Origin of the sequence: Acidocella sp. KAb 2-4, from assembly GCF_020567705.1 — a bacterium.
Lineage (GTDB): Bacteria > Pseudomonadota > Alphaproteobacteria > Acetobacterales > Acetobacteraceae > Acidocella.
The window spans coordinates 1-54523 of the sequence record NZ_JAJDJU010000003.1 but is presented as its reverse complement, the minus strand read 5'-3'; the positions used below and the strand labels follow the sequence as shown (position 1 = coordinate 54523).

Sequence of the window (54523 nt, the reverse complement as noted above, 5' to 3'; positions counted from 1 at the left end):
GGTACGCCCGAATCGGGCACCGGCACGACCACATCGGCCGTGGCCGGCGCCTCCTTGGCTAGCTGCGCGCCAATCGCCTTGCGCGCCGTATAGACGGACTGCCCCTCCATCACCGAATCCGGGCGGGCGAAATAGATATACTCAAACACACAGAAGCGCGGCGGCTGGGCGCTGAACGGCTTGATGCTCTGCACGCCGCTATCGTCGATGATGACGATCTCGCCCGGCTCCACATCGCGGACGAACTCCGCGCCGACGATCTCCAGCGCGCAGGTCTCGGAGGCCAGAACCCAGCCCGTCTTGCCATCGGCGCCATGGGTGCGGCCCAGGATGAGCGGGCGCACGCCGCGCGGGTCGCGCACGCCGATGAGCTGCTCCTGCGTCAGCGCCACCAGCGAATAGGCGCCGACCACCTGCTTCACCGCATCGATCAGCCGGTCCACCACATTGGTGTAGAGCGAGATGGCGATGAGGTGGACGAACACCTCGGAGTCCATGGTGGATTGGAACAGGCAGCCGCGGCGCACCAGGGCGCGGCGGAGCGTGTGCGCGTTGGTGAGGTTGCCGTTATGGCCCACCGCGAGGCCGCCAAACTCGAATTCCGCGAAGAGCGGCTGCACGTTGCGCAGCACGGTCTCGCCGGTGGTGGCGTAGCGGTTATGGCCGATGGCGCGTGTGCCGGGCAGGCCCGCCATCACCTTGGCATCGCCGTAATTGTCGCCCACCAGGCCAAGGCCCTTATGCGAGTTGAACCGCACGCCGTCATGCGTCACGATGCCGGTCGCCTCCTGACCGCGATGCTGCAGAGCATGCAGGCCCAGCGCGGTGATCGCGGCGGCATCCGTCACATTCCAGGCGCCGAAAACGCCGCACTCCTCGTGCAGCTTGTCATCATCAATCATCGGCCAACCTCCAGCTACGCGCGCGTCAACTACCCGTGTGACAATGCAATGTCGAGGCGGGGATGCGCATAAGTGCTATCGCCCCGTCAATAGGTCTGCAAGGCGCTGCCCGAAACCGGCTGCTGCATGAGCGCGCTGGCGGGCGGCGCCGGGCTGCCGGGCAGCGGGTCCACCTTGGGCTGGTAATTATCGGGCAGCAGCGAGGCCAGGGCTTTCGCGCCCTGATACGCCATCGGCAGGAAGCGCGCTTTCACCACCGGGGCCGGCCATTGCGGCTGCGCCACGCCGACCGAGAGCGCGATATACGCCAGGCACACCACCACGGCCCCGCGCAGCGCGCCAAACACCAAGCCAAGGCTATGGTCCAGCCCGGAAAGCGCGGAATCCCGCACCAGCCCGCCGATCAGGGCCGAGACCAGGCTGAGCACGATCAGCACGATCAGGAACACCACCGCCATCGCGCCGTAGATCACGAAGCCCTTCATGCTGGCCGGCAAAATCGACGCGATCTCGGGCTGCGCCAGCGGGTAGAATTTCACCGCCGCGAAGGCCGCGCCGATCCACGCCCCCACGCCCAACACCTCGCGCACGAAGCCACGCACCATCGAAATGGCCGCCGACAGCAGCACGACGACGATCGCGGCGGCATCAATCCAGGTCATTCATCCTCCTTGCTTCGCCCCGGTTTTACCCCGGCGGCGATGATCCCAACAAGGTCGGTGAGATGCCCGATCTCAACAAGGCCCAATGATTTCGGCACGGAGAGGCGCGCGGTGCCGCCCGCCACGCGCTTGGGCGCGGCGGCGCGGGCGAAGCCGAGCTTCGCCGCCTCCTTCAGCCGCAGCTCGGTCTGCGCCACCTGGCGCAGCTCGCCCGAGAGGCCGATCTCGCCGAAGAACACCATCTCCGGGTCGGTCGGCACATCCGAGGCGGCGGAGATCAGCGCCGCCGCCACCGCGAGGTCCGCCCCCGGTTCGTTCACCCGCAACCCCCCGGCGACGTTGAGATACACGTCGTTCATCGCCAGCTTCAGCCCGCAGCGCGTCTCCAGCACCGCCAGCAGCATCGAGAGCCGCCCGGAATCCCAGCCAATCACCGAGCGCCGCGGCGAGCCGCCGGGGTTGGGGGCGAGCAGCACCTGGATCTCGACCAGCACCGGGCGCGAGCCCTCCAGCCCCGCGAACACCGCCGAGCCGGAGACATTGCCCCGCCGCTCGGCCAAAAACAGCGCCGAGGGATTGGCGACTTCCGACACCCCCTGCCCCGTCATCTCGAACACGCCAATTTCATCCGTGGCGCCGAAACGGTTTTTGATGCCGCGCAGGATGCGGAATTGATGGCCGCGATCGCCCTCGAAATGCAGCACCACATCCACCATGTGCTCCAGCACGCGCGGCCCGGCGATATTGCCCTCCTTGGTCACATGCCCAACCAGCATCAGCGCGAAGCCTTGCGTTTTCGCCGCGCGGATCAGCTCGAAGGCGGCGGCGCGCACCTGCGTCACCGAGCCGGGCGCGGACTCCACCCCGTCGGTCCACATGGTCTGGATGGAGTCGATGACCACCAGCGCCGCGTTGGGGAATTGCGCGAGGCTCGCCAGAATGTCGCCCAGCTGGGTGGCGGCGGCGAGATGCATGGGCGATTGCGTCAGCCCCAGCCGCCGCGCGCGCAGGCGGATCTGGTCGATCGACTCCTCGCCCGAGATATACACAACCTCCCGCCCGGCCCGGCCGAGCGCCGCCCCGGCCTGCAGGAGCAGGGTCGATTTACCAATGCCCGGATCGCCACCCACGAGCACTACCGAGGCCGGCACCAGCCCGCCGCCCAGCACGCGGTCGAACTCGCCGATGGTCGTGGGCACGCGCGGCGGCGGCGGCGTAACCCCCTCCAGCCCGACGAATTCCAGCTTGCCCGGTTTCCGGGCGGTCTCTTTCATCCCCCCCGGCAGCGCCTTGGGCAGAACCTGCTCCTCCAGCGTGTTCCAGGCGCCGCAGGCCTCGCAGCGCCCCGCCCATTTCGGGAAGACGCTGCCGCAGTCGGTGCAGACATAGGTTTTAACCGGCTTCGCCAAGTTCAGCTTGGCTGCCAGCCATACGTCTTGGCCAGGAAGGTCTGCAGACTGGCCTGGTCATTGGGCTGCAGGTTGAGCGCGGCGAGCGCGCTGGCCAGCACCGTCGCTGGCTGCAGGGCGATGGCGCTGGCATCCGCCGCGGCGGAGAGGCCGGGCGCGGCGCTGGCCGTGGTAGCTGCGCTGCGCCACAGGGCGACCGAGGTGGCGTCGGTCAGCTTCGGCAGCACCAGCAAAAAATCCAGCCGCGCGGCGGCGGCGGCGGCTTGATAGGCGGTGTCGAGAAACGGCGCGGTGCCGGGGCCGAACGCCAGCGCATCCGGCAGGTCCGGAAACAGCGGGTCCGCCGTCACCTGACCATTGGCGCCAAGCGCGCCGAGCGAAAACGCCGGGGCCGCGCCCGAGGCAGAGAGTGCGGCAAGGTCTTCCGGCACCCCCTCGCCACTAATGAACACGGCATCCACCTCGCCGGCGATGAAGGCGCGGGTCTTGGCCGCTGTATCGCGCAGGCCAAACACCGGCGCGGCGGCGACGCCGAGCCGCGCCAGCCCCAGCAGCGCCGCGAGATCGGCGCTCTGCGGCGAATCCGCGCCAATCCGCACCGGCGCCATCGTGCGCAGCAGCGCGAGATCAGGCGTCTTGCCCGCCGGCGCGCGCAGCATCAGCACGCCGGAATTGCTGCCCGCAAGCAGCGGCGTCCAGCGCGTCGGGTCGAAATGCACCCGGCTGTCGCCGGCGAGAAACGCGATGAGCGCGGCGCCCGGCAAAATGGCGGCGGTCTTGCCATCGGGCACCACCAGCGCATCCAGCCGGTTGGCGCCGGTCACGCCATCCAGCCCGCCGACGGGCATGGTGTTGATCGCCGGGTTGCCGGGAAAACTACCTTCCATGGCGAGGGCGCAGGCATCGCCCCAGCGGCTGGTCTGCTGGCCATCCGGCCCGGCCACCAGCAAGGTGAGCGGCGGCGGCGCCACGGATACCGCGACGCTATCGGCCCGGCCCAGGCGGGGAGCCCCCACGGCCAGAACCAGCCCGCTCAACATATGGCGCCGTTTCAATATGCCACCTTTCATGATCTCAGGCTGGCGGAGATTACGGCCCAGCCGGATTTCGTCAATGATCGTACTGGATCAGCGCTTCAACCGGCACATCCAGCTTGCCGCGCCCGCCCAGGAAGGTCAGCTCGATCAACGCCGCCGCGGCCACCACCTCGGCGCCCACGTTTTGCAGCAGCTTGATGCCCGCGCCCATGGTGCCGCCAGTGGCCAGCAGATCATCCACCACCACCACGCGCGCGCCCGGCTCCACCGCGTCGGCCTGGATCTCGATCCGGTCGGACCCGTATTCCAGCGCGTAATCGAGCCCCACCGTCGCGCCCGGCAGCTTGCCCGGCTTGCGCAGCATGACAAAGCCGCAGCCCAGCTTCAGCGCCAGCGGCGCGGCGAGCAGAAAGCCGCGGCTCTCCAACCCAGCCAGCACGGTGGGGTGATAGGCGCGCACGACATTTGCCATCCGGCCCATCGCCACCTGCCAGGCATCGGCGTGCCGCAGCAGGGTCGAGATGTCGTAGAACAGGATCCCCGGCTTGGGGAAATCCGGGATGGCGCGAATATGATCTTTAAGGTCCATGGTGGCGCTCCTATAGCGGCTCCGGCGGCGGGGGCAAATCCTGCCGCCACGCGGCGGCGGCGGCCTCATCGGCGTCCCGCGCCGCCACCCAGCGATGCGAGCCATCGGCAAATTCCTCGGATTTCCAGAATGGCGCGCCGGTCTTCAACTGGTCGATAAGAAAGGCAGTGGCGGCCAGCGCGTCGGCCCGGTGGGCGCTGGCCGTGGCCACGAGCACGATCGGCGCGCCCAGCTCCAGCCGCCCGACCCGGTGGATGATGGTGCAGCCCCGCAGCGCCCAGCGCGCGCAGGCGGCATCCGCCAGACGCGCCAACTCCCGCTCGGTCATGCCGGGGTAATGCTCCAGCCGCAGCGCGCTCAGCCCGTTGCCGCCACGCACCACGCCGATGAAGCTGGCGAGCCCGCCCACCCCCGTGGCGCTCAGCGCGGCCAGCTCGGCGTTCACGTCGAACGTGGCCTCCTGCACGGCGATCCGGCCCCTCATCCCCCCGTCACCGGCGGAAAGAAAGCGATCTCCACCGCCTGCCCCAGCGCCGTATCGAGCGGCACGAATTCCTGGTCCAGCGCGCAGCGGATCACCGCCTCATTGGCAAAGGCCGCGCCGTAGCCGCCGCCGCGCGCGGCGAGATGGCGCAGCAGCTCGCGCGCCGTGACGACGCCGGGCGGCGGGGTGAGGTCCTCTCCGGCCAGCCCGATCTTCTCGCGCAGCCAGGCGAAATAGAGCACGTGCATCTAGCTGGCCGGTTTCACCGGCGCGGCCGGCGTCGCCGGGCCATTGCCGGGCGCGGCGCCGGGCGGCTGCTGCCCGGGCGGATAGGGCGAGGGCATGGACGGCGTGTAGCCCTGCCCCAGCGGCATGTTGGCATATTTCTGCACCTGGCTCAGCGTCGGCATCGGCTGCACCGGGCCGGGCCAGACATTGCCCGGCTGGGGCTGGAGCGGTGTCATCGCCACGTCATGGCCGAGCGCGCGCTGCGCCGTCTCGCTGGTCGCGGGCGGGGCGTTGGGGTCGCCGAACGGCCACAGCGAATCCCTCGCGAAATGCCGCTCGCTGACACAGCCGGACAACACCAGCAGCAGGCCCAGAGCCAGGGATTTACGCAAACTCATGTCTCCTCGAATAATCCGGCGCGGGCTCAGGCGTCGGCGCTGATGCCGGCATGGCGGAGCCCGGCGGTGAGATAATCCCAGCCCGTGATGAGCGTGAGCGCCGCCGCCAGCCACAGCAGCGTGCCGCCCAGCCAGCCCATGGGCAAAACGCCCAGCCCCAGCACGCGCGCGCCATCGCCGCCCAGCAGCAACATCCCAAGCGCCACCATCTGCACCCCTGTCTTCCACTTGGCCAGCTTGGTCACCGGCAGGCCGACTCGGATCTCGGCCAGATATTCGCGCAGACCCGAGACCAGAATCTCGCGAAGCATGATGACAATGGCCGGATACAACCCCAGCGCCGGCAGCCGCGCGAACCCCACCAGCGCCATCAGCGTGGCGCCGACCAGCAACTTGTCGGCGATCGGGTCCAGCATGCGGCCGAAATCGGAGAGCTGCTGGCGCTCGCGGGCCAGATAGCCGTCGAGATAATCGGTGATCCCCGCCAGGGTGAACACCAGCGCGGCCAGCATGTCGGCCACGGGCGCGCGCAGCGCCGCCAGCAACACCAGCAGCGGGATCGCGGCGATCCGCGACAAGGTCAGCACATTGGGCAGGTCAGTCAGCATCGCCGTTACACTAGACGGGATTTTCCGCGCGCGAAACCGCCAAACGGCGAGGCCGCGCGGGTCAATCTCATGCCGCGCGGGTCAGGCGTTTGACCAGGGCGGAGAGGTGATGCCGGCGCATCTCCGCCTTCGCCTTCGCGCTGGTGGTCATGTAGTTCATCTGCACCACGTAGCGCTGGCCGACATATTGCTTATGCCCGTGCCAAGTGGTGGGACCGTTGGGGAAGATCAGCAGCGTGCCATCCACCGGCGGCACCTCGGCGGCGTAGTCTTCCAGGTTCTGCGGGCCGCGCAGCAGGCGCAGGCAGCCCTCCTGGCGCGCCCAGGCGGCGCCGTCGCTGGGGTTGAGATAAAGCAGGATCGTCACCCGCTTGGCCGAGGAATCGGTGTGGATCTGCCCGTCCTGCGCGCCGGAATTGCCGCGCAGCGTGACCATGTGCGGCGCGCCCTTGAGGTCGAGCCCGAATTTTTCCGCCACGATGGCGCGGAACTCATCGCTCTCCAACCCGGCAATAGCGGCACGGGCGGCGGGGCCGAGTTTCAGCGCCTCGATGGGAAAGCTGCCGCGCCCCTTCATTGGCGGAAGGTCCTTGAACACCGCCCGCAGCGCCGCGGGCTTCACGAAGCGCTCCAGCACGATATGCGTGAACGGCTCGGCGGAGACCGCCGCCGCGCGCAGCGCCTCGAAATCCAGTACATCCATCGGTTGCATCCGTGTTCAATCCCGTCCTGGCGCGCCACCGCGCCGTTGAAACCGCCGCATCACCCTTGCGCGAGCGCGGGGGCCCGCGTGTTGCTCGACACCAAGCGTTGCAGTATCCGCCCGGCATGTCCAGCGCCTCTCCCACCACGACCGGGGTGATTCCGGCCTATCGCGCCCGCATCGCCGCGGGCAATCTGGTCTACGACCCCGCGCAGGCGGCCGCCGCCGAGCATTTGCAGGATCTGTGGGCCAAGCTGCGCGGCTACGACCCCGCCCCCAGAATCAGCGCGGGCACGAGCGGCTTCCTGGGCCGCCTGCTGCGCCGCAAGCCGGTGGAAGACGTGCAGGACCATCCGAACGGCCTGTATATCGTCGGTGAGGTCGGGCGCGGCAAGTCCATGCTGATGGACCTGTTCTTCGAGGCCGCCGACGTGCCGCGCAAGAAGCGCATCCATTTCCACGATTTCATGCAGCAGACGCACCGGCGCTTCCACGCCATCAAGCGCGCGAATCCGGATATTTCCGACCCCATCCCGCCCCTGGCCGACGAGATCGCCGCCGAGGCCGCGCTGCTCTGCTTCGACGAATTCCAGGTCCACGACATCGTCGACGCGATGATCCTGGGGCGGCTGTTCGAGGCGCTGTTCGCCCGGCAGGTGGTGGTGGTCGCCACCTCCAACACGCTGCCGGACGACCTTTATAAGGGCAAACCAGGGCGCGACGCCTTCCTGCCCTTCATTGCCCTGATCAAACAGAAGCTCGACGTGCTGGTGCTGGAATCGGCCCAGGATTACCGGCGCGGACGCCTGCACGGGATGCGCGCCTGGTACGTGCCCGCTGATAGCCGGGCCGATGCCGCGCTCGACCAGATCTTCGCCACCCTCACCGAGGGTGAAACCGTGCGCAGCGCCTCGCTGCTGATCCAGGGCCGCAGCCTGACCGTGCCGCTGGCCGCGGCCGGGACGGCGCGGTTTGACTTTCATGCCCTGTGCGGCGTACCGCTCGGCCCGGGCGATTATCTGACCCTCGCGACGCATTACCACACGCTGGTGATCGACGGCATCCCCCGCCTCTCGCCCGATAATTTCGACGAAGCGCGCCGTTTCGTGACGCTGGTCGACGCGCTGTACGAGCACCGGGTCAAGCTCTACGCCTCCGCCACCGCCTATCCGGACGAGCTTTACCGCTCCGGCGAAGGCGCGCGAATCTTCGAGCGCACGGCCTCGCGCCTGGAGGAAATGCAGAGCGAAACCTACCTCGCTTTGCCCCACCTGACCTAAAATGCATACGTCTCCGGGCCTGCGCCTTCGCAATGCAGCAGAGTGCTTGCCCGCCCTGGCGAATGGGAGTAGCACCCCCGCGACGCCCCTTTTTAACCTCCAGAAACAGGTAGGCTGAACGTAAATGAACATACATGAATATCAGGGCAAGGAACTGCTGAAAGCCTATGGCGTCGCGGTTCTCGACGGGCATGTCGCCTGGACGCCCGAGGAAGCCGTGGAAGCGGCCAAGAAACTGCCCGGCCCCGTTTATGTCGTGAAGTCGCAGATCCATGCGGGCGGCCGCGGCGCTGGCAAGTTCAAGGACGACCCGAACGGCAAGGGCGGCGTGCGCCTGGCCAAGAGCCTGGACGAAGTGCGGGACGCCGCGAGCGCGATGATCGGCCACACGCTGATCACCAAGCAGACCGGCGCCGCCGGCCGCCTGGTGCGCCGCGTCTATGTCGAGGCGGGCTGCGACATCAAGCGTGAGCTGTACCTCTCCCTGCTGATCGACCGCGCGGTCTCCGAGATCGTGATCATGGCCTCCACCGAGGGCGGCATGGAGATCGAGGAGGTCGCCGAGCACCACCCCGAGAAGATCCTGCGCGCGCCGGTTGACCCGGCCTCCGGCATCTCCAGCTTCCACGCCCGCAAGCTGGCCTTCGGCCTGGGCCTGGAAGGCAAGCAGATCGCCACCTTCACCAAATTCGTCACCGCCATGTACAACGCCTATGTGGCGCTGGATGCGGCGATCATCGAGATCAACCCGCTGGTCGTGACCGGCGCCGGCGAAATCTACGCGCTCGACGCCAAGGTATCCTTCGACGACAACGCTCTTTACCGCCACCCCGAGATCGAGGCGCTGCGCGACGAGGGCGAGGAAGACCCGAAGGAGCTGGAGGCCGGCAAGCACTCGCTCTCCTATGTCGCGCTCGACGGTAATATCGGCTGCATGGTCAACGGCGCGGGCCTGGCCATGGCGACCATGGACATCATCAAGCTCTACGGCGCCGAGCCGGCGAACTTCCTCGATGTCGGCGGCGGCGCCACCAAGGAGCGCGTGACCGCGGCGTTCAAGATCATCCTCTCCGACCCCAACGTCGAAGGCATCCTGGTTAACATCTTCGGCGGCATCATGCGCTGCGACGTGATCGCCGAGGGCGTGATCGCGGCGGCGCGCGAGGTTTCGCTCTCCGTGCCGCTGGTGGTGCGCCTCGAGGGCACCAACGTGCAGCTCGGCAAGGATATCATGGCCAAGTCCGGCCTGCCGATCATCCCGGCCGACAACCTGGCCGATGCCGCTGAGAAAATCGTCAAAGCCGTGAAGGAAGCCGCGTAATGGCCATTCTCGTTAACAAGGACACCAAGGTCATCACCCAGGGCTTCACCGGCGCTCAGGGCACCTTCCACTCCGAGCAGGCGCTGGCCTACGGCACCAAGGTCGTCGGCGGCGTGACCCCCGGCAAGGGCGGCACCAAGCATCTCGACCTGCCGGTGTTCAACACCGTGGGCGAGGCCGTGGCCGTGACCGGGGCGAATGCCTCGGCCATCTACGTGCCGCCGCCTTTCGCCGCCGACTCCATCCTGGAGGCGATCGACGCCGGGGTCGAGCTGATCGTGTGCATCACCGAGGGCATCCCGGTGCTGGACATGGTGAAGGTCAAGCGCGCCCTCTCCGGCTCCAAGTCCCGCCTGATCGGGCCGAACTGCCCGGGCGTGATCACCCCGGATGAGTGCAAGATCGGCATCATGCCGGGCCACATCCACAAGCGCGGCTCCATCGGCATCGTTTCGCGCTCCGGCACGCTCACCTATGAGGCCGTGGCGCAGACCACCGCCGCGGGCCTCGGCCAGTCCACCTGCGTGGGCATTGGCGGCGACCCAGTGAAGGGCACCGACTTCATCGAGGTGCTGGACATGTTCCTGCACGACGACGAGACCCAAGCGATCATCATGATCGGCGAGATCGGTGGCCCCTCCGAGATCGACGCGGCTGAGTTCCTGGCCCGCCACAAGATCAAGAAGCCGACCGTCGGCTTCATCGCCGGCGCCACGGCGCCTCCGGGCCGCCGCATGGGCCATGCCGGCGCGGTGATCTCGGGCGGCAAGGATACCGCCGCCGCCAAGATCGCGGCGATGAAGGAGGCCGGCATCCTGGTGGCTGACTCGCCGTCGTCGCTGGGCAGCACGATGGTCAAGGCCCTCAAGGGCTAAACACTTGAAGGGGCAGGGAAAACGCCAGCGCCATCATGCGCGGCGGACAACCCTGCCCCTTTAACTTGGGTAACGGTATCACAAGCCGAGTGGCTTATATGCGGCGCCGGAGGGAGAGCCACCGCCGTGCCGCCAGGGGTTCTCCGGTCCGCCGCCTCGCCGGGCGGGCACATTGGAAACAAGAGGAACAGGTATGGCCGGTGTAGATGTGATTGCCACTGCGATGAATGGCGCGAACGCCCAGTTCATCGCCCAGCTTTATGCCAAATGGGTCGAGGCGCCCAATTCCGTTGATCCGGATTTCGCCGCTCTGTTCGCCGCGCTGGATGACGAGACGCGCTCCATTCTGATGGATGCCACCGGCGCGTCCTGGGCTCCCCGCCCCACCGCTTTTGTCACCAACGAGGTTGAGGGTGCGGTCCAGCCGGCCAAGCCCAGCGCCTCCGCCGCGGAGACCCGGGCCGCCACGCTCGACTCTATCCGCGCCCTGATGCTGATCCGCGCCTATCGCGTGCGCGGGCATCTCGAGGCGCAGCTCGACCCGCTGGGCCTGAAGCCGCAGCGCCACCACGTGGAGCTGGACCCGGCCACCTATGGCTTCACCCAACCGAGCGATCTTGACCGCCCCATCTTCCTCGACGGCGTCCTCGGCTTCGAGACCGCGACGCTGCGCGAGGTCATCGCCGCGCTGCGCAAATGCTATTGCGGGCAGATCGGCGTCGAGTTCATGCACATCCAGGACCCGGCACAGAAAAGCTGGATCCAGCGCCGGATCGAGGGCGCGCCCTGGCTCAACGCCTTCAACGCCAAGGCCAAGGCCAAGATCCTGAACCAGCTCACCGAGGCTGATTCGTTCGAGAATTTCTGCCAGCGCCGCTTCGTCGGCACCAAGCGCTTCGGGCTTGAGGGCGGCGAGAGCACCATCCCCGCGCTGCACGCGATCATCGAGACCGCCGCCCAGGGTGGCGTGCGCGAGATCGCCATCGGCATGCCCCATCGCGGCCGCCTCAACACGCTGGTCAACATCGTCAAGAAACCGCTGGTGCAGCTCTTCTCCGAGTTCAGCGGCGGCGCCGCCAAGCCCGAGGACGTGCAGGGCTCGGGCGACGTGAAATACCATCTCGGCACCTCGACCGACCTGGTGATCGACGGCCACAAGGTGCATCTGTCGCTGCAACCCAACCCCTCGCATCTCGAAGCGGTGGACCCGGTGGTGGTCGGCAAGATCCGCGCCCGCCTCGACATGATGGGCGACCGCACCCGCAAATCCGCCATGGCCATCATCATGCATGGCGACGCCGCCTTCGCCGGCCAGGGCCTGGTGTATGAAACGCTGGCGATGAGCCAGCTCATCGGCTACCGCACCGGCGGCTCCATCCATCTCGTCGTCAACAACCAGATCGGCTTCACCACCGTCCCGGCGCACGCCTTCTCGGGCCTGTACTGCACCGACGTGGCGAAGGCGATCCAAGCCCCGATCCTGCACGTGAACGGCGACAATCCGGAGGCGGTGGTGTTCGCCGCCCGCCTGGCCGCCGAGTTCCGCCAGGAATTCGCGGTGGACGTGGTCATCGATCTCGTCTGCTACCGCCGCCACGGCCATAACGAGAATGAAGAGCCGGCGTTCACCCAGCCGATCATGTACAAGGCCATCAAGGCGCTGAAGACCACGCGCGCCCTCTATGCCGAGGCCCTGGCGCGCGAGGGCAGCGTGAGCGCCGAAGAGGCGAAGGCGATGGTGGATGAATACACCAAGACGCTCGAAGACGCCTTCGAAGCCGCCAAGAACTACAAGGTGAACAAGGCCGACTGGCTGGAAGGCCATTGGGCCGGTTTGAAGCAGGCTGACGAAGAGGCCGAGCGCCAGGAGGCCGCCACCGCGGCGCCGCTGGCGCAGCTCAAGGAGGTTGGCGCCGCCATCTCCCGGGCGCCGGAGAATTTCGACGTCAACTCGAAGATCGCCCGCCAGCTCGACGCCAAGAAGCAGATGATCGAGACCGGCGAGGGGATCGACTGGGCGACCGGCGAGGCGCTGGCCTTCGGCACGCTGATGCTGGACGGCCACCGCGTGCGCCTCTCGGGCGAGGATTGCCAGCGCGGCACCTTCTCGCAGCGCCATGCGGTGCTGATCGACCAGACCAACCAGAACGAATACACCCCCCTCAACAACATCCGCCCCGGCCAGGCGCATATCGAGATCTTCAACTCGCTGCTCTCGGAATACGGTGTGCTGGGCTTCGAATACGGCTATGCCGTGGCCGACCCGAACGTGCTGGTGCTGTGGGAAGCCCAGTTTGGCGACTTCGCCAATGGCGCGCAGGTGCTGATCGACCAGTTCATCGCCTCGGGCGAGACCAAGTGGCTGCGCATGTGCGGGCTGGTGATGCTGCTGCCGCACGGCCATGAAGGCCAGGGGCCGGAGCACTCCTCCGCCAGGCTGGAGCGCTATCTGCAACTCTGCGCCGAGCACAACATGACGGTGTGCAACGTCTCCACCCCGGCCAACTACTTCCACGCGCTGCGCCGCCAGCTCAAGCGGAACTTCCGCAAGCCGCTGGTGCTGATGACGCCGAAATCCCTGCTGCGCCACAAGCTCTGCGTCTCCAGCCTGAGCGAGATGGCCGAAGGCTCCAGCTTCCGCTTCGTCATCCCCGAAACCGACGAGTTGCTGCCGGCCGAGCAGGTCAAGCGCGTCGTGCTGTGCTCCGGCAAGGTTTATTACGACCTGCTGGCCGAGCGCCGCGAGCGCGGGATCAAGGATGTCGCCATCTTGCGCCTGGAGCAATTCTATCCGCTCCCAGTGAAGAACCTGAAGGCCGCGCTGGGCGTTTACAAAAACGCCGAACTGGTGTGGTGCCAGGAGGAGCCGGAGAACATGGGCGGCTGGCACTTCCTCGACCGCAAGCTCGAAAGCGTGCTCGCCAAGCTCGACCTCGCCGCCAAGCGCCCCCGCTATGTCGGCCGCGTCGCGGCGGCCTCGCCCGCCACGGGTCTGGCCAAAATCCACGCCGCCGAACAGGCCGCGCTGGTCAACGAGGCGTTGAGCGTCTGATCAATCTGACATAATCGCGATTTCAAAAAGTTAGTTAAGCAGGAGTAGCCATGGCCGCCGATATCAAAGTCCCCACCCTGGGCGAGAGCGTGACCACCGCGACCATTGCCCGCTGGATGAAGCAGGCTGGTGAGGCTGTTGCCGCCGATGAGCCGGTGGTGGAGCTGGAAACCGACAAGGTGACCGTGGAGGTCAACGCGCCGGAAGCCGGCGTGCTAACCGAGATCGTGGCGCCGGAAGGCGCCGAGGTCGAGGTGGGCGCGCTGCTCGGGCGCATCGATGTGGGCGCCACCGCCACCGGCCAGCAGGCCACCCCGGCGCCGGTCGCCGCCGCGGGCGTGCATGCGCCGCAGGCCGCTCCGGGCCCGGTCGCCCGCCCCGGTGCCGCCCCGCTGCCCGCCGCCGCCAAGCTGATCGAGGAGAACAAGATCCCTGCCGGCGCCATCCAGGGCACCGCCAAGGATGGCCGCGTCTCCAAGGGCGATGTGCTGGAATTCCTGAACAAGCCCGCCGCCGCCCCGGCCGCCCCGGCGCCGAAGGCCGCGCGCGTGCCGGATGTGCGCGAGGAGCGCGTGCGCATGACGCGCCTGCGCAAGACCATCGCCGCCCGCCTGAAGGACGCGCAGAACACCGCCGCCATGCTCACCACCTTCAACGAGGTGGATATGAGCGCGATCATCGGCCTGCGCACCGAGTACAAGGACGCCTTTGAAAAGAAGCACAAGGGCATCCGCCTGGGCTTCAACGGCTTCTTCGTGAAGGCGGTGTGCGCGGCGCTGCAGGAATTCCCGGCGGTGAACGCCGAGATCGACGGTGAAGACATCGTCTACAAGCACTTCGTGCACATGGGCATCGCCGTCGGCGGCGCCTCGGGCCTGGTAGTGCCGGTGATCCGCGATGCCGACCAGAAGAGCATCGCCCAGATCGAGGCCGAGATCGCCGGTTTCGCCAAGCGCGCCAAGGAAGGCACGCTGAAGCTGGAAGAACTTTCCGGCGGCACCTTCTCCATCACCAATGGCGGCGTGTACGGCTCGCTGATGTCCACCCCGATCATCAACCCGCCGCAATCGGCCATTCTGGGCATGCACAAGATCCAGGAGCGCCCGGTGGCGATCAACGGGCAGGTGGTGATCCGCCCGATGATGTATCTGGCCGTGTCCTACGACCACCGCATCATCGACGGGCGCGAGGCCGTCTCCTTCCTGGTGCGCGTCAAGGAGACGCTGGAAGACCCCCGCCGCCTGCTGCTGGAAATCTGATCCCGCTCCGGCGCTGGATAAACGCAAAGGCCACCCTAACGGGTGGCCTTTTTTGTTGTGGCTCAGATGGCGATGCGCACGCCGAGCTCGACCACGCGGTCGGGCGGGATCTGGAAGAATTCGGTGGCCGGAATGGCGTTGCGCGTCAGGAACAGGAAGAGCCGGCGGCGCAGGAGGCGCAGCGTTGTCAGCCCCGCCGGAACATAACTTTCGCGCCCCAGGAAATAGCTGGTATCCATCGGCTGAAGCGCGAGGCCCGGCAATTCGCTCAGCGCGCGCGGAATGTTCGGGCTCTCCATGAAGCCGAAATTCAGCGTGATCCGGTAGATCATCGGCGCAGCCTCCTCGACGCTGGCACGCTGCCCGGGGCTGGCGTGCGGGGTGTCCAGCGTGCGCACGGTCACGAACAAGACCCGCTCATGCAGCACCTGGTTATGCTTCAGATTATGCAGCAGCGCGCCGGGCACATAGTCGAGATTGCCGGTCATGAACACAGCCGTGCCAGGCACGCGCAGGATGCGCGATTGCGGCAGCCGCTTGAGGAAGGAGGCCAGCGGTAGCGCATCCTGGGTCCAGCGCGCATAGATCAGCGCGCGGCCGCGCTGCCAGGTGGTCATCAACACCGCCACCAGCAGGCCGATGCCCAGCGGCACCCAGCCGCCATCGAGGAATTTGAGCGCGTTGGCGCCGAAAAAGGCGAGATCGACGACACTGAACGCGCCAAAAACCAGGGCTGTCGCGAGGCGCGACCAATGGAAGCCGCGGCGGAATACGAACATCGCCAGCACATTGGTGCAGACAAAGGTGCCGGTGACGGCAATGCCGTAGGCCCAGGCAAGATTGTTGCTCGTCTGGAAGCCCAGCACCAGCAGGATCACGCCCGCCGCCAGCAGCCAGTTGACCTGCGGCACATAAATCTGCCCCTCCATGGCGGCGGAGGTGTGGCGGATCTCCATGCGCGGGAACAGCCCAAGCTGAATGCATTGCCGCGCCATCGAAAACGCGCCCGAGATCACCGCCTGGCTGGCGATCACGGTGGCCAGGGTCGAGAGGATGGTGAGCGGAATCTGCAACGCCGCAGGCGCGGCCATGTAAAACGGGTTGGCCGCCGCGGCCGGGTTGCCCAGCACCAGCGCCCCCTGGCCGAAATAATTCAACACCAGCGCGGGCAGCACGAAATACGTCCAGGCGAGGCGGATCGGCTTGCGGCCGAAATGGCTCATATCGGCATAGAGCGCCTCGGCCCCGGTCACCGCCAGCACCACGGCGCCTAGGATGACGAAGGCGGAAAATTTATGCCGCAATATGAAACCCGCGCCGAATAGCGGATCGATCGCCACCAGCACGCGCGGATCGCGCAGCGTCTGCGCCAGCCCGAGCAGGGCGATGGACAGGAACCATACCACCATCACCGGGCCAAATGCCGCCCCCACCGCCCCGGTGCCGCGCCGCTGCACCATGAACAGCAAGACGATCACACCGAGCGACACCCCCTCCACCAGATGGTTGGAGAGGCTGGGCCAGACCACTTGCAGCCCCGACACCGCCGAAAGCACGGAGATGGCCGGGGTGATCATGCCATCGCCAAAAAACAGCCCGGCGCCGATGATACCGACCAGCCCGAGCAGCGCGCGCGTGCGCGGCGTGGCCGCCACGCGCTGCGCCAGCGCGGTGAGGGCCAGGATGCCGCCCTCGCCCTTATTATCGGCGCGCATCACGAAGGTGACGTATTTCAGCGTCACGGTGATGATCAGCGCCCAGAAGATCAGCGACAACAGCCCCAGCACATCGGCGCGCGCCAGGCTGGCGGCGGAGAAATAGCCGAGGCAAGTCTGCAGCGCGTAAAGCGGGCTGGTGCCGATATCGCCGTAAACAACGCCCAGCGCACCGACGAGGACGGCAAGGCGCAACGGCGCGGCCGGGGCGGATTGCTCTGAAACTGACATGGAAGATGGCTTTCTACGTTTAATCGATTCGCAGGATTTTAGGGCCCGGGCGGCCGTCTTCAAACCTTACCCCGCCGCGCGGAGGAGCCGATTCGCCTGATTTTACGCGGTTTTTATGGGCTCTGACGGCGCAGTGACGATGCGGCGCACAAGGCCAAGCCGGCACCCGGCCTGTGAGGCCGAACGCCGCTCACGCAAACGTGATAATTTTATGCGGGCTTTATACCGCCCGCCATAAGGCTAATCGCCCGCGTAAACATGCGGCAGCCCGGCATAGACATGCGGCAATCCCGGCCGCCACCCCGCATCATCCGGGCCGCTGGAGGTGTAGACATGCACGCGCTTGGCGGCGGCGGATTGGATGATCGCCACGGGGTCGGGCAGCGGCATATAGCTGGCCTGCTGCACGTCGGCGCCGAGACTGAAGGGCAGATCGCCCATGCGCTTCCACGCCGCCAAAACCTGGCGCTGATAGGGCAGGCCGAGATCCGGCAGGGCGGAATGGTAATCGGCGATGGCGGTGGTCCAGGAGCCTGTCTGGCTCTTGAGCTGGGTGAGAAAACGCGCCGCGTAATTGGCGTTGCTCGCCGGGTCGAAGGCGTCATCGAGCGAGGCGAAGGCATCCGGGTGGCTTTGCAGGCTGATCTGGAAGCAGCCGACATCGACATCGCGCGCGCCGGACGCCTCGGCGAAGCGCACAAACGCCTCCGCCGCCTCCTTGGTGGGGAAATACTGACCATTGCCGTCGGCGTTCACGGTCCATGGCCAGGGTGCGAAGCGGCCGGTCATCGGGTCCGGGTGGCCGCTTTCCACCATGCCGATGGAGATCAGCAGGTTCACCGGCAGGGCGTCCTGCTGCTCGGCCGCGTGCCCAGCCGCGGTGCAGGCCGCGCCCGGCGGCAGATCCGCCCGCGCCGCCCCAAACCCGGCCGTAACCGCCAGACATAACAGCAGCTTGCGCACCACAACTCCCGGTAAAGCCCGGCCGCACCTTATCCCGGTCCGGGGGCAGATGACGAGGGTTTAATCCGCCACGGCGGCAAAATCCCGGCCCGCCATCCGCCACAGGGCGCGTATGTGCATTTAATCCTCGCTTTTGCGGCGCAATATCGCTATGCCGGGCGCAAATTCCGTCTTTCGCGCCGGCCACGGAGCATCCGCCCCGTGGTTTGGTGCGTTCTTAACCATGGGTATTTCCTGCATGTCGTCCGCGCCGAAAATCCGCAATATCGCCATCATCGCTCACGTTGACCATGGCAAAACCACGCTCACCGACCAGCTGCTGAAGCAGTCCGGCGCCTTCGCCGCGCACCAGGCGGTGGCCGAGCGCGCGCTCGACCGCAACGACCTGGAAAAGGAGCGCGGCATCACCATTCTGGCCAAGGTCGCCTCGGTGGTGTGGAAGGATGTCCGCATCAACATCGTCGACACCCCCGGCCACGCCGATTTCGGCGGCGAGGTGGAGCGTATCCTGAGCATGGTCGATGGCGCCGTGATCCTGGTGGACGCCGCCGAGGGCGTGCTGCCGCAGACCAAGTTCGTGCTCGGCAAGGCGCTGGCGCGCGGGCTGAAGCCGATCGTGGTCGTGAACAAGATCGACCGTGGCGACGCCCGCCCGGACGATGTGCATAACGAGATGTTCGACCTGTTCGCCGCGCTCGACGCCAACGAGGAGCAGCTGGACTTCCCCATGCTGTTCGCCTCGGGCCGCCAGGGCTGGGCCGTCGCCAATCTCGACGATCCGCGCGAAAACCTGACCCCGCTCTTCGACCTGATCCTGAGCCATGTCCCCGCCCCGAATTTGGACGTGGACGCGCCCTTCGCCATGGTCGCCACCATCCTGGAGTCCGACACCTTCCTCGGCCGCGTGCTGACCGGGCGCGTCGAGCAGGGCCGCGCCACCGTAAACATGCCGGTGAAGGTGCTGAACCTTGACGGCAAGCTGGTGGAAACCGGCCGCCTGACCAAGCTGCTCTCCTTCCGCGGGCTGGAGCGCGTGCCAGTGGACGAGGTCTCCGCCGGTGACATCGTGGCCGTGGCCGGGCTGGCCGACACCACCGTGCCGTACACGATCTGCGCCCCCGAAGTGGCCGCCCCGCTGCCCGCCACGCCGATCGACCCGCCGACCCTGTCCATGACCTTCCGCATCAATGACGGCCCGCTCGGCGGCCGCGAGGGCAAGAAGGTCACCTCCCGTCAGATCCGCGACCGCCTGTTCGCCGAGACGGAAGGCAATGTCGCCATTCAGGTGGTCGCCTCCGCCGAAAGCGATGCCTTCGAGGTGTCCGGCCGCGGCGAACTCCAGCTCGGCGTGCTTATCGAGACCATGCGCCGCGAAGGCTTCGAGCTGACCATCGGCCGCCCGCGCGTGCTCACCCGCCTCAATGAGGAGACCGGCGAGCGCGAGGAGCCGTATGAAGAAGTGCTGATCGACGTGGACGAGCCCTATGCCGGCGCGGTGGTGGAGAAGATGTCCCGCCGCAAGGGTGAGCTCGCGGATATCCGCCCCTCCGGCGGCGGCAAGCAGCGCCTGACCTTCAAGATCCCGTCGCGCGGCCTGATCGGCTACCACGGCGAGTTCCTGACCGACACGCGCGGCACCGGCGTGATGAACCGTCTGTTCGCGGGTTACGGCCCGTGGAAGGGCAAGATCGAGGGCCGCCGCAACGGCGCGCTGATCTCCTCCGAGGATGGCGAGGCCGTGCAGTACTCCCTGTTCTCGCTGCAGGATCGCGGCGTGCTGTTCGTCAACCCCGGCGATAAGGTGTATGTCGGCATGATCCTGGGCGAGCATTCGCGCGAGAATGATCTCGACGTGAACCCGATCAGGGAGAAGAAGCTCACCAATATCCGCGCCGCCGGCAAGGACGAGGCGCTGCTGCTCACCCCGCCGCGCAAGATGTCGCTGGAGCAGGCGATCGCCTATATCGAGGATGACGAGTTGGTGGAGGTGACGCCGGGCGCGGTGCGCATCCGCAAGCGCTATCTCGACCCGCATGAGCGTAAGAAGGCCGAGCGCCGCTCGGACGACGCCGCGTAAACAAAAAGGGGCCCTTGCGGGCCCCTTTTTCATTCAGGCACGAACCGCGCCAGCGGCAGGCGCGACGGCTGGCCTCACGGCACCAGCACGCCGTCGTTCTTCGCCTTCTCCGGCGGCTCGACATGGATTGTGATGATCGCGCCGTGCATCTCCTGCTTCAGCGCGGCCTCGATCCGGTCGCAGATGGCATGCGACTCGTTCACCGTCATCTCACCCGGCACGACGAGATGGAATTCCAGAAAGCTCGCATGCCCGGCCTGGCGGATGCGCAGATCATGCGCCTCGATGGCACCGCTGGCGTATTCGCGCACCAGGGCATGGATGCGCTCGGTCACCGCGGGCGGCGGCGCTTCGTCGAGCAGCCCGCTGATCGAGCGCTTCACCGTATGCCAGCCCATCACGGCGATCTGCCCCGCGATCAACAGGGCGATCACCGGGTCAAGCCGTGGCATGCGCAGCCAGTCCACCACCAGCAACGCGGCGACGATGCCGATCGAGGTCAGCACGTCGCTGAACAGATGCTGCGAATCGGCCAGCAGCGCCGGAGATCGCGCCTGTTTGCCGTAGCGGCGCAGCACGGCGGCCCAGACGGCATTCATCACCCCAGCCGCGGCATTCAGCGCCAGACCCAGCCCTAACCCGCCCTCCAGAGTCGCCAATTGCTCCGGGTGCCACAGCGCCAGCACGGCGCGATGAAAAATCAGCACGGCCGCGAGCAGGATCAGCGCCCCGGTGGTGATGGCGCTCAGCAGCTCCGCCTTGGCATGGCCGTAATGGTGTTCATCGTCAGCGGGCTTGGCGCCGATGATGAGCGCATACAGCGCCAGCCCCGAGGCGGCGACATTGACCAGCGCTTCCAGCGCATCGGAAAATAACGCGGTGCTGCCGCTGACCTTTGCAGCCAGCATCTTGCCGGCAAAGACCAGAACACCGACCGCGATACTCCCCGCCGCGATTTTTCGTATCGGTTTCACGCGCCTAGCTACCAGGGCTTGGCGGCAAAAGGCAACGACCCCACCGCGCGACGCTGTTATCTCTCTGTCAATTCTATTGACAATTTGCCAATGAATCCGTGTCATACAGAGGGCAAGCAGGGCTTAACCTGCGGTTCGCGGCATCGCAGGAGAATGCATTGTGTTAAAAACGCTGGGAGGCTTGGCCACATCCGCCGTGCTGGCGGTGGCCTGCGCGGCCGCGTCACCGGCTTTTGCCTCATCTCCCTTGCCTGGCGACGCGGTGCCGCCGCCGGTGGGGATCAACATCTTCCTTTACTACAACGAGTTCACCAATGCCGGGGCGATCGGCGCGCTGCATGGCCCGACCTATGACCACAACACCCGCATCGCCGCCGATATCCAGGCCCTGCGCTACATCCACACCTTCGAGCTCGGCGGCATGGAGGCTGGGGTGCAGATGACCCAGGCCTATTCCAGCTTCCTCGGCGGGCAGGAAATGGGCTTGCCCGCCGTGGGCCCGTTCGGCCCCGGGCGGGCGCGGCTCGCGCATGGCGGCGGCTTCGCCCAGCCCCAGCTTAGCGCCTTCATCTTCGCCTACGCCAACCCCGCCACCGGCACCTATCTGGTGCTCAGCCCCTGGATCGCCCCGCCCATCGGCAGCTACGACAAAAACGCGACGTTGAATTACACGCAAAATTTGTGGACGGTGGAGGGCGAGGCCGGGTTCCACACCACATTACTCGGCCGGCCGGAGGGGCAAAATCTCGGCCTGGAACTCTGGGGCGAGGTTTATGTGTATGGCGACAACAACGATGCCGCCGCCGTCTCCCCGGCCATTTACGCCAATCAATATCTCACCGCCGGGCCGGTGCAGCCCGCCTTCGCCCTGCCTGCCCGGTTGCATGAGCAACCCAGCGAGGAATTCCGCGTCTTCCTGCCCTGGCAGTTCTATCCGGCCACCCGGGCAACGATCATTCCCGGCTATTACCAGGCCTTCGGCGGCAAGCAGGTCGACCGGCTGGCCAACGGCGTCACGGTGGATACCGGGCGGCGCACCAATGAGAGCCAGCTCTTCCTAGGTGTCTCGACCTATCTCTCGCCGCATTGGCAGGTGATGCTGAACGGCCAGTATGACCTGGCCGCACACGGCGCGGCGCTCAACCGCGCCGTGGAATTGCGGGTGGCGACGGCCTTCTGACCGCCTACTCGAACCCCGCCCGCACCCCGATCAGCACCGACGCGCCGGGGATCTGCAAGCCGTTTACCGGCTCGAAGCGCGAGCCGAGAATATTCCGCCCATTGGCGAACAGGGTGAAGTGCTCGTCGAGTTTGTAGCTGGCGGAGAGATTCACGACCGTGCCCGCCCGCGCCAACCCAACACCAATGGGATAACCGCTATTGGCGTAGAGGTAATCGTTGAACCGCCCCTCATACTGCACCTGCGGCATAATGTTCAGCCCCGGCCAGGGGATGAAGGTCAACGTCGCCCCCCCGGTATTCTGCGGCCGCCGTAGCAGCGCCGTGCCGGTGCGGGCGTCCACGGCGCGGGTATAGGTGTAGGTGAGATCCGCCGTGACCCAATTTGCCGGGGTGAGGCGCAGCTCGGTCTCCACCCCGTCAATATCCGCGCGGTCCACGTTCGCCTCGGTATAGGCGCCGGAGGGCAGCGGCACCGCCTGGATCAGATTGCGGATCGTGCTGGCGAAATAGCTGGCCGAGAGATCGGCGAATTCAGGCCGCCCGAATCCGGGCAGCGTCACCTCCGCCCCGGCCTCCCAGCCGATGCTGCGCTCGGGCCGCAGATTGGGGTTGCCGCTATCGCCGTAATTATCGATGTAATGCAGGTCGTAGAGCGAGGGCGCGAGAAACCCGGTGCCGCCAGCGGCCTTGAAGCGCGTGTTGATTTCCGGCACCGCCAGCACCCCGCCCGCGCGCCAGGTGAGCGCATTGCCAAAGCTGGAGACCGCGTCATCACGCAGCGCGGCGGTGAGGGTCAGGCGGCTCGCCAGCGTGCTCTGCACCCCGGCATGTCCAGCCCAGCTATGCTGGGCGGCGCGCACCGTGGAGATGAAAGGCGCGCCGAAACTGCTCTCATTCACATGCTCGCGCGCCGTATCATCGGCGTATTCGGCGCCAAACAGCAGCGAGGAATAGGTGAACGCCCCGGCATCGGGCAGGCGCAGCGTATTGTTCCATTGCGCATCGGTGCGTCCGCCGCGGTACACATCATTGGCGCTGGCCTGGTTGGGGTCGGTGGCATCCAGCAGATTTTTGTAATGCAGCCGGGTTTGCAGCCGAGCGATGAACAGATCGGTGTGCAGCCGCCCATCCAGCAGCGTGCTGGAGACCCCGAGCTTGCCAAAAAAATTGGTGTTGTAGTCGTAGGAGTTGGGGTCGTCGAACACCGGATAGCCGAGATCCGGGAAGGCCGAATCGGTGCTTTGGCCGCGCAGGATCACGTAAAGCCGTGTCTGCTGGGTCAGCGCGTAACCAAACTGCGCCGCCCCCAGCTTAGCCCGATACGGGTCGCGATGCCCGGCATAGACCGCAAGCCGCTGGGCCGTGGCGTCGAAGCCTGCCTCCTCATCAAGGCTGCCGCTCAAGGCGTAGTCGAACCGCCCCGCCACGCCCGAGACGCTGGCGCTGGCCTGCCCCTGCGCGGGGAAGCCCCCGGCGAGGCTGATACTGGCCTGAGCCGGGCGGGTGCCGCGGCGGGTAATGATGTTGATCACGCCGCCAATCGCGCCACCGCCATAGAGGCCCGACATCGGCCCGCGCACGATCTCAACGCGCTCGACATCGGCCAGGGTGTAAACGCCAAAATTGAAAGCGCCATTGGCCTCGGATGGGTCGTTCACCGGCACGCCGTCCACCAGCACCAGCACATCCTCGGAATTGGCACCGCGCATGAACACGCTGGCGGCATTCCCCGGCCCGCCGGATTGCGCCAGGGTCAGGCCGGGCACGTTGGCGAGGGCCTGGGCGAGCGTGGTGTCGCCCTGGGCGGCGAAATCCGCCTGGGTCAGCACCGTTACCCCGGCCGGAACATCCGGCGCCGGGGTGGCGATGCGCGTGGCGGTGACGGTAATCGGCTGGTCGTCGGCTTGGGCGGCCAGCGGCAGCAGCGCCGCCGCCAAATAGAGGCCGAGTCGGTAGTGAGGCATGAATCCTCTCCTCGCGCTACACCGGCGCAGTGGCGCCGGCGATACTTCACAGCGACAGAGGCTCGGGGACTCGCACCCCTTCATGCCCGGTACACCCCGCCCGGACGCGCGCAAATGTCTCGACACAGGCCGGTCTCCTGGCTTGCGGGTCTGCGCGCCGCCCCGCCTTCTCGCCCGGTCGGGCAATGGCATGTTGGGACGACACTCGCCGCTCACAGTTGCGGGGGCAGCCGCGGCTCACCGCGTTCCCGATTATGCCCGGTTAGGGGCCACCTGAGTCTGGCCGCGCTGGTAGCCGCCCCGCGCCGCCCTGGCAAGGATTAAAAATCCTTATCCCGCCGCAGCCGCTTCACATCGCCCCGGCGGCTTTTCTCGTCCAGCCTTCGCGTCTGCGAGCCCTTGGTCGGCTTGGTCGGGCGGCGGATCTTGGGCACCACCGCCGCCTCGCGGATCAGCGCGAACAGGCGTTCGCGCGCATCCTCGCGGTTGCGCGGCTGGTCGCGGAATTGTTCGGCCTGGATGATCACCACCCCGTCCTTGGTCAGGCGCGAGCCCGCGAGCCGGGCCAGCTTGGCCTTCACATACTCAGGCAGGGTGGTGTTGCCCGCGAGGTTGAAGCGCAGCTGCACCGCGCTCGCTACCTTGTTCACATTCTGCCCGCCCGGGCCAGAGGCGGTAACAAACGACTCCTCCAGATCAGACTCGCTGATCTGGAGGCTCCGAGTAATCCTTATAAGCACGGGAGCCCCTTGCCAGGCTCCGGCGAGATCAGGCGGCGGCCGACTTCTTGGCCAGAGCGCGCTCCAGGCGGCGCTTCAGGGCCAGGCCTTCATCGGTCAGCTTGGCGTTGGTCTGGCTGAGCAGATAAGCATCCAGCCCGCCATTATGCTCGATCGTGCGAATCGCGCGGGTCGAGAGGCGCAGGCGGACATTGCCCAGCGCATCCGAGAGCAGCGTGGTGACCTGCAGGTTCGGCAGGAACCGGCGGCGGGTCTTGTTGTTCGCGTGGCTGACATTATTGCCAGATTGCACGGTCTTTCCGGTCAGGTCGCAGCGGCGGGCCATTGGTCTATCCTCAAAAAACGCAAAGCGGGCTGGCAGGGCCAACCCGGAATTGGGCAGGCTTATGGGTGAAAGCGCGGGAGTCGTCAAGCCTCGCCAGCGTGATCCTTGCCAGCGGCGTGACGCATTTCACCATTCTCGATGCTCTCAATGGCGTTTTGCAGGATCTGCACCACCACCTCGTCGGGCAGTACGCGGCTCAGCAGCCCCATGGCGCCGCCCAGCAGGGCCGAGGCGATGGCCAGCTCGCTGATCTCCTGCCCCATCATGAATTCGATCGCCTTATCCACGACCGAGCCGGCATGGCTCAGTTCGCGTTCCGGCGGGGTTTGTCTGTCGCTCATCACTTGTTCCCGTCTATCAAAGCAAATTTTCCTGCGGCGCTAGCACGCCCCTGCTCATTCCGCCACTTCGGCGGGCTCGGGCAGGTCTTCATCGCGCTCCACCTGCGCCGCCCACATGCCGGCATACACGCCGCCCTTGGCCAGCAGCGCCTGATGGCTGCCGCGCTCGACGATCAGCCCCTCGCGCAGGACCAGAATTTCGTCGGCGTCGGTGATGGTCGAGAGCCGATGGGCGATGACCAGGGTGGTGCGGTCATGCGCCACCTCGCGCAGCGCCGCCGAGATCTCCTGCTCGGTGGCGGTGTCCAGCGCGCTGGTCGCCTCGTCCAGGATGAGGATGCGCGGATTCTTCAAAATCGTGCGGGCGATCGCCACGCGCTGCTTCTCACCACCCGAGAGCTTCAGCCCGCGCTCGCCCACCTTGGTCTTGTAGCCCTGCGGCAGCGAGGCGATGAAATCATGCACCTGCGCCAGCTTCGCCGCGCGCTCGATGTCCTCGGTGGTCGCGCCGGGGCGGCCATAGGCGATGTTGTAATAGATGGTGTCGTTAAACAGCACCGTGTCCTGCGGCACCACGCCGATCGCCCCGCGCAGCGAGGTCTGGGTGTAGTCGCGCACATCGCGCCCATCCACCAGCACCTGCCCCTCGGTGGTGTCGTAAAAGCGGAACAGCAGGCGCGAGATGGTGGATTTACCCGAGCCGGTGGGGCCGACCAGGGCGATCTTCTGCCCCGGCGCGGCGGTGAAGCTGATGCCCTTGAGGATCTGCCGGTCCGGGTTATAGGCGAAATGCACATCCTCGAACCGCACCTCGGCCGGCGCGCCCTGGGCGGCCAGCACGCAGGCGCCGGCACTGTCCTTCACCTCCTGGTTGACGCGCAGCAGCGAGAACATCTGCTCCATGTCGATCAGCCCCTGGTTGAGGGTGAGGTAGGTGAAGCCCAGGAAGTTGAGCGGCACGTAAAGCTGCATCAGGTAAGTGTTCACCACCACGAAGCTGCCAGGAGACATGTGGTTATGCACCACGCCCCAGGCGGCCATCAGCATCATCACGCCCAGCGCCAGCGAGATGATCACCGCCTGGCCGATATTGAGCGCGTTCAGCGACACCTGAGACTTCACCGACGCCGCCTCATAGCGCGCCAGGCTCTCATCGAAGCGCTTGGACTCATGCGCCTCGTTGCCGAAATATTTGACCGTCTCGAAGTTCAGCAGGCTGTCGATGGCCTTGCCCTGGGCCTCGGTGTCGGTCTCGTTCATGGCGCGGCGGAACTGCGTGCGCCAAGCGGTGAAGGCGAAGGTGAAGGCGATGTAGCAGCCGATCGCCACGAAGGTGATGAGCGCATACCAAGCGTTGAACAGGTACCACAGCATGAAGGTGGTGAGCAGCAGCTCGATGATCGTGGGCAGCAGGTTGAACGTGGCGAGGCGCAAAACATTTTGAATGCCGAGCGTGCCGCGCAGGATGATGTTGGAAAGCCCGCCGGTCTGCCGGTCCAGGTGGAAGCGCATGGAGAGCGCGTGCAGATGCTCGAAGGTCTTGCGCGCCACCACGCGCGAGGCGCGCATCTGCACGGCGGCGAACAGGGCGTCGCGCAGCTCGCCAAAGGCGGCGGCGCAGATGCGCACCAGCGCATAGCCCACGATCAGCTCAGCCGGCACGGCCAGCGGCCCGGCGGCATGGGTCAGCTTGTCCACCGCATGGCCATAGACCACCGGCACATACACGGTCGCCACCTTGGAGAGCAGCATGGCCAGGCTGGCAAGCACTAGGCGCACGCGCAGCGCCGTCTCGCCCTTGGGCCAGAGATAGGGCAGCAGCGACAATACAGTGGCAAATGAGCCCTGCGCCGGCTTGGCGCCGGCGGCGGGGGCGAGGTGGGGGTTGGCACGGGCGGCATTACGGGTCATGGGAGCGCACATGGCATCTGACGCTCAAATTGCAAACCTCCTCGCGCACATATCGGCCTGTCACACGGCAAAATTGCCCGGCCTCCGGCTGCCGCTTTATGCCGGGAGCCACCATATCGGCTACCTGCTGCCGCCGCTCGCGCGCCGTCTGGCCGAGGTCTCGCCGGAGGTGCGGGTTGGCGCGGACCGCGTGGAGCTGGCCCCCTCCGCCCTGCCCCGGCTGAACGAGCTGGCCACGGCTGCGGGCATCCCGACCCGGGCCGAGAATTTCGACGTGCGCGAAACGGGCGACGGCCCCGTGCTGGCGGTGCTCGACCGCGGCGCCCTGCCCGCCTTCGGCGTGATCGGCGTGGGGGTGCACCTCAATGGCATCGTACGCCGGGCGGATGGCCCTCATGTCTGGGTCGGCAAGCGCGCCGCCGATAAGAAGCTGGACCCCGGCAAGCTCGACCATCTGGTGGCGGGCGGCGTGCCCGCCGGGTTCACGCCCTTCGCGGCGCTGCTCAAGGAGGCCGAGGAGGAAGCCGCCCTACCCGAGGCCCTGGCCAGCCAGGCCCGGCTTGTCGCCAGCTTCCGCTACGATATGGAACGCCCCGAGGGGCTGCGCCGCGACCTGATCCACGCCTACGACCTGGAACTGCCGGAAGATTTCATCCCCAACCCGGTGGATGGCGAGGTGGAATCCTTCTCGCTCTGGCCGCTGACGCGGGTGCTGGAGGTGCTCTCCACCACCCACGAGTTCAAGTTCAATGTCTGCCTGGTGCTGATCGACCTGCTGCTGCGCGAAGGGCTGCTCACCGGCCCCGGCGCCGGAACGCTGCGCGCCGCCTTGCTCGGCTAAATTGTAACGCGCTTTGCAGGCACGCGGCTTTTTGCCATTCTGCGCGACATAACCTCTGGGAGGCGCCAACAATGGATCTCGTGCTCAGCTTCACCAGCAGCGCCACCCTGGCGCCGAGCGGGTTTATTGCCGACATGCAATACGCCGCGCAGCTGCTGGACACGCTGATCACCGACAACATCACCGTGGAAATCGGCGTCTCCTGGGACACGAGCGGGGCCATTCTGGGCGAGGGCGGCCCTACTGGCGGGATGATCGATATCGGCTACGGCACGCTCATCGGGGCGCTGGAGAGCCACGCCAGCGCCGCCAGCGCGCTCGGCTTGCCCAGCGGCGCGCTGGCGCTTGAATCGGCCACCAACATGCCCGCCAGCGACCCCACCGGCGGCAAGGGCGTGTGGCTCACGCTTGCCCAGGCCGAGGCGCTGGGGCTGGCGCCCTCCAACTCCAACACCACGACGCCGGAAGGGACGGTCATCTTCGGCACTGGCGGGGCGGCGCTCAATTTCAGCACCACCAACCTCGCCGTGGCGGGGGAAATCACCTTCCTCGGCGTGGCGCTGCATGAACTGAGCCACGCGCTGGGCCGCGCCGGATGGGGCGACGGCTCCTATTTCAGCCTGATGGACCTGCTGCGCTACCACGCGCCCGGGGTGCTGGAGGAAAGCGCCAATGCCTCCGCGGCCAGCTCACCCAGCGCGTATTTCTCGGTCGATGGCGGCAAGACCAATCTCGGCAATTTCGCCACCTCCAGCGATTATTACGATTGGGCGACCAGCGTGCCCAACGATTCGTTCGACGCCCTCGCCTATGCCGGGCAGGCCAACCCGATCACGCCGCTCGACGAAACCCTGCTCTCGGCACTGGGCTTCGACCTTGCCGCCACCTGCTTCACGCCGGGCACGCGCATCCGCACCCCGCGCGGCGAAACACCCGTGGAAGCGCTGCGCATCGGTGACGAGGTGCTCACCCGCCTGCGCGGACGGCAAAAGGTGAAATGGATCGGGCGGCAGGCCTTCGAGGGACGCTTTATCGCCGGCAACCCGCTCACCCTGCCGGTGACGATCCGCGCCGGGGCGCTCGGTCCGGGCGTGCCGGTCCGCGACCTCACCGTCTCACCCGGCCACGGCATCTGCCTGGGCGGGGCGCTGGTGCCCGCCTGGCGGCTGGTGAACGGCGTTTCCGTCACGCAGGCGGCGGCGGTGGATCATGTCGCCTATTACCACGTGGAACTGGACGCACACGACCTGCTGCTGGCCGAGAACTGCCTGTGCGAGAGCTATCTCGACATTGGCGGACGCGCCCAATTCCATAACGCCGCCGAATATGCGGCGCTGTACCCCGGCGACGAGCCATCCGCCGCGCCCTGCCTGGAGCGGCTGGAAGCGGGCTTTGCCTTGGCCGCGGTGCAGGCCGAGATGAACGTCCGCGCCGGGCTGGCCGCCATGGCGGAGGGCACCGGCCCGCTGCGCGGCTGCCTGGAGCAGGCCGGGCCGGAGATCGTGAGTGGCTGGGCGCAATGCGAAACGGCGCCGGAAGCGCCAGTGGCGCTGGTCGTGTTGGCTGCGGGCCGACCAGTGGCGCGCGTGCTGGCCAATGCCTACCGGGCGGATCTGCGCCGAGCCGGACTAGGCAGCGGCTGCCATGGCTTTGCGCTCGCGCCGCCGCCGGGGCTTGCCGGGCAGCTCAGCGTGCGGCGGGCGCTGGATGGCGCCGAATTGGCACGGCACAACACCGCCAGCCGCGCCGCCTGAGCCCATTGACTCGCGCGCCGGGGAGGCGCATGAGCCGAACCACATAAACCGCCGTGCTGCGAGGGTTCGCACCACGGCGCGTTTTGCGTTGTAAGGAATCCTGGCCATGTTCGACACGCTGTCGGGCAAATTTTCGGATATTTTCGACCGGCTCCGCCGCCGCGGCGCGCTGTCCGAAGCCGATGTGAACGAGGCGCTGCGGGAGATCCGCCTGGCGCTGCTCGATGCCGACGTGGCGCTGCCCGTGGTGAAGGAGTTCGTCGCCACCGTGAAGGAGAAGGCGGTGGGCGCGGAAGTGCTGCGCTCCGTCTCTCCCGGCCAGATGGTGGTGAAGATCGTCAACGACGCGCTGGTCGAAGCGCTCGGCGGCGCGCCCGTGCCGCTCAATTTGCTCGCCCCCTCGCCGATCCCGTTCCTGATGGTCGGCCTGCAAGGCTCAGGCAAGACCACCACCTCCGCCAAGATCGCGCTGCGGCTGAAAACCCGCGAGCGCAAGAAAGTGCTGCTCGCCAGCCTGGATACCCAGCGCCCGGCCGCGCAGCTGCAGCTCGAACAGCTCGCGCAAAAGGCTGAGGTCGCCTCGCTGCCCATCATCGCGGGCCAGACGCCGCTGCAGATCGCGCAGCGGGCGATGGAGACGGCGCGGCGCGAAGTTTATGACGTGGTGATCCTGGACACCGCCGGGCGCCTGTCCATCGACCTGGCGCTGATGGAAGAGGTGAAAGCCGTCCGCGCCGCGGTGAACCCGGTGGAAACCCTGCTGGTGGTGGACGCCATGACCGGCCAGGACGCGGTGACCACCGCCACCGCCTTCAATGAGGCGGTGCAGATCACCGGCATCGTGATGACCCGGCTCGACGGCGATGCCCGGGGCGGGGCGGCCCTGTCGATGCGCAGCGTCACCGGCGCGCCGGTCAAGCTCGCCGGCATGGGCGAGAAGCTGGACGCGCTGGACGAATTCAACCCCGAGCGCATCGCCGGGCGCATCCTGGGCATGGGCGATATCGTCGGCCTGGTGGAGCGCGCCGCCGCGAATATCGACCAGCAGGAAGCCGAGAAACTCGCCAAAAAGATGGCGAAGGGCAAGTTCGACCTGGAAGATTACGCGGCGCAGATCAAGCAGATTTCCAAGATGGGCTCGCTCTCGGGCATTCTGGGCATGCTGCCCGGCGTAGGCAAGATCAAGCAGCAGATCGAGAACGCCAATCTCGACCAGACCGTGTTCAAGCGCCATATCGCCATCATCTGCTCGATGACCCCGGCGGAGCGGCGCAACCCGGACATCCTGAAGGCCAGTCGCAAGAAGCGCATCGCGGCGGGCTCGGGCACCTCGGTGCCCGAAGTGAACAAGCTGCTCAAGCAGTTCGACGACATGTCGACGATGATGAAGCGCATGAACAAGATGGGCGGTGCGGAGGCGATGATGCGCCAGATGCAAGCCGCCCTGGGTGGCGCCAAGGGCGGCCGCCGGCCATTTTAACCCGTTTTCAGTTAACTTAAGGAGCGACTATGTCTGTTAAAATTCGTCTCGCCCGTGGCGGCGCCAAGAAGCGTCCGTTCTACCACATCGTGATCGCCGACGCGAACTCCCCGCGCGATGGCAAGTTCATCGAGCGCGTCGGCACCTATAACCCGATGCTGCCCGCCGAGCATGCCGAGCGCGTGACCCTGGTGACCGAGCGCGTGCAGCATTGGCTGGCCCAGGGCGCGCAGCCGACCGACCGCGTCGCGCGCTTCCTGGCCAAGGCCGAGCTGATCAAGGCCCCGGCCCGCAGCGAGCAGACCAAGCAACCGCTGCCGAAGAAGAAGGCGCAGGAGCGTGCCGCCGAGCGCGCCAAGGCCGCCGAAGCCGCTTAATCCGATAGAGGGCGCGTGGACGACCAGCTGATCCTGATGGGCGTGATTGGCAAGCCGCACGGTGTGCGCGGCCAGGTGCGCGTGAATGTCTTCGCCGAGGACCCGGAGGTCCTGGCGGCGCACACGCTCACCGACCGCAAGGGCCGGCAGTTCGCGCTCGCCTGGGCGCATGAGAATGTCGCCTGGCTCAGCGAGGTAACGCAAGCCGGCCAGCGCCGGATCAGCGACCGCGACGAGGCCGCCGCGCTGACCAATGTGGAGCTGTTCATCCCCCGCTCGGCGCTGCCCGAGGCGGCGGAGGAGGAGTTCTACCTGGCGGATCTAATCGGGCTGCGCGCGCGTGACGAGGCGGGCCGGGAGATCGGCCGGGTCGGCAACGTGCTGGATTTCGGCGCCGGGGCGAGCCTGGAGCTGACACCCGGCGGGCGGCTGATCCCGTTCACCAAGGCCTGCGTGCCGGTGGTGAACGTGGCGGAGGGCTATGTCGTCATCAACCCGCCGCTTGAGGTGGAGGCCCGGGACGAATGACCTGGCGCGCCGACATCCTCACCCTGTTTCCGGCCATGTTTCCGGGCCCGCTGGGGGAGTCCCTGGCTGGCAAGGCGCTCATGGAGCGGAAATGGAGCCTGAAGGTCACGGATATCCGCGATTTCGGGCTGGGCCGCCACCGCAGCGTGGACGATACGCCCTTTGGCGGCGGCGCCGGCATGGTGCTGCGGCCCGATGTGGTGGATGCCGCCATCGCCGCGGTGGCCGATGATGAGCGGCCGCTCATCTTCCTCACCCCGCGCGGCGCGCCGCTCACCCAGAGCCGGGTGCGCAGCCTCGCCGCCGGGCCGGGCGCCGTGCTGGTGTGCGGGCGCTTTGAGGGGTTCGATGAGCGCGTCATCGAGGCGCGGCAGGGCGAGGAGATCAGCATCGGGGATTATGTCCTCTCCGGCGGGGAACTGCCGGCGCTGGTGCTGCTCGACGCCGTCATCCGCCTGCTGCCGGGCGTGATGGGCCATGCGGAAAGCGGGGTGGAGGAGAGCTTCTCCGAGGCGCTGCTGGAATACCCGCACTACACCCGCCCCGCCATCTGGAATGGCCGCGAGGTGCCGGAGGTGCTGACCTCGGGCAACCATGCCGCCATCGCCGCCTGGCGCCTGGACCAAGCCCGGCAGATCACGCAACGCCGCCGGCCCGAGCTTTATAACCAATACATTGCATCCGGGGCCCGCGCGCCCTAAACACCCGTTTCGAGAAGGACCAGACCCATGAACATCATCCAGACGCTGGAAGCCGAGCAGATCGCGAAGCTGACCGAAGCCAAGACCATCCCCACCTTCGCCCCCGGCGACACGCTGCGCGTGAACGTGCAGGTGAAGGAAGGCGAGCGTTCGCGTATCCAGGCCTTTGAGGGCCTGTGCATCGCCCGCTCCAACCGCGGCATCAACTCCTCCTTCACCGTGCGCAAGATCTCCTACGGCGAGGGTGTGGAGCGCGTGTTCCCGCTCTACGCGCCGGTCATCGCGGAAATCCAGGTGGTGCGCCGCGGCGATGTGCGCCGCGCCAAGCTCTACTATCTGCGCGGCCGCCGCGGTAAGTCCGCCCGCATCGCCGAGAAGGCCCGCGAAGTCGAGACCACGGCCGCCGAGTAACCCGGTATCAGGGGGGCGCCGTGCCATCGGGCGCGCCGCTTCTGTGATGAGGCGGCCTTCCGCGGCCCGCGCCCCCCTTCCCCCCTTGCCAAAGGCATGACCTTTGGACTCCGCCGGCTTGGACAAGGGGACCCCGCAACAGGGTCCCCTTTTCCAAGCCGCATACGGGATCTTTAGGGCCTGAGGCCCTTAGCGGGGGTCCAGGGGGCGGCGTCCCCTGGGTCCAACTTACACAGGAGGCCGCGTTTCGATGCCGAAGACTTTATTCGACAAGATTTGGGATGCGCATGTGGTCGAGCGCCTGGAGGACGGCACCTGCGTTCTCTACATCGACCGGCATCTCGTGCATGAGGTGACCAGCCCGCAGGCCTTCGAGGGGCTGCGCATGGCCGGGCGCAAGGTGCGCCGTGTGGAGAACACCATCGCGGTGGTGGACCACAACGTGCCGACCAGCCCGGACCGCCTGACCGAGACCAACGAGCCCGAAAGCGCGCTGCAGATCGCCACGCTGGAGCAGAATGTGGCTGAGTTCGGGGTGAAATATTTCCCGATGTCGGATGCGCGCCAGGGCATCGTGCATGTGGTCGGGCCGGAACAGGGCATCTCACTGCCGGGCATGACCATCGTGTGCGGCGATTCGCACACCTCCACCCATGGCGCCATGGGCGCGCTGGCCTTCGGCATCGGCACCTCCGAGGTCGAGCATGTGCTGGCGACGCAGACGCTGCTGCAGAAGCCAGCCAAGAACATGCTGGTGCGGGTGGACGGCAAGCTGCCCGCCGGCTGCACCGGCAAGGACATCGTGCTGGCGATCATCGGCAAGATCGGCACCGGTGGCGGCACCGGGCATGTCATCGAATTCGCCGGCGAGGCGATTCGCGCGCTGGACATGGCCGGGCGCCTGACCGTGTGCAACATGAGCATTGAGGCCGGAGCCCGCGCCGGGCTAATCGCGCCCGATGAGACGACCTTCGAATATATCAAGGGCCGCCCCTTCGCGCCCAAGGGCGCGGATTTCGACGCCGCCGTGGCCTATTGGAAGACCCTGCCGAGCGACGAGGGCGCGCATTACGACAAGGTGGTGGTGCTGGATGCGGCGCAGATCGTGCCGCAAGTCACCTGGGGCACCAACCCCGAGGCGGTGATCCCCATCACCGGCACCGTGCCCAACCCCGCCGACGAGCCGGACGAGACCAAGCGCGCGCAGATGCAGCGCATGCTGAGCTATATGGCGCTGGAGCCGGGGCAGAAGATCGCGGGCACCAAGGTGGACGTGGTGTTCATCGGCTCCTGCACCAATTCGCGCATCGAGGATCTGCGCGCCGCCGCCGCCGTGGCCAAGGGCCGCCATGTGGCGCCGGGCGTGCGGGCGCTGGTGGTGCCCGGCTCGGGGCTGGTGAAGCAACAGGCCGAGGCGGAAGGCACCGCGCAGATCCTGATCGATGCCGGGTTTGAGTGGCGCGAGGCCGGGTGCTCGATGTGCCTGGGCATGAACCCCGACAAGCTGACGCCGGGGCAGCGCTGCGCGAGCACCTCCAACCGCAATTTCGAGGGCCGCCAGGGGCCGGGCGGGCGCACCCACCTACTCTCCCCCGCCATGGCCGCCGCCGCCGCCGTGACTGGCGCGCTCACTGATGTCCGGGAGCTGGTCTGATGGATAAGTTCACCACCCTCACCGCCGTGGCCGCGCCGCTGAACGTGGCGAATGTCGATACCGACAAGATCATCCCGGCGCGCTTCCTCAAAACCATCAAGCGCACCGGGCTGGGCAAGAGCCTGTTCGCCGATATGCGCTACAACGCCGACGGCTCCGAGAAGCCCGATTTCGTGCTGAACCAGGCGAAATACCGCCACGCCCAGATCCTGGTGGCGGGCGATAATTTCGGCTGCGGCTCCTCGCGCGAGCACGCCCCCTGGGCGCTGCTGGATTTCGGGATTCGCTGCGTGATCGCGCCCAGCTTCGCCGACATCTTCTTCAACAACTGCTTCAAGAACGGCATCCTGCCGATCCCCCTGCCCGAGGCCGAGGTGGCGAAGCTGATGGACGATGCCGGGCTCGGCACCAATGCGCGCCTGACCATTGATCTGGAGCGGCAGGTGGTGGTGCGCCCGAATGGCGAGGAAATCGGCTTCGAGGTGGACCCGTTCCGCAAGCACTGCCTGCTCAACGGGCTCGACGATATCGGCCTGACGCTGCAGCACACCGCCGCCATCTCCGCCTATGAGGCCCATCAGCCGGCCTGGACGCCCAAAATCATTTAAGGACGAAAGACCATGACCGCGAATAAATCCCTGCTGCTCCTGCCCGGCGACGGCATCGGCCCCGAGGTGTTCGCCCAGGCCAAGCGCGTGCTGGAATGGGTGCAGAAATCCGGCCGCGCCAGCTTCACCCTGTATGAGGACCTGGTCGGCGGCGCCGCCATCGACGCCTATGGCGTGCCGGTGAAGGACGAGACCGTGGCCAAGGCGAAGGAGGTGGACGCGGTGCTGTTCGGCTCCGTCGGCGGCCCGAAATGGGACAAGGTGCCTTTCGACATCCGCCCCGAGGCCGGGCTGCTGCGGCTGCGCCAGGAATTGCAGGTATTCGCCAATCTGCGCCCCGCCAAGGTGTTCGACGCGCTGGTCGATTCGTCCTCGCTCAAGCCGGAGCTGGTGCGCGGGCTGGATATCTTGATCGTGCGCGAGTGCATCGGCGGCATCTATTTCGGCGAGCCCCGCGGCATCGAGACCCTGCCCAATGGCGAGCAGCGCGGCATCAATACCGAGGTTTACACCACGCATGAGATCCAGCGCGTCGGCCGGGTGGCGTTTGAGCTCGCGCGCAAGCGCCAAAACCGCGTGTGCAGCGTGGAGAAGGCGAATGTGATGGAAGCCGGGCTGCTCTGGCGGCAGGTGATGACCAAGCTCCAGGCCGAGGAATTCCCGGATGTGGAGCTGAGCCACATGTATGCCGATAACTGCGCCATGCAGCTTGCCAAGAACCCCAAGCAGTTCGACGTGATCGTGACCGGCAACCTGTTCGGCGACATCCTCTCCGACCTCGCCGCCATGCTCACCGGCTCGCTCGGTCTGCTGCCCTCGGCCACGCTGGGCGCCAAGGACCCGGTGACCGGCCGCCTGCCCGGCTTCTACGAGCCGATCCACGGCTCCGCCCCGGATATCGCCGGCAAGGGCGTGGCCAACCCGATCGCCCAGATCCTGAGCCTCGCCCTGCTGCTGCGCTACTCCTTCGACATGGAGGAGGAAGCCGCCGCGATCGAGGCGGCGGTGGAGCTCGTGTTGGCCAAGGCCGGACGCACGCCGGACATCAAGGTGGAGGGCCGCCCGGTCATCTCCACCAGCGAGATGGGCGATGCGCTGATCGCAGAGCTGGAGGCTATATAATTTTCCCGGCGGGGGTTGCCTGAGGAAGAAGCTTCGGTTACACCCCGCCCACCGCGCGCCCGTAGCTCAGCTGGATAGAGCATCAGACTACGAATCTGAGGGTCAGGAGTTCGAATCTCTTCGGGCGCGCCACGGAATTCCTTGAAAATCAAGCGACAATGGGCCGGTGGGTGACCACCGGCCCGTTGGCGTTTTGGGGCCGCCCACCACTATCCCCTCTGGTGGCCGCGGAACGCCGCAGTTCGCCCGGTGGGAAGCGCTCGCGGCGCCGGGCTGGAACCCGGCGCCTTGTCCCCGCCGGGCCACCATGCGACCGTGCCGCCGAACGCGGGGGGGCGCATGGAGAGCTGGGCGAAGCTGGTGCCGGAGCTTGTCGTCGCGGACCTGGAGGCCAGCCTGCGCTTCTGGCGCGACCTGATCGGCTTCTCCGTGGCGTACGACCGACCGGAGGCCGGCTTCGCATACCTGGATCTGGACGGCGCCCAGGTCATGCTTGAGCAGCGCAGCGCGGCGGACGACCAGTGGGTAACCGGGCCGCTTGAGGCACCGCTCGGCCGCGGCATCAATTTCCAGATCGAAGCATCGGCACTCCAGCCGATCCTCGACCGCCTAGCCGGGGCCGGCTGGCCGCTGTTCATGGAGCCCGAGGAAGCCTGGTACCGGGCCGGCGGGATCGAGGTCGGCCAGCGCCAATTCCTGGTGACAGACCCGGACGGATACCTTCTCCGGCTGGCCGAGAACATCGGCGAGCGGCCTGCCAGATAGGCAACCACTCCGTGGCATTGGCCAATGTCGGTTCCCGCGGGTTCTCGGCTCATCAGATGCCCCGGCGTGCCCCCTCCGCCCCCCCCGTCATGCGCCTTCGCGGGCCGCCTGGTGCACCGGCCCGGCCAACAGCTCCCGCCGGGCCTTGGCGACGATCTGCCATCCTCCGCTGACACCGAGCCCGGCGAGCACCACCGCGACCAGAAGGTCCGGCCAGGCGGTGCCCGTGCCGAATACGCCGAGCGCCGCCGCGACTACCGCGACATTGCCGATCGCGTCGTTCCGCGAGCATATCCAGACCGAGCTGCGGTTCGCGTCTCCACCGCGATGCCGCCAGAGCAGGAGGGCGCACGACATGTTCGCGGCCAGGGCCAGCACACCGACCGCCCCCATCGTCTCCGGTGCGGGCAGCATGCCGGAGACCGCCATCCAGGCGGTGCTGCCGAGTACCCACAGGCCCAGCGCCAGCAGGGAGGCGCCCTTCAGCAGCGCCGCCCTGGCCCGCCAGCGCACGGCCAGGCCGGCCACGCCGAGGCTGATCGCGTAGTTGGCGGCGTCGCCCAGGAAGTCGAGCGCGTCCGCCCGCAGCGCGGCGGAGCGGGCTGAGACGCCGGCGCCGACCTCCACCGCGAACATGCCCAGATTCACCGCGAGCGCGATCCACAGCACCCGCCGCCACGCCCAGTCCTTCGGCGGCGGTGCCGTCTCGCACCCACCGCAGCAGCCACCCGCCATCCCGTCATCCCCTTCAGATTCAGCCGATGGCCGCCTACATGCACCCTGTAGCAACTACAGGGTCAAGCAGATGGCGCTCACGATCGGCATGCTCGGCAGGGCGACGCACACCAAGGTGGAGACGATCCGGTACTACGAGAGGATCGGGCTGCTGTCGGCTCCGGGGCGGTCCGGCGGCAATTACCGCAGCTACGGCGAGGCGGAGCTGGGGCGGCTGTCATTCATCCGCCGCGCCCGGCAGCTTGGCTTCTCCCTGGATCAGGTCCGCGCCCTGCTTGAGCTGTCGGATGATCGCGGGCGCGACTGCGCCACGGTCGACGCCCTCGCCCGTGGCCATCTGGCCGAGGTGGAGCGCAAGATCGCCGACCTGGCCGCCCTGCAGCGGGAACTGGCCGCGATGGTCGATTCATGCCATGGCGGAACCGTTGGAAGCTGCCGCATCATCGAGGCGCTGGGACCGACGCGGAGCGATTGAAGGCACGGGCTTCTTTGGCGCCCTCCGCTTTCTTCCCGCCGGTGGCGCCAGCATTTTTCTTGTGCGTCACCTTTCGCAGAAGGGCAGATGATCAGGTTTGGCTTGGCAGGCGTCGCTGACGTTGCTTGAGCATGTTCTGAGCAAACCTAAACAGGTTCGCTTCCAGCACCAAGAAATCACCCCCGCTGAGCAACTGCAGAGTTTCGGGGCTAACTTCACGCCCGAATCGATGCCTCGAACCATCCGTCGGCTCCAGCGGCTCGTTCAGCACGGTGGCTAGCACCTGGATTGAATTAAGCTGCCTCTTGTCTGGCGGTCTCGTTGCTTGCCATTCCTCAGCATGACGTACGTTGTTCGCTGAAGCTTCAACAATCTGCCCGACCGAGCATCCGTCGAACAAGGGAGCAGCTTTCTTCCATTCCTCTGCTGTCGCTGCAATGTTGGCTCGGAAAGCCTGGAGCATGTTGTTAAGAACGATGGCTACGCTTCCTGCGTAGACACCTCGTGCAATCTCCGCTGCGCCAATCTCATCATTCGTTCTATGATAGGCCTCATAGTCCATACTGGCCATTGGATGGGGAGTTTTCTTTGCCGCCTCTTCAAACAAGCTTTGAAGTCTTACTTCGAGGTTCTTCCGATATTGTATTCGGTCAATCGAGGTCTCAAAGAGAACCTTGAGAGTTGGAAAGTTGTACCGCCACGTCTCCAGCAACTTGAAGAATGCGCTGTAATCTTCATCGATCAGCATGATGTCTCCCCAGCGTGTCAGGGCAAAATCATTATCTCTGATTACCGCATCTCCGGGCTTTTGTAATATCTCGATCTCATTACGTGTGACGAGGTCATTATACCCCGGCACAGCCGCAGACATCTCTTCTTTGGTCATCGGGAGCTGTAGCCTTCAAATGAGGATAGAGGTGAGGCTTCTACCTCTACCGCCCAGATTCGACTAGTTCGGGATCGAAGTGAATCACGCAAGCTTGAACCACCGCCCCCAGCCCAATTAGGGCAGCGCCTCACAGTCGCGCACGGTCTAATGAGTCACGCCGGCTTGCCCGGCTTCCTGCCGCTGCGGAGGGTCATCGGCTCCTTCTCGCCCAGCTCCGGCTTCCTGAAGAGCTCTTCGACCTCGACCTCCAGGGCCGAGGCGATCCGCTCCAGCAGGAGGATGGTCGGGTTCTCCTGGCCGCTCTCCAGCCTGCTCACGTAGGCGCGGTCGATCCCCGTGTCCGCCGCGAAGGCGTCCTGCGAGAGCTTTTTGCCCACCCTCAGCCGCCTGATGTTCCTCGCCACGCGCGCCTGCACATTCATCCGCAGATGCAGGGCAGCTTGCGGACGTGTAATCCATGTAATAAATTACACTGAATGAGAGCGTTCCGGTCTCGCCGGGCGTGGCAACAGGGTGGCGGCTTCCAGCCGCCGAGCAGGAGGCTGAAGCATGGACGGGACCGAGACGACGGCGCCGGCGGGAGAGGCCGGCCGCGTGACGCAGATGCTGGACACAATCTGGAACGAGATCGTGCTCGGCGATTCCCAGCTGAACCCCGAGAAGTCCTGCTTCGAGCTGGCCGACGAGTACAGGCACTCGGGGAAGACGGCGGAGGAGTGCGCCGAGAACTTCATCGGCTGGCAGACCGCGAAGGCCGGCGCCGCCGGCTTCGCCCTGGGGCTCCCCGGCTTCGCCGCGATGCCCCTCACGATCCCGGCCGACTTTCTCTCTGTCGCCTACCTACAGCTCCGTATGGTGGCCGTCATCGGCTTGCTCTTCGGTTGGGATGTGCGCTCCGATCAATTCCGAACGATGGGCTACCTCAGCCTGCTCGGCTCCGCTGCGGGGGAGCTCACCCGCGACCTCGGCATCAAGACTACGACCAAGATCGCCATGGGCACGATCAACAAGCGCGTCTCCGGCGCAATGCTGAAGAAGATCAACAGTGCGGTCAGTGCCAGGCTGGTGACGAAGGCGGGCAGCACCGGCGTGGTCAACCTGACCAAGATCGTGCCGGTCCTCGGCGGCTTGGTCGGCGGCGGCGTCAACGCCGTCGTCACCCGCCAGATCGGGAAGACCGCGATCGCGTGGCTGAAGGAAGGGCCGCCACCGCACGGGGACGAGGGCGGGGATGGCGGCGAGATCATTGAGGGAGAGACGGCATGAATTGCTACGAACACCCGGACGCCATCTCGGTGGCGACCTGCGCCTGCGGACGCGGGCTGTGCGGAACGTGCCAGGGGAAGCACCAGCCGCCGTCCTGCGAGCCCTGCTACACCGCCGCCCTGGAGACGCGCATCACCAAGACGAAGCGGCGCCTCATCATCAATAGCATCTTCGCCGTCGCGTACCTGATCGCCGCCGTGAACATGCTCACCAACACGCCGGGCAACACCATCGTCATACTGATGGTCCTGGGCTGGGGCTTCTTCGGGTTCCGCTGGTTGCTCGACGGCCTGCTGGGCGTCACCCGGTTGACGATCTTCGCCAGCGGCATGGCGTGGGTCGTGACGTACCTCGTCGGGAGCATCGTCTGCTCCTTGGCCGGCTTTGTCATCGTCCCGGTGGAGATCGTCCTGCAGTGGCGCGTTCTCAAGGCCCTCAAGGCCGAGGTAGCGGGAACTCCCCCTGCGCCTATAACGGCGATCGGAGCGGCGTCGTGATCTCGACCCACAATGTGCGGTAGGAAGCTCGCGGAAAAAAGTTCGATGGCACGATGGGCATTTCCGCTCATCGTGCCATTTCTCTTGGCTGACTCATGCCGCAGAAGACGGCCCGCAGGAGAGCCAAGCCCACACGGCACAGATTCCGACGGCGGTGAGGACGCGGTCGAGCTGGGGCGCGAGGCGCAGTTCGACCTCGTCGTCCAGCAGCGCCGTCACTACCGAGAGGTGATCCTCTCGCACGCACCTACACCCATCATACTTGACCAGAACGTTGCAAAAGGAGGATCATTTCTTGTAATTCAGTCTCGGAGGTAGCGTGTTTCCTTATTTCGTAAGAGCACATTTGAGCTACCGCAGGATAAACTGGTGGATGAGGCCCACTCCACGCGTTGGTGAAGAGCAGAAAATAATGACCCGACTGCTGAAAAATCTTTGCGCTGTGGCGCTTGCCGCCCTGCCTCTTTGCACCCAGGCCCAGGTCCTGACTAGACCCATCGCCCCCGTTCTGGGCCTTATTTTCTCCCCGGCGCAGATCGCTTTTGCCCAGGCCCCATCAGACTTGGTTACCGCCTGCCCTCAACCTTCGCACGCGCCATTCTGGATTTATGCCCAGACCGAGCGGCCCGAGGGCACGTATATGCTCGTAGCTGGGCCGGCCATGGTGTTCATCGACGCGCCCAATATCAACAAGCCCGTGATGGTGCCGGTTTATGGGTTTCGTGATGTCATCCTCTACCACCACAATGTCTGCACCAGCTTGTGGGCACCGAACGACGTGTTCAAAAGCCCCACACCCATGCAAGTTCCCATCGTACGTGATTTGGCGACGGACCTCATCGCCCGCGCTCAGCGCGCCTATGGCGGAAGAGCGGGCCTTATCGCCGCGCTCAAGACCCAGGGTATAACGCCGGCACAGGCCGACCCGATGATGCGTCCAGCATTGGTCGCGCTTGGCCTTGCCCCATGATCCGCTCCCATCGCACCACCGCATTATTTCGCTGGGCATTTCCACCCAGCGTACCTTCGAAATTTCCAGCATTCACCCCATCGCTGCCGGTACGCCGGACAACCACGCCCACATGGCACAGACGCCGACGGCGGTGAGGACGAGGTCGAGCTGGGGCGCCAGGCGCAGCTCGACCTCGGCACCCAGCAGCGCCATCACCACCGGCAGGGTGAGGATGATCTTCACCGCGGCTGGCAGGCGGTTCCAGAGGCCGCGCTTCCTGCTTCCTGGGGCTGGCTTCTGCTCAGGGTGCTGCGGCGCGATCTCGGTAGCGGCGAGCTGGTTCTTCTCGTTCTGCATGGTGGCTCCTTTCAAGTTTTTGATTTGGTGGCGGATCGGGGAAGGCGCTTCGGCGCCTTCCCCGTCTTCGTGCTGGTCGCGGTGGTGATGGTGCCAGTCCGCTTGGCCTACGCCGCGTCCTTTGCCTCGGCCTTCTTGGCCTCCGGCAGCAGGTTCCAGGCCCTTGAGGCGACGGTGGCGGTGTCGATCAGCCGCTGCGGGGCGTGATGGGCGTAGCGCAGGGTGGTGGCGAGCTGGGTGTGGCCCAGCACCGTGCCGATCTCGTTCAGCGGCGTGCCGGCGTTGGCCAGCGCCGAGGCGAAGTTGTGCCGCAGATCGTGGATGCGCAGATCGGCCGGCAGGCCCGCCGCCTTCTTCGCCCGGACCCAGGCGCCGCGCACGCCCTCCACCGGCCTGCCCTGCCGGCGGGCGCTGGGGAACACGTGCGGGTTGTCCGGGTGGATGGAGCGCTTGGCGAACTGGCGCAGCAGGATGCCCCGCGCCACCGGCGAGAGCGGGATGTGCCGCGTGCGGCCGGATTTGGACCGGGGCACGGTCAGCAGCCCGCGATCGAAATCCACGTTCTCCCATTTCGCGTTCAGCACCTCGCCCCGGCGCGCGCCGGTGACGATCAGCAGCGCCAGCACGGCGGCGGCGGTCTCGTCCTTGTCCGCGTCCAGGGCCCTGACCAGCGCCTGCGTCTCGCCGGGGCCGAGATATTTGTCGCGGTGCTGCTCGCGCAGCATGCCGGGCGAGCTGGCAGGATTCCGCCCCTGATACAGCTCCCATTTCAGGGCCTGGTTGAACATGGCGCGCAGGGTGGCGAGGTGCCGGTTGCACGTGCCGTTGGCCAGACCTTCGGCCACCAGCCTGCGCCGGAGATCGGCCACGTCCTGCTGGGTCACCTCGTCCAGCGCCTTCCTGCCGATGGCGGGCAGGATGCGCAGGCGCAGATAGGCCTCGACGTTGTGCGCCGCGCGCTGGCGCTCCTGCACGTGCGGGAGATATCTCTCCCTGGCGAATTCCTCCACGGTCGGGATTGCCTTCTGCTTCGCCTTCTCGGCCACCGGGTCGCCGCCCAGGCTGACCCCGGCCTTCAGCTGCTCCGCCCGCCTGCGGGCCTGGTCGACGGTGACGTCGCCGAGGCGGCCCAGCCGGACTTCATGCTGGCGCCCGCGCGCGTCCTTATACCGGAAGTAGAAGGTGACGGTGCTGCGTCTCTGCTCGGCGATGAAGCCGACCAGCCGATCGTCGAAGATGCGCTGCTTGGCTGCACCTTCCGCAAGGGGCGGCAGCCTCTGCACGAGGCTGCGGGTGATGGTGGTCGCGGCCATGGGGTTCCTTTCCATTGGCTGGCTGGCTGGATGGATAGATGGATGGGGTGGATGGGCATGGGGGGCATCTGCCCAGGTGGACGTACCGCTCCCGGCGCTGGGCCGAGAGCGGCAGACGGACGATGCCTACCCGGCGGTGCTGTTGCGGCGGGAGCTCTGGATGAAGTCTGCCAAGTCTTCCGGCCGGTAGCGGATGTACCGGCCGGAGAGCCTGATGAAGGGGAGGCCAGAGCCGTTGCCGCGCCAGCGCTCCAGCGCCTCCGGCGGAACGCCGAGCAGCTCTCCCACCTCGTTGGCGGTGAGCAGCTTCGTCGGCGTCGGGAACTCGACTATCTCGGTGGTGGTAGTGTTTGCGGTGCTGTCGCCAGTCTCGGCGGTGGTGGTCATGTGCTTGGCCATGTCGAACTGTCTCCATGTCGGACGCCGGAGGCACGCTTGCCCCGGCTCGTCCATGGAGGTGTTCGACGACCCAACTTTGGCGCCAAAGGCCATTGCCGGTCCGCGTTGACCGGCGAAGAAGATGGCAGGGCCGCGCTTGAAGGTTCAAAACCTTCAAGACGCGTTGGCGATCAACCCGCGCGCCCCGCCGGTCTGCCTGCCCCCAGCCCTATCCACCTTCTCCGGATTCACCCGTCGCCATGCGCGCGATCCGCACGCGGCGTATCTCGGCGGCCAGGGCCTCGCGCACGGCGTTGCGGCAGGTCCAGAGCCGGGAGATGTATGGCGCCCGCTCCGTCCAGTCCCGCAGCGCCTCGTCGGCAACGATGAGGATTTGCTCGGGCACGATGCCCTCGTCACGGCTCTCCGGATCGGGGCAGAGCTCGATCGACAGATCGCCGCACCGCGCCTTGGTCCAGCGGTAGGGTGAGGCCACGCCGCCGGGGCAGAATTCCACCCCGGCGCCGAGCGGCTCGCCCGCCTGCATCTGCCTGACCGCCTTGCCCAGCGCCTCCAGCACGGCGAGCGCGCCGCCCTCCGGCACCCGCGCATATTCCAGCGCCGCGCGCGCCTGCGCCACGAGGATCAACTGGCGCAGGGTCCAGCCCACCGGGGCGGAGCAGACCGTGCCGTAGCGCACCGGCAGGCCGAAGCCGTCGCCGCCGGTGTCGAGCGCGACTGTCCAGAATTTCTGCGCCCAGAACGGCAACACGTCGGCGTTGCTGAACAGGGCGAAGCGCTCGCCGTCGGCCGTGCGGCGCGCGGCGACGATGGATTTCTCGTCGAGGTCGATCATGCCCGCGCGCTCCCTTCCGCGCGGTCGACCTCGAACACCAGCCAGGAATCATCGCTGTTGATCGTTGCCGCCACGCCCTCGGGAATCCAGAAGCAGACTAGCTCCTCCTCGTTGTCGTCGTCGTTGAGGCGGAACAGGTCGGCCGGCGTCTTCACCTTGATGCCGAGGGTGGCGAGGTAGGCAATGACGCGCAGCGGATCGTCGCCGGTGCGCACGGCGTCGGCGAAGTTAACGCGCTGCACCTCGCTCAATCTTTCGACGTCGGAGTATCGCCGCAGCAACTCCGCCAGCGTCTCGGTTTTCGTTTCGTCCATGTGATGCTCCAGACGCACGCAGCCCCGCCTGTGAGGGCGGGGCCGCGCGCTGGTTGGCGGTGGATGGGATGCCCGGGCCTGGGTCGGCGCGGGCGATGGCATCACATACGGTCGGGCTCCCCGTCTGCCGCGGCCACGTGCGCGGCCCACCGCGCCTTTGCCCGCTCTGCCTCCAGCGCCAGCGCCGCACGCACCGCACGGCGCGCCTCCCAGCAGCTTCTCCTCCACGGCGTGACCGGCAGCCAACTGGTCAATGCCAGCTCGACCACGGCCAAGAGCTGCTCCGGTGTGACGCCGCGCTGTCTTGCCTCAGGGTCGGGACAGAGTGGAATCGAGAAAAGCCCTGCCCTGGCCACGGTCCATGGGAATGGTGAGGCCACCCCGCCCGGTTGAGCAGGCTCGAAGGAGACCGGCGGCACGGTGTCTCTCTCCTGGGGTTCGCGGTGTACGGCGGCGGCGTGTTCAAGGTGATGCACAATCTCGGCCAAGGCTGGCGCGCCGGAATGCGCCAGCTCCGCCTCGAACCTTGCCAGCGCCACGGCGAGGAGCTGGGCAACGTTCCAGCCGTCGAACGGGCCGGAGATGGCGAGGCGGATGAATACGCCGCCATCCGCGATCTCGACCGCCGCACCCCACAAGCGCAACGGCCGGCCCGGGATCAGGTCGATGGTTGCGAGGGCGACATTGCGCCCGGCGCTGGTGGTGTGCCACGCGACAATGTCGCGGTTGAGGCGCCGTCCCGTGGCGTTGCCGCCGGCCTGGCTGGTGCCGGTTGCCATGCTGGCTGCCGTCATCGCGTGAAGACCGCCCATTGCCCATCCGTTACGAGGAAGACGGCGATGCCTTCCTCGACGCGATAGGCTTGGACTTCCTCCTCGCCGGGGTCGGCGCAGGCGGCGAGCAGGTCTTCGAGGTTGGCGATCTTCACGTCGAGATCGCGGAAGTATTCGATCAGGAGCAATGGATCATGGCCGCTGGCCAGGGCATCGGCGAGCCGGACATGCGGCGTGTGACGGGGTAAATCGCGCCCGGTGGCATGGCGCCGCAGGAGCGCCTCCAGCGCCTCGGCCTGGGGGAAGGTTTGGGTCATGTAATGGTCTCCAAGGCGCGATGCGGCCAGCCCCTCAGAGGGCTGGCCGTCTCGCGCCGGGTTGGGGTTGCTGCCCGCACGGCGCGGGCGAGACCATGACATGCGCTCCAGCCTGGATGCCGCCGCGCCATGGGTGGTGCAGAGGAAGAACGGAAGGGTCAGGCGCTTCAAGGCGCCTGACCCTTCCGTTCCAACCCACCGCCAGCCTTCGACGGTCGGAGACCGGGGAAGACGAAGCGATCTCAACTTAGGCAAAAAAGTGCGGGCAACATGTCACTGTGGGGGTGGGGGCTTTGAGGCCCCCACCCCCACAGTGACATGCCATCGCCCAGGCCGGCGTGCCGTTTCGCCGCCGAGGCCGCCAAAGCTCAGGTGGGCCTGGGCACGGTTGTTCGCCAACCAAGAGTACCATCTGGAACGAAACGGGCACAACTTGAAGGTCACGAGACAAACCTGGGCCAGATGGCAATTGTCGACATGAATGACCCAGCCCCCAAAGGGGCTGGGTCATTCATTGCGCGCGCCTGCCTGCCGCGGCCTTGCTTGGCAGCTCCGGCTTCTCATTTTTGCATGCTAGACACGCAAAATCAGCAATGCTTCTTGTCGGTGCAAAAGAGCCTCGTGGACGGGGCCTCGAGGCCGATCTCGACCGCCAACGCCAGGTACACCATGGGATGGCGCACATGACCTCACCTTGGCTAATACTCACCGGCTGACTTCGCGCCCGCCTTCGTGGCGGCCGACTCAGCAGCGGACAGATCAAGACCAAGGAGACTGCGCGGTTGGATTTCAACCCCGACGACTTCAAAGACACGGACGATGCCGCCAGCGGCGGCGCGAAGGAGCCGGCCATGCCGGCGATGGAAGCCCCCGACGCTAGGGGCGAGGAAGACAAGGGCCAGGAAGGCGCAAGCGGCGCCGAGCTGGCCGGGGCCGAGGGCTCCAGCCTGAGGGGGGCGCTGCTGGCCAGCGCCTCGACGAATGCGGCAGACGCCGCCCAGCCGCTGGGCGCGGATCAGGGCGAGGCCGGTCAGCCCGCCAACCGCCACGAGCGGCGTGCCTACCCGGCCACCCATGACGGGGCGCCGGCACCCTCGCGGCTGCCGGTGGCGCCGCCGCTGGCAAACGGCCCCGCGCAGGCGGGCGACACCGGCGAGGCTGTGCCGGAGACGGGTGGAGAAAGCGGCCAGGGCATCCCGCCCGCTTCGCGGAACCTGATACTGACCAGCCTTTCTGGCTTCGCCGACATCATCCACCAGCCGGATGACCCGGTGATCGGCCCGCTGGAGCCGGGGCTGCTGGCCAAGCTCATCGGCGTGCCGGGAATCGGCAAGAGCGCCGCCGCCCTCCATATGGGCGTGGCCGCCGCTGGCGGCCGCCCGTTCGCGGGACTCAACGTGCCGGGGCCGCAGAAGGTGCTCATCTACACCCCGGAAGACCCGGCCAAGCAGATCGCCCGGCGGCTGTATGCCGCCTGCCGCGAGCTGGGCGCCGACGAGGCCACGGTGAACCGGAACCTTGTCGTCGCCAGCTTCAGGCGCGGCGGGCCGCTGCTGAAGAAGGCCGAAAACGGTGGGCAGGAGCTGTCCGACGTCGGCGAGGAACTGCGCGACGCCATCCGGGATCACTGCGCCAGGCTGGTGATCTTCGATCCGCTGGTGGAAATCCACGCCGCACCGGAATCTGACAACGGCGAAATGCACGCGGTCTTCAGCGCGTTCCGCGACCTCGCTCACAACAATCGGTGCGCGATTCTGATCACCCACCACGTCACCAAGGACTCCAAGGGCAACCTGACCATGTTCAACGGTCGCGGCGCCGGCTCCATGGCCGGGGCGGTGAGGGTCATGTTCGGGGTGGAAGAGCTGTCCACGAAGGAAGCGGATAAGGTGGTGCCGCTTCACGAAGACTGCACCGCCCGGGACTTTCTGACCTTCTCCATGCTGAAGGCGAATTACGAGAAGGTCCCCGGCACCTCGATCACGCTGAAGCGCATCGACAACGCGGTCGGTGCCGGCCGCGCGCCCAGCCTGCGGGCGCTCACCGGCTAGCCGCAAGGGTAGCCGATTGGGGCTGCATGCGGCAGCAACTAGCGCATGCGGCGATACAGGTCGCGCCCCGGGTGGGCGCGGCCGCCTGAAAACCATTGAGGGAAATCACATGTCTGACAACAAGCCGGACAATTGGTCGAAAGAAGACCTGGTCATCCTGGCCATGGCGAATTCGATAGCCCAGAAGGTAGGGATTCCCCCAGCGGATAACCTCTCGGAGGTCGTCCTACGGATCAGCGCCGAGCGCAATAAATACCAGGGGAAAGAGCGCACGCTGGCCCGGGCGCTGAAAGGAGTCCTCGGGCTGCTGCCCAGGAAGCAGCCCGATAAGATCACGGGCATGGAGAGGAAAGCGTGCCTGGAAGTTACCCAGGCGCACGTTCTGAACCTGCTGCGGGTGAAGGGGCCGCTAGCCGCCACGCAGATCATCGACCTCTGCGGTCTCTCCGAATTTGGGGCACTCTCTGAGACCGACGTGGAAAACGCCCTATGGTATCTGCACATGGAGGAGAGGATTCAGGGCGGGCGGGGCGGCTGGGCCATCGTCGATGACGATGATCTCGGTGACGAAGATGAGGACTTCGGCTTCGGTCAGCCTGCGAGGCTCGCACGCACGATTCATTAGGCCCGTGCCGCTGGTGGCGGGCCGATACATCGGCGGGGCGCACCGGATGGTTCCGGTGCGCCAATCCGGGTGCCCGCGGCACCCGCCTTTCAAATCAAACCCAGGACGAAGCCAAATGGGAAGACGAGTTTCACGTGACACTGCCCTCAAATACGCGCTGCATCGGCTGATCGCGGACGCAACCCGACTCCTGGCCATCATGGAGGCAGACCTTTCCGCCCGCGGGACGATGGTTGTGCACCGCCGCATCCCCATCCCGGACAGGATCGAGAGCATTCTGCTGGCTCAGGGGCCCATGGGCCGGGGCCAGATCGCTTCGGTGCTGGCGCGGGACGGCCATTCACCGGTCACAACGGGCAGCCTCAGCGGCACGCTCGACAGAATGAAGAGGAACGGCCGGGTCGCCTATGCCGAAGAAAAGTGGCGCCTGGCTACAGATGAATCTGCTACGGCCGAGCCCCGCGAGCAGGAGGATGTTGACTAAGGTGTAGCCGCATGCCTTGCCGCCCCGTGCGGCTGGACAATCCGGCTCGGTGCCCCTGGCTTAATCGCCAGGGGCTTTTTTACGCCAGGGCCGTGGATATGCGGATCAGGAACGAGCCAGGATCGTCGCCCGCGGATATTTGTCCTCTTGCTCCTTGTACAAGATCAACAGCGCTGACAAGGCCGTGGCCTGCCAGCCCGGTGGAAGCTGGCGCACCAATTCCTCGATCAGCCTCCGCGCCGTCATCGGCCCGGGCGAGATGGTGACCTTCGTGTCCAGCAGGTCCGCATGCGGGACCCGCGACCGCGCCTGCGTCTCGAAGCGAAACGTATACGGCAGAAGGGTCTTCAACTTCGCGACGACCGCCGCCGCCGTTTGTTGGCCGGAGAAATCCTCTCCCAGCTCGCAATCGATGTCGATCGGGAATTCCTGGTCGAATTCGCCGGGCTTGGAGTAATCGCGGTTCCGCCCCGGGTCATTGGCGCCGAACCCGCTTCCGTTCCACTTGGTGCCCTTCACGCCGCCATAATGCTTGATGAGCTGGGTCTCCAGGTCCATGGCGGTGAAGACGAAGATGCGGATCGCCTTGAATGTCACCCGCGCCGGATCAAGCCCCTTGCGGTGGTGAATCTTGCGGGAGTGTCTGGCCAGGCGCTGATGCAATCCTGATTCCGCGTCGGTCTTGCCGATGTAGACCAGCTCTCCATCGAGGAAGAGCTGGTAAACACCCTGGACCTCGGGCACCGCTCGTATGCTCTCCGCGCTGAGCATCGCGGCACTCATGCCATCCAGCGCCCGCACCAGATGGTCCAGCAAGGCGCCCGGCAGATCGAACTCGAAATCCTTGTATCCCGGCGCCACGGGCGCGGCTTCCTCGAACGGGCTCACGCGCGCGCCCTCAGCAGGCTGGCGACGTTCTCGCCGATCACCTTGGCCATCAGCACCGGCACGGCGTTGCCGATCTGGCGCATGCTCTCGGTCCAAGAGCCGTGGAAGACGAAATCGTCGGGGAAGGTCTGGAGCCGCGCGCTCTCGCGCACGGTGAAGTAGCGCACCGTGCCGTCCGACCGCGCCAGCATGTTCTCGCCGCCGGGCACACCGTGCACCCCGGCCTTCAAGGTCTTGGCCGGCTCGTCGTATGGGCTGCCGGTATGCCCGGCATAAGACCGCGCGCCGGCCTGGAAATTGTGATTGGGCACCTTGCCCGCCGCCTTCCGGTTCTCCGGGTTGGGAAGATCGGCGATCGCGTCGCGAACCGTGCGCCAGGCGGCGGTGGCGGGCTTCTCCTTGAGGGCCTTGGCGCGCGGCGTCAGGCGATCGGACAAAACCCTCTCCCGGCGCGCCACTTGGTGCCTGTCCCAATAATCGCCGTGCATCTGGTCCCAGAGCAGCGCCTCCAGGGAATGCGTCTGGTCCGGAAAGCTCCACGAGACATGGAGGTCATCCCTGAACCCGACGAAGACAACACGCTCGCGCTTCTGCGGCACGCCGTGGTTGGCGGCGTTCAAGACGCGCGTCACCACCTGATAGTGCAGGCCGCTCCTGCGCCCGCGCGTGTGGTGCTTTTCCAGGCGGGCGAGGTGATCCGCCCAATCCTCATCCCGCTTCGCCTTCAGCTCGGGGTGCTCCAACTGCAGGCGGATGTACTCGAAATAATTCCTGAAGGCCGCGCGCGTCAGCCCCTTCACGTTCTCGAACACGAAGGCCTTGGGGCGGGCCTCGCGCACGGCGCGGATCGCCTCGGGGAACATGTCGCGCAAGTCACCATGCGCCTTGTGCTTCCCACCCAGGGAGAAGGGCTGGCAGGGCGGGCCGCCCGAGACCAGATCGACCTTGCCCTCAAGCTCCGTGAAGAGCACGTCGCGCACGTCCCCCTCGACCAGCGGCCAATCGCGCACCAAGCCCTGACCGCGGGCTTGGTTCTCGCGCAGGGTGTCGCAGGCGTCGTTGTCCCATTCGATGACGCGCTCCGGGTGGAAGCCCGCCTCGTGCAGGCCCATGCCAAGGCCGCCGGCCCCGGCGAAAAGCTCGACCGATTTCATGCCTCCAGAAACTCCCTTATTCTTGCCTCCAAGGAGGCTTTTGATTTCGTCTGGCACTCCCAAATGGTGAGCACCTTCCAGCCCTTGCCCTCAAGCTCTCTGGCCACCCGCTGATCCCGGGCGCGGTTACCCTCCAGCTTGGGCAGCCAGAACTCCGCGCGCGAGCGCGGAAGCCGGGCGAGCTTGCAATCCGGGTCATCATGCCGGTGCCAGAAGCAGCCGTGCACGAAGATGACCTTGCGGCGCGGGCGGAAGACCAGATCGGGGTGGCCGGGCAGATCAGCGGCGTGCAGGCGGTACCTGTAGCCCATGCCGTGAACGAGGCGCCGGACCAGCAGCTCCGGCTTGGTGTCCTTGTTGCGCACCAGCGCCATTCGCGCGCTTCGCTCGGCGGGCGTCAGCGTGTCCGGAGATGTTTTTGGGGCCGCCATCATAGCAGATTCGGCTGCGGCGGCGGGGGCTGCTTCGGCCGAAAGGCCGAAACACGGAGATCGGTCGCGCGGGAGCGCGTGAGAGCGATGTCGTGCTGGGTCTGCATCATCAGCAGGTGGTCCAGCGGGGTGCCAAACGCCTTCTCGAAGCGCAGCGCCATGTCCGGCGTCAGGGAGGCGCGGCCGTTCAGCACCGCCGAAAGGGCCTGGCGGGTCACGCCGAGCACGTCGGCGGCCTCGCCGACCGTGAGGCCGTGGCGGTCCACAACCTCGACGCGCAAGAATTGACCTGGATGCACCGCCGCGTTCATGCCAAAGCTCCTAGCACCCACCCCCGATTTTACGTCAAGTGGAAAGCGACGCTTTCCACTTGCATATCATACGCCAGATCGGCACGCCGCATCATGAAATCCTCATCACGATGGAGTACAAGAGCCACATGGGCGTTCAACTCTACATCCTGGACCGTCGGCCGGCCTCACTGGTCATCGCCGGCACCCGCCACCAGATCGGCACCTTGCGCCGCTCGTGGAAGCTCACCGAGATCGACGCCGAACGCGCGGCGGAAATTTCCGCCGCCGAAGAGAATCTCAAGGACGGCGCCGCGCCCGCCGCCGCCATGGTCGCCGAGGTAGTGGACATGCCCCTGCTGGAGGCTCCAGACCGGCCCGTCGCCGCCCACGTGGTCATTGGCTGGGAAGCCAACCGCCACACGGTGACGGACATGGCCTGGGATTTCCTGCCGGCCCTGGGCTTCGCCGTGCGGGCCCCTGGGGTAGATGATTTCGTACTCCATGAGGAACGGGAGGGTCGCCTCGCCCCGATGACCATTGCCCGGGCAGTGGAGTTGTCCATCCTGGACGAGGCTGGCCAGTTGCAGTGGCGCGGTCAGCCTGCAATCGTCAAATGCTTTGGCGTGAGGCCGTTCATCCAAACTCACGCCATCGCCGAATGCGAACTCGCCGACGGCAGAAGCGCCGAACTTGTCACGAAGCTCACGTCCGACGACCTTCCGTCCACGGGCTGGTACGTTGGGAAGCTGCCTTCTGAAACGCGGGAATTCTAGTTCTGCACAATCTCTTTCTGTCAGCTTCATTTGAGACCGTTCAACAATTCCCAAGTGGCGATTAATAGACAGGCCGTTGTGGCTGTGGCGTCAGAACCACCGAAGTTGATCCAGGGACAGGGAAAAATTGACGGATGTTGATGAAGTGGAACTACCGCGAAAACGGTAACGCTCCTTCATCCTCTCAAGACGCGAAGACACGACTTCCGGCGCCACCGCGCCTATCCCCATCTCCAGGAAATCAAGAAGCCTATCGTAGAGCAACGTGGCGAGCACTTCTCGAAATAGATCCCCGAGATACAACGGGAAATTCTGCTCCCGCATTCCACTCTCAACGCAGACCACCTGGCAAGGAGCGACATCGATCCATTCAATGCCACGGTAATTTCCTCGCTCATCAGTGAACGTGATGGAACAAGAGCGCCCCGTAGGCAATCGTCCCTCCTTGTGAAGCCTTTCGATGTGGAGCCGTGGGCGCAGGGCAACCCAATGCGGGTGAACTTCTTCAAGCGTTCTGCCTGGGTGCCATAGCATGATTGGATCGAAGTCTTCATCCGCCGGAATTTGACCCAGGGCCTGTGCTGAATCGAATGCCTTCTTCAACTCCCAAGCCGAGATGATCCACTTAAGCAAGCTCGCTTTGTTATACTTCTTGAGTAGGTGATTAGTGTTGATTCTCAGCAACGGCAAATTGAACCGGATGCAGAGCGCGTCCTTCTTCGCGTCCAGTGCACGTTGCTTCGGCTCCAGATGAGTCGGGCCATCAAACTCGATAGCGAAGAGAGGGATGTAGTCTGCACCACAGACCAAGAAATCAAAATGGGATTTCAGAGCGTATCCGAAAAGAGAATCGTCAATGCCACTTCCATCGATCTCCAAGGCATCTGCGATTCTCATCTTGATATGGACGTTGTATCCATGCTCGACGGCAAGGCTTTGCAATTCGCGACCGACTTTCTCCTCCTGTCGATTCATGACGCGTTTCAGGCCGGCCATTGTACCCCTTCCTCCATCGCTGGTTCAGAAAAAAAGAAAGCGGCAAGTATACAAGCACATCTGCCCGTGTCGACTCCAGCAATCAACTCGCCGAGAGGCCGAAGAATCGCAAGAAGACGTGTGGATCGTACAGCCGCCCCGCCAGACCACCATCTATCGCCGGGGATCGCAGCGGCCTGACGCATCTCTGCCCCCTGTCTTCCCACCAACTTCCCCTCACAATCCCCTCGGGCGG

60 protein-coding genes, 1 tRNA gene and 1 riboswitch (1 of these 62 cut by a window edge) are annotated in these 54523 nt (G+C 66.2%); of the genes, 27 read left to right on the top strand and 34 right to left on the bottom strand.

Going from position 1 to position 54523, the window contains the following annotated elements; all coding sequences use genetic code 11:
• From purF to LI953_RS03325, 10 genes are all read right to left on the bottom strand, one after another.
• Positions 1–902, bottom strand: the 5' portion of a protein-coding gene (purF, locus tag LI953_RS03370) for an amidophosphoribosyltransferase (protein ID WP_227074619.1). 550 nt of this gene lie to the left of the window's left edge; only the first 902 of its 1452 coding nucleotides appear in the window; its start codon is at positions 900–902; its stop codon lies beyond the left edge, outside the window.
• Positions 903–988: 86 nt separating this feature from the next.
• On the bottom strand, positions 989–1564 hold the full coding sequence (locus LI953_RS03365) for a CvpA family protein (protein ID WP_227074618.1): 576 nt from the start codon (positions 1562–1564) through the stop codon (positions 989–991).
• Positions 1561–2973: a DNA repair protein RadA gene (gene radA, locus LI953_RS03360; RefSeq protein ID WP_227074617.1), complete on the bottom strand. Its 1413-nt coding sequence runs from the start codon at positions 2971–2973 to the stop codon at positions 1561–1563. Before radA ends, LI953_RS03365 begins: the two co-directional genes overlap by 4 nt.
• Before the next feature lie 2 nt (positions 2974–2975).
• Entirely contained in the window at positions 2976–4028 is a 1053-nt protein-coding gene (locus tag LI953_RS03355; RefSeq protein ID WP_227074616.1) for a hypothetical protein, read from the bottom strand.
• Between the two features lie 55 nt (positions 4029–4083).
• Positions 4084–4599 (bottom strand): adenine phosphoribosyltransferase, encoded by a 516-nt coding sequence (locus LI953_RS03350; protein ID WP_227074615.1) that lies wholly within the window; start codon positions 4597–4599, stop codon positions 4084–4086.
• Between the two features lie 10 nt (positions 4600–4609).
• On the bottom strand, positions 4610–5083 hold the full coding sequence (locus tag LI953_RS03345; protein WP_227074614.1) for a molybdenum cofactor biosynthesis protein MoaE: 474 nt from the start codon (positions 5081–5083) through the stop codon (positions 4610–4612).
• A complete protein-coding gene (moaD, locus tag LI953_RS03340) occupies positions 5080–5331 on the bottom strand; it encodes a molybdopterin converting factor subunit 1 (RefSeq protein ID WP_227074613.1) in 252 nt (83 codons plus the stop codon). Before moaD ends, LI953_RS03345 begins: the two co-directional genes overlap by 4 nt.
• Positions 5332–5709, bottom strand: a complete 378-nt coding sequence (locus tag LI953_RS03335) for a hypothetical protein (RefSeq protein ID WP_227074612.1) — start codon at positions 5707–5709, stop codon at positions 5332–5334.
• Positions 5710–5735: 26 nt separating this feature from the next.
• Positions 5736–6317, bottom strand: a complete 582-nt coding sequence (gene pgsA, locus LI953_RS03330; protein ID WP_227074611.1) for a CDP-diacylglycerol--glycerol-3-phosphate 3-phosphatidyltransferase — start codon at positions 6315–6317, stop codon at positions 5736–5738.
• Positions 6318–6384: 67 nt separating this feature from the next.
• Complete coding sequence (locus tag LI953_RS03325; protein WP_370635751.1) at positions 6385–7029, bottom strand: 2OG-Fe(II) oxygenase; 645 nt, start codon at positions 7027–7029, stop codon at positions 6385–6387.
• A 116-nt stretch (positions 7030–7145) separates the two neighbouring features.
• Between LI953_RS03325 and zapE the strand changes: the two genes are divergently transcribed.
• From zapE to odhB, 5 genes are all read left to right on the top strand, one after another.
• Positions 7146–8300: a cell division protein ZapE gene (zapE, locus tag LI953_RS03320; RefSeq protein WP_227074609.1), complete on the top strand. Its 1155-nt coding sequence runs from the start codon at positions 7146–7148 to the stop codon at positions 8298–8300.
• A 124-nt stretch (positions 8301–8424) separates the two neighbouring features.
• Entirely contained in the window at positions 8425–9621 is a 1197-nt protein-coding gene (gene sucC / locus LI953_RS03315) for an ADP-forming succinate--CoA ligase subunit beta (protein ID WP_227074608.1), read from the top strand.
• A complete protein-coding gene (gene sucD, locus LI953_RS03310) occupies positions 9621–10496 on the top strand; it encodes a succinate--CoA ligase subunit alpha (protein WP_227074607.1) in 876 nt (291 codons plus the stop codon). Before sucC ends, sucD begins: the two co-directional genes overlap by 1 nt.
• A gap of 193 nt (positions 10497–10689) precedes the next feature.
• Entirely contained in the window at positions 10690–13548 is a 2859-nt protein-coding gene (locus LI953_RS03305; protein WP_227074606.1) for a 2-oxoglutarate dehydrogenase E1 component, read from the top strand.
• Positions 13549–13598: 50 nt separating this feature from the next.
• On the top strand, positions 13599–14807 hold the full coding sequence (odhB, locus tag LI953_RS03300; RefSeq protein WP_227074605.1) for a 2-oxoglutarate dehydrogenase complex dihydrolipoyllysine-residue succinyltransferase: 1209 nt from the start codon (positions 13599–13601) through the stop codon (positions 14805–14807).
• A gap of 62 nt (positions 14808–14869) precedes the next feature.
• Here odhB and LI953_RS03295 read toward each other — a convergent pair whose 3' ends face one another.
• Both LI953_RS03295 and LI953_RS03290 read right to left on the bottom strand, forming a co-directional pair.
• A complete protein-coding gene (locus LI953_RS03295) occupies positions 14870–16753 on the bottom strand; it encodes a potassium transporter Kup (RefSeq protein WP_227074604.1) in 1884 nt (627 codons plus the stop codon).
• A 240-nt stretch (positions 16754–16993) separates the two neighbouring features.
• Entirely contained in the window at positions 16994–17716 is a 723-nt protein-coding gene (locus LI953_RS03290) for a transglycosylase SLT domain-containing protein (RefSeq protein ID WP_227074603.1), read from the bottom strand.
• 238 nt (positions 17717–17954) lie between these two features.
• On the opposite strand from LI953_RS03290, the gene typA reads away from it, so the two are divergent.
• Positions 17955–19793, top strand: coding sequence for a translational GTPase TypA (gene typA / locus LI953_RS03285; RefSeq protein ID WP_227074602.1), 1839 nt, complete (start codon positions 17955–17957; stop codon positions 19791–19793).
• A gap of 74 nt (positions 19794–19867) precedes the next feature.
• On the opposite strand, the gene LI953_RS03280 is transcribed toward typA, so the two are convergent.
• Positions 19868–20767: a cation diffusion facilitator family transporter gene (locus LI953_RS03280; protein WP_227074601.1), complete on the bottom strand. Its 900-nt coding sequence runs from the start codon at positions 20765–20767 to the stop codon at positions 19868–19870.
• Between the two features lie 160 nt (positions 20768–20927).
• Between LI953_RS03280 and LI953_RS03275 the strand changes: the two genes are divergently transcribed.
• Positions 20928–21947, top strand: a complete 1020-nt coding sequence (locus tag LI953_RS03275) for a transporter (RefSeq protein ID WP_227074600.1) — start codon at positions 20928–20930, stop codon at positions 21945–21947.
• A gap of 4 nt (positions 21948–21951) precedes the next feature.
• On the opposite strand, the gene LI953_RS03270 is transcribed toward LI953_RS03275, so the two are convergent.
• The 5 genes from LI953_RS03270 to LI953_RS03250 form a co-directional block, all read right to left on the bottom strand.
• On the bottom strand, positions 21952–23913 hold the full coding sequence (locus LI953_RS03270; protein WP_227074599.1) for a TonB-dependent siderophore receptor: 1962 nt from the start codon (positions 23911–23913) through the stop codon (positions 21952–21954).
• Positions 23914–24022: 109 nt separating this feature from the next.
• Positions 24023–24205, bottom strand: a riboswitch (cobalamin riboswitch).
• Positions 24206–24233: 28 nt separating this feature from the next.
• A complete protein-coding gene (arfB, locus tag LI953_RS03265; protein ID WP_227074598.1) occupies positions 24234–24653 on the bottom strand; it encodes an alternative ribosome rescue aminoacyl-tRNA hydrolase ArfB in 420 nt (139 codons plus the stop codon).
• 28 nt (positions 24654–24681) lie between these two features.
• A complete protein-coding gene (rpmB, locus tag LI953_RS03260) occupies positions 24682–24978 on the bottom strand; it encodes a 50S ribosomal protein L28 (protein WP_227074597.1) in 297 nt (98 codons plus the stop codon).
• Between the two features lie 83 nt (positions 24979–25061).
• Entirely contained in the window at positions 25062–25319 is a 258-nt protein-coding gene (locus LI953_RS03255) for a hypothetical protein (protein ID WP_227074596.1), read from the bottom strand.
• Positions 25320–25373: 54 nt separating this feature from the next.
• Positions 25374–27230, bottom strand: coding sequence for an ABC transporter ATP-binding protein/permease (locus LI953_RS03250; protein ID WP_227074595.1), 1857 nt, complete (start codon positions 27228–27230; stop codon positions 25374–25376).
• Between the two features lie 10 nt (positions 27231–27240).
• On the opposite strand from LI953_RS03250, the gene LI953_RS03245 reads away from it, so the two are divergent.
• The 12 genes from LI953_RS03245 to LI953_RS03190 all read left to right on the top strand — a co-directional run bounded on the left by LI953_RS03245 (position 27241) and on the right by LI953_RS03190 (position 37471).
• Positions 27241–28071 carry an NUDIX domain-containing protein gene (locus LI953_RS03245; protein ID WP_370635750.1) on the top strand — a complete coding sequence of 277 codons (831 nt, stop codon included), beginning with the start codon at positions 27241–27243 and terminating at the stop codon, positions 28069–28071.
• Positions 28072–28142: 71 nt separating this feature from the next.
• Entirely contained in the window at positions 28143–29825 is a 1683-nt protein-coding gene (locus LI953_RS03240) for an NF038122 family metalloprotease (protein ID WP_227074593.1), read from the top strand.
• Between the two features lie 106 nt (positions 29826–29931).
• A complete protein-coding gene (gene ffh, locus LI953_RS03235; protein WP_227074592.1) occupies positions 29932–31305 on the top strand; it encodes a signal recognition particle protein in 1374 nt (457 codons plus the stop codon).
• 29 nt (positions 31306–31334) lie between these two features.
• Positions 31335–31682 (top strand): 30S ribosomal protein S16, encoded by a 348-nt coding sequence (gene rpsP / locus LI953_RS03230; RefSeq protein ID WP_227074591.1) that lies wholly within the window; start codon positions 31335–31337, stop codon positions 31680–31682.
• A 15-nt stretch (positions 31683–31697) separates the two neighbouring features.
• Positions 31698–32210, top strand: a complete 513-nt coding sequence (gene rimM / locus LI953_RS03225; protein ID WP_227074590.1) for a ribosome maturation factor RimM — start codon at positions 31698–31700, stop codon at positions 32208–32210.
• A complete protein-coding gene (trmD, locus tag LI953_RS03220) occupies positions 32207–32911 on the top strand; it encodes a tRNA (guanosine(37)-N1)-methyltransferase TrmD (RefSeq protein ID WP_227074589.1) in 705 nt (234 codons plus the stop codon). The genes rimM and trmD overlap by 4 nt, the downstream gene beginning before the upstream one ends.
• Positions 32912–32938: 27 nt before the next feature.
• Entirely contained in the window at positions 32939–33322 is a 384-nt protein-coding gene (gene rplS, locus LI953_RS03215; protein ID WP_227074588.1) for a 50S ribosomal protein L19, read from the top strand.
• A gap of 250 nt (positions 33323–33572) precedes the next feature.
• Positions 33573–34976, top strand: a complete 1404-nt coding sequence (gene leuC, locus LI953_RS03210) for a 3-isopropylmalate dehydratase large subunit (protein WP_227074587.1) — start codon at positions 33573–33575, stop codon at positions 34974–34976.
• Positions 34976–35584, top strand: a complete 609-nt coding sequence (gene leuD / locus LI953_RS03205) for a 3-isopropylmalate dehydratase small subunit (RefSeq protein WP_227074586.1) — start codon at positions 34976–34978, stop codon at positions 35582–35584. The genes leuC and leuD overlap by 1 nt, the downstream gene beginning before the upstream one ends.
• Before the next feature lie 12 nt (positions 35585–35596).
• Positions 35597–36706 (top strand): 3-isopropylmalate dehydrogenase, encoded by a 1110-nt coding sequence (gene leuB, locus LI953_RS03200; protein WP_227074585.1) that lies wholly within the window; start codon positions 35597–35599, stop codon positions 36704–36706.
• Positions 36707–36761: 55 nt separating this feature from the next.
• A tRNA-Arg gene (locus LI953_RS03195) sits at positions 36762–36838 on the top strand.
• A 207-nt stretch (positions 36839–37045) separates the two neighbouring features.
• Positions 37046–37471, top strand: coding sequence for a VOC family protein (locus tag LI953_RS03190; protein ID WP_227074584.1), 426 nt, complete (start codon positions 37046–37048; stop codon positions 37469–37471).
• 87 nt (positions 37472–37558) lie between these two features.
• Here the strand turns inward: LI953_RS03190 and LI953_RS03185 are convergent, their stop codons facing one another.
• On the bottom strand, positions 37559–38206 hold the full coding sequence (locus LI953_RS03185) for a cation transporter (protein ID WP_227074583.1): 648 nt from the start codon (positions 38204–38206) through the stop codon (positions 37559–37561).
• A 70-nt stretch (positions 38207–38276) separates the two neighbouring features.
• On the opposite strand from LI953_RS03185, the gene LI953_RS03180 reads away from it, so the two are divergent.
• On the top strand, positions 38277–38681 hold the full coding sequence (locus tag LI953_RS03180) for a helix-turn-helix domain-containing protein (RefSeq protein ID WP_227074582.1): 405 nt from the start codon (positions 38277–38279) through the stop codon (positions 38679–38681).
• Between the two features lie 91 nt (positions 38682–38772).
• On the opposite strand, the gene LI953_RS03175 is transcribed toward LI953_RS03180, so the two are convergent.
• Both LI953_RS03175 and LI953_RS03170 read right to left on the bottom strand, forming a co-directional pair.
• Positions 38773–39567: a hypothetical protein gene (locus tag LI953_RS03175; RefSeq protein ID WP_227074581.1), complete on the bottom strand. Its 795-nt coding sequence runs from the start codon at positions 39565–39567 to the stop codon at positions 38773–38775.
• A gap of 155 nt (positions 39568–39722) precedes the next feature.
• Positions 39723–39992 carry a helix-turn-helix domain-containing protein gene (locus tag LI953_RS03170; RefSeq protein WP_227074580.1) on the bottom strand — a complete coding sequence of 90 codons (270 nt, stop codon included), beginning with the start codon at positions 39990–39992 and terminating at the stop codon, positions 39723–39725.
• A 127-nt stretch (positions 39993–40119) separates the two neighbouring features.
• Between LI953_RS03170 and LI953_RS03165 the strand changes: the two genes are divergently transcribed.
• Both LI953_RS03165 and LI953_RS03160 read left to right on the top strand, forming a co-directional pair.
• Positions 40120–40836 (top strand): EcsC family protein, encoded by a 717-nt coding sequence (locus LI953_RS03165; RefSeq protein ID WP_227074579.1) that lies wholly within the window; start codon positions 40120–40122, stop codon positions 40834–40836.
• Entirely contained in the window at positions 40833–41333 is a 501-nt protein-coding gene (locus LI953_RS03160) for a hypothetical protein (protein ID WP_227074578.1), read from the top strand. The genes LI953_RS03165 and LI953_RS03160 overlap by 4 nt, the downstream gene beginning before the upstream one ends.
• Before the next feature lie 93 nt (positions 41334–41426).
• Here LI953_RS03160 and LI953_RS03155 read toward each other — a convergent pair whose 3' ends face one another.
• Positions 41427–41576: a hypothetical protein gene (locus LI953_RS03155; protein WP_227074577.1), complete on the bottom strand. Its 150-nt coding sequence runs from the start codon at positions 41574–41576 to the stop codon at positions 41427–41429.
• Between the two features lie 169 nt (positions 41577–41745).
• Between LI953_RS03155 and LI953_RS03150 the strand changes: the two genes are divergently transcribed.
• Positions 41746–42303 carry a hypothetical protein gene (locus tag LI953_RS03150; RefSeq protein ID WP_227074576.1) on the top strand — a complete coding sequence of 186 codons (558 nt, stop codon included), beginning with the start codon at positions 41746–41748 and terminating at the stop codon, positions 42301–42303.
• A 72-nt stretch (positions 42304–42375) separates the two neighbouring features.
• Here the strand turns inward: LI953_RS03150 and LI953_RS03145 are convergent, their stop codons facing one another.
• The 7 genes from LI953_RS03145 to LI953_RS03115 form a co-directional block, all read right to left on the bottom strand.
• Positions 42376–42642, bottom strand: coding sequence for a hypothetical protein (locus LI953_RS03145; RefSeq protein ID WP_227074575.1), 267 nt, complete (start codon positions 42640–42642; stop codon positions 42376–42378).
• Positions 42643–42749: 107 nt separating this feature from the next.
• Positions 42750–43955 (bottom strand): site-specific integrase, encoded by a 1206-nt coding sequence (locus tag LI953_RS03140; protein ID WP_227074574.1) that lies wholly within the window; start codon positions 43953–43955, stop codon positions 42750–42752.
• Positions 43956–44081: 126 nt separating this feature from the next.
• The gene (locus LI953_RS03135) at positions 44082–44354 is read right to left on the bottom strand and encodes a helix-turn-helix domain-containing protein (protein WP_227074573.1); all 273 of its coding nucleotides are present in this window, start codon (positions 44352–44354) and stop codon (positions 44082–44084) included.
• Positions 44355–44562: 208 nt separating this feature from the next.
• Positions 44563–45189 carry a hypothetical protein gene (locus tag LI953_RS03130; RefSeq protein ID WP_227074572.1) on the bottom strand — a complete coding sequence of 209 codons (627 nt, stop codon included), beginning with the start codon at positions 45187–45189 and terminating at the stop codon, positions 44563–44565.
• Positions 45186–45503: a hypothetical protein gene (locus tag LI953_RS03125; RefSeq protein WP_227074571.1), complete on the bottom strand. Its 318-nt coding sequence runs from the start codon at positions 45501–45503 to the stop codon at positions 45186–45188. Before LI953_RS03125 ends, LI953_RS03130 begins: the two co-directional genes overlap by 4 nt.
• A gap of 101 nt (positions 45504–45604) precedes the next feature.
• Positions 45605–46282 (bottom strand): hypothetical protein, encoded by a 678-nt coding sequence (locus LI953_RS03120; protein ID WP_227074570.1) that lies wholly within the window; start codon positions 46280–46282, stop codon positions 45605–45607.
• Positions 46283–46293: 11 nt separating this feature from the next.
• Positions 46294–46764: a hypothetical protein gene (locus tag LI953_RS03115; RefSeq protein WP_227074569.1), complete on the bottom strand. Its 471-nt coding sequence runs from the start codon at positions 46762–46764 to the stop codon at positions 46294–46296.
• 611 nt (positions 46765–47375) lie between these two features.
• Here LI953_RS03115 and LI953_RS03110 point away from each other — a divergent pair.
• From LI953_RS03110 to LI953_RS03100, 3 genes are all read left to right on the top strand, one after another.
• On the top strand, positions 47376–48644 hold the full coding sequence (locus LI953_RS03110; RefSeq protein ID WP_227074568.1) for an AAA family ATPase: 1269 nt from the start codon (positions 47376–47378) through the stop codon (positions 48642–48644).
• Between the two features lie 109 nt (positions 48645–48753).
• Positions 48754–49269, top strand: coding sequence for a hypothetical protein (locus tag LI953_RS03105; RefSeq protein ID WP_227074567.1), 516 nt, complete (start codon positions 48754–48756; stop codon positions 49267–49269).
• A 115-nt stretch (positions 49270–49384) separates the two neighbouring features.
• Entirely contained in the window at positions 49385–49753 is a 369-nt protein-coding gene (locus LI953_RS03100) for a hypothetical protein (RefSeq protein ID WP_227074566.1), read from the top strand.
• A 105-nt stretch (positions 49754–49858) separates the two neighbouring features.
• Here the strand turns inward: LI953_RS03100 and LI953_RS03095 are convergent, their stop codons facing one another.
• From LI953_RS03095 to LI953_RS03080, 4 genes are read right to left on the bottom strand one after another with little or no spacing between them, the layout of a single operon-like run.
• On the bottom strand, positions 49859–50641 hold the full coding sequence (locus tag LI953_RS03095; RefSeq protein ID WP_227074565.1) for a GIY-YIG nuclease family protein: 783 nt from the start codon (positions 50639–50641) through the stop codon (positions 49859–49861).
• A complete protein-coding gene (locus tag LI953_RS03090; RefSeq protein WP_227074564.1) occupies positions 50638–51795 on the bottom strand; it encodes a DNA cytosine methyltransferase in 1158 nt (385 codons plus the stop codon). The genes LI953_RS03095 and LI953_RS03090 overlap by 4 nt, the downstream gene beginning before the upstream one ends.
• Entirely contained in the window at positions 51792–52226 is a 435-nt protein-coding gene (locus LI953_RS03085) for a very short patch repair endonuclease (protein ID WP_227074563.1), read from the bottom strand. Before LI953_RS03085 ends, LI953_RS03090 begins: the two co-directional genes overlap by 4 nt.
• A complete protein-coding gene (locus LI953_RS03080) occupies positions 52226–52537 on the bottom strand; it encodes a HigA family addiction module antitoxin (protein ID WP_227074562.1) in 312 nt (103 codons plus the stop codon). The genes LI953_RS03085 and LI953_RS03080 overlap by 1 nt, the downstream gene beginning before the upstream one ends.
• Positions 52538–52575: 38 nt before the next feature.
• On the opposite strand from LI953_RS03080, the gene LI953_RS03075 reads away from it, so the two are divergent.
• Positions 52576–53292 carry a hypothetical protein gene (locus LI953_RS03075; RefSeq protein ID WP_227074561.1) on the top strand — a complete coding sequence of 239 codons (717 nt, stop codon included), beginning with the start codon at positions 52576–52578 and terminating at the stop codon, positions 53290–53292.
• A gap of 90 nt (positions 53293–53382) precedes the next feature.
• Here LI953_RS03075 and LI953_RS03070 read toward each other — a convergent pair whose 3' ends face one another.
• Positions 53383–54288 carry a DUF2726 domain-containing protein gene (locus tag LI953_RS03070; RefSeq protein WP_227074560.1) on the bottom strand — a complete coding sequence of 302 codons (906 nt, stop codon included), beginning with the start codon at positions 54286–54288 and terminating at the stop codon, positions 53383–53385.
• Between the last annotated feature and the right edge of the window lie 235 nt (positions 54289–54523).

Excerpts from the sequence above, each read along its gene's own strand:
- sucC (WP_227074608.1), top strand. The coding sequence starts at position 8,425 with ATGAACATACATGAATATCAGGGCAAGGAACTGCTGAAAGCCTATGGC.
- LI953_RS03190 (WP_227074584.1), top strand. The coding sequence starts at position 37,046 with ATGGAGAGCTGGGCGAAGCTGGTGCCGGAGCTTGTCGTCGCGGACCTG.
- moaD (WP_227074613.1), bottom strand. The coding sequence starts at position 5,331 with ATGCACGTGCTCTATTTCGCCTGGCTGCGCGAGAAGATCGGGCTGGCC.
- sucD (WP_227074607.1), top strand. The coding sequence starts at position 9,621 with ATGGCCATTCTCGTTAACAAGGACACCAAGGTCATCACCCAGGGCTTC.
- leuC (WP_227074587.1), top strand. The coding sequence starts at position 33,573 with ATGCCGAAGACTTTATTCGACAAGATTTGGGATGCGCATGTGGTCGAG.
- LI953_RS03130 (WP_227074572.1), bottom strand. The coding sequence starts at position 45,189 with ATGATCGACCTCGACGAGAAATCCATCGTCGCCGCGCGCCGCACGGCC.
- LI953_RS03140 (WP_227074574.1), bottom strand. The coding sequence starts at position 43,955 with ATGGCCGCGACCACCATCACCCGCAGCCTCGTGCAGAGGCTGCCGCCC.
- rplS (WP_227074588.1), top strand. The coding sequence starts at position 32,939 with ATGAACATCATCCAGACGCTGGAAGCCGAGCAGATCGCGAAGCTGACC.
- leuB (WP_227074585.1), top strand. The coding sequence starts at position 35,597 with ATGACCGCGAATAAATCCCTGCTGCTCCTGCCCGGCGACGGCATCGGC.
- LI953_RS03245 (WP_370635750.1), top strand. The coding sequence starts at position 27,241 with ATGGCATCTGACGCTCAAATTGCAAACCTCCTCGCGCACATATCGGCC.
- LI953_RS03305 (WP_227074606.1), top strand. The coding sequence starts at position 10,690 with ATGGCCGGTGTAGATGTGATTGCCACTGCGATGAATGGCGCGAACGCC.
- LI953_RS03175 (WP_227074581.1), bottom strand. The coding sequence starts at position 39,567 with ATGACCAAAGAAGAGATGTCTGCGGCTGTGCCGGGGTATAATGACCTC.
- LI953_RS03100 (WP_227074566.1), top strand. The coding sequence starts at position 49,385 with ATGGGAAGACGAGTTTCACGTGACACTGCCCTCAAATACGCGCTGCAT.
- LI953_RS03270 (WP_227074599.1), bottom strand. The coding sequence starts at position 23,913 with ATGCCTCACTACCGACTCGGCCTCTATTTGGCGGCGGCGCTGCTGCCG.
- LI953_RS03335 (WP_227074612.1), bottom strand. The coding sequence starts at position 5,709 with ATGAGTTTGCGTAAATCCCTGGCTCTGGGCCTGCTGCTGGTGTTGTCC.
- LI953_RS03250 (WP_227074595.1), bottom strand. The coding sequence starts at position 27,230 with ATGACCCGTAATGCCGCCCGTGCCAACCCCCACCTCGCCCCCGCCGCC.
- odhB (WP_227074605.1), top strand. The coding sequence starts at position 13,599 with ATGGCCGCCGATATCAAAGTCCCCACCCTGGGCGAGAGCGTGACCACC.
- LI953_RS03180 (WP_227074582.1), top strand. The coding sequence starts at position 38,277 with ATGGCGCTCACGATCGGCATGCTCGGCAGGGCGACGCACACCAAGGTG.
- zapE (WP_227074609.1), top strand. The coding sequence starts at position 7,146 with ATGTCCAGCGCCTCTCCCACCACGACCGGGGTGATTCCGGCCTATCGC.
- LI953_RS03080 (WP_227074562.1), bottom strand. The coding sequence starts at position 52,537 with ATGAACGCGGCGGTGCATCCAGGTCAATTCTTGCGCGTCGAGGTTGTG.
- rpmB (WP_227074597.1), bottom strand. The coding sequence starts at position 24,978 with ATGGCCCGCCGCTGCGACCTGACCGGAAAGACCGTGCAATCTGGCAAT.
- pgsA (WP_227074611.1), bottom strand. The coding sequence starts at position 6,317 with ATGCTGACTGACCTGCCCAATGTGCTGACCTTGTCGCGGATCGCCGCG.
- ffh (WP_227074592.1), top strand. The coding sequence starts at position 29,932 with ATGTTCGACACGCTGTCGGGCAAATTTTCGGATATTTTCGACCGGCTC.
- LI953_RS03090 (WP_227074564.1), bottom strand. The coding sequence starts at position 51,795 with ATGAAATCGGTCGAGCTTTTCGCCGGGGCCGGCGGCCTTGGCATGGGC.
- LI953_RS03135 (WP_227074573.1), bottom strand. The coding sequence starts at position 44,354 with ATGGCCAAGCACATGACCACCACCGCCGAGACTGGCGACAGCACCGCA.
- LI953_RS03125 (WP_227074571.1), bottom strand. The coding sequence starts at position 45,503 with ATGGACGAAACGAAAACCGAGACGCTGGCGGAGTTGCTGCGGCGATAC.
- LI953_RS03105 (WP_227074567.1), top strand. The coding sequence starts at position 48,754 with ATGTCTGACAACAAGCCGGACAATTGGTCGAAAGAAGACCTGGTCATC.
- LI953_RS03325 (WP_370635751.1), bottom strand. The coding sequence starts at position 7,029 with ATGCAACCGATGGATGTACTGGATTTCGAGGCGCTGCGCGCGGCGGCG.
- rpsP (WP_227074591.1), top strand. The coding sequence starts at position 31,335 with ATGTCTGTTAAAATTCGTCTCGCCCGTGGCGGCGCCAAGAAGCGTCCG.
- LI953_RS03150 (WP_227074576.1), top strand. The coding sequence starts at position 41,746 with ATGACCCGACTGCTGAAAAATCTTTGCGCTGTGGCGCTTGCCGCCCTG.
- LI953_RS03365 (WP_227074618.1), bottom strand. The coding sequence starts at position 1,564 with ATGACCTGGATTGATGCCGCCGCGATCGTCGTCGTGCTGCTGTCGGCG.
- LI953_RS03165 (WP_227074579.1), top strand. The coding sequence starts at position 40,120 with ATGGACGGGACCGAGACGACGGCGCCGGCGGGAGAGGCCGGCCGCGTG.
- LI953_RS03085 (WP_227074563.1), bottom strand. The coding sequence starts at position 52,226 with ATGGCGGCCCCAAAAACATCTCCGGACACGCTGACGCCCGCCGAGCGA.
- LI953_RS03145 (WP_227074575.1), bottom strand. The coding sequence starts at position 42,642 with ATGCAGAACGAGAAGAACCAGCTCGCCGCTACCGAGATCGCGCCGCAG.
- LI953_RS03345 (WP_227074614.1), bottom strand. The coding sequence starts at position 5,083 with ATGAGGGGCCGGATCGCCGTGCAGGAGGCCACGTTCGACGTGAACGCC.
- leuD (WP_227074586.1), top strand. The coding sequence starts at position 34,976 with ATGGATAAGTTCACCACCCTCACCGCCGTGGCCGCGCCGCTGAACGTG.
- trmD (WP_227074589.1), top strand. The coding sequence starts at position 32,207 with ATGACCTGGCGCGCCGACATCCTCACCCTGTTTCCGGCCATGTTTCCG.
- LI953_RS03160 (WP_227074578.1), top strand. The coding sequence starts at position 40,833 with ATGAATTGCTACGAACACCCGGACGCCATCTCGGTGGCGACCTGCGCC.
- LI953_RS03070 (WP_227074560.1), bottom strand. The coding sequence starts at position 54,288 with ATGGCCGGCCTGAAACGCGTCATGAATCGACAGGAGGAGAAAGTCGGT.
- LI953_RS03170 (WP_227074580.1), bottom strand. The coding sequence starts at position 39,992 with ATGAATGTGCAGGCGCGCGTGGCGAGGAACATCAGGCGGCTGAGGGTG.
- LI953_RS03350 (WP_227074615.1), bottom strand. The coding sequence starts at position 4,599 with ATGGACCTTAAAGATCATATTCGCGCCATCCCGGATTTCCCCAAGCCG.
- LI953_RS03255 (WP_227074596.1), bottom strand. The coding sequence starts at position 25,319 with ATGAGCGACAGACAAACCCCGCCGGAACGCGAACTGAGCCATGCCGGC.
- typA (WP_227074602.1), top strand. The coding sequence starts at position 17,955 with ATGTCGTCCGCGCCGAAAATCCGCAATATCGCCATCATCGCTCACGTT.
- LI953_RS03120 (WP_227074570.1), bottom strand. The coding sequence starts at position 46,282 with ATGGCAACCGGCACCAGCCAGGCCGGCGGCAACGCCACGGGACGGCGC.
- LI953_RS03240 (WP_227074593.1), top strand. The coding sequence starts at position 28,143 with ATGGATCTCGTGCTCAGCTTCACCAGCAGCGCCACCCTGGCGCCGAGC.
- LI953_RS03185 (WP_227074583.1), bottom strand. The coding sequence starts at position 38,206 with ATGGCGGGTGGCTGCTGCGGTGGGTGCGAGACGGCACCGCCGCCGAAG.
- LI953_RS03295 (WP_227074604.1), bottom strand. The coding sequence starts at position 16,753 with ATGTCAGTTTCAGAGCAATCCGCCCCGGCCGCGCCGTTGCGCCTTGCC.